The 56496-nt window shown below is 72.3% G+C and carries 46 protein-coding genes and 1 pseudogene (1 of these 47 only partly in view); 20 read left to right on the plus strand and 27 right to left on the minus strand.

The genetic code is table 11. From position 1 onward, the window contains the following. Positions 1 to 3085: the 5' portion of a D-alanyl-D-alanine carboxypeptidase gene (locus ACZ6BB_RS25275; RefSeq protein WP_471617446.1), read on the minus strand. The gene continues 188 nt to the left of window position 1, outside the view; the window shows 3085 of its 3273 coding nt (coding positions 1–3085); its start codon is at positions 3083 to 3085; the stop codon falls past the left edge of the window. A gap of 271 nt (positions 3086 to 3356) precedes the next feature. Between ACZ6BB_RS25275 and ACZ6BB_RS25280 the strand changes: the two genes are divergently transcribed. The 3 genes from ACZ6BB_RS25280 (at position 3357) to ACZ6BB_RS25290 (ending at position 6048) form a co-directional block, all read left to right on the plus strand. Beyond that, on the plus strand, positions 3357 to 4115 hold the full coding sequence (locus ACZ6BB_RS25280; protein ID WP_471617447.1) for a GOLPH3/VPS74 family protein: 759 nt from the start codon (positions 3357 to 3359) through the stop codon (positions 4113 to 4115). A 594-nt stretch (positions 4116 to 4709) separates the two neighbouring features. Further along, entirely contained in the window at positions 4710 to 5579 is an 870-nt protein-coding gene (locus tag ACZ6BB_RS25285) for a helix-turn-helix domain-containing protein (RefSeq protein WP_471617448.1), read from the plus strand. Positions 5580 to 5838: 259 nt separating this feature from the next. Next, positions 5839 to 6048: a DUF397 domain-containing protein gene (locus tag ACZ6BB_RS25290; RefSeq protein ID WP_046917909.1), complete on the plus strand. Its 210-nt coding sequence runs from the start codon at positions 5839 to 5841 to the stop codon at positions 6046 to 6048. A 144-nt stretch (positions 6049 to 6192) separates the two neighbouring features. Here ACZ6BB_RS25290 and ACZ6BB_RS25295 read toward each other — a convergent pair whose 3' ends face one another. Then, entirely contained in the window at positions 6193 to 7050 is an 858-nt protein-coding gene (locus ACZ6BB_RS25295) for a hypothetical protein (protein WP_471617449.1), read from the minus strand. An 80-nt stretch (positions 7051 to 7130) separates the two neighbouring features. Between ACZ6BB_RS25295 and ACZ6BB_RS25300 the strand changes: the two genes are divergently transcribed. Then, positions 7131 to 7919, plus strand: a complete 789-nt coding sequence (locus tag ACZ6BB_RS25300; protein WP_471617450.1) for an SDR family oxidoreductase — start codon at positions 7131 to 7133, stop codon at positions 7917 to 7919. Between the two features lie 194 nt (positions 7920 to 8113). Then, positions 8114 to 9691 (plus strand): sodium:solute symporter family protein, encoded by a 1578-nt coding sequence (locus tag ACZ6BB_RS25305; protein WP_471617451.1) that lies wholly within the window; start codon positions 8114 to 8116, stop codon positions 9689 to 9691. 54 nt (positions 9692 to 9745) lie between these two features. Here ACZ6BB_RS25305 and cpt read toward each other — a convergent pair whose 3' ends face one another. From cpt to ACZ6BB_RS25325, 4 genes are all read right to left on the minus strand, one after another. Next, entirely contained in the window at positions 9746 to 10333 is a 588-nt protein-coding gene (gene cpt, locus ACZ6BB_RS25310) for a chloramphenicol phosphotransferase CPT (RefSeq protein ID WP_471617452.1), read from the minus strand. Between the two features lie 132 nt (positions 10334 to 10465). Further along, entirely contained in the window at positions 10466 to 10912 is a 447-nt protein-coding gene (locus tag ACZ6BB_RS25315; protein ID WP_471617453.1) for a GNAT family N-acetyltransferase, read from the minus strand. Positions 10913 to 10936: 24 nt separating this feature from the next. Next, entirely contained in the window at positions 10937 to 12052 is a 1116-nt protein-coding gene (locus ACZ6BB_RS25320) for an ADP-ribosylglycohydrolase family protein (protein WP_471617454.1), read from the minus strand. Positions 12053 to 12317: 265 nt separating this feature from the next. Continuing rightward, positions 12318 to 15005 carry a tetratricopeptide repeat protein gene (locus ACZ6BB_RS25325; RefSeq protein WP_471617455.1) on the minus strand — a complete coding sequence of 896 codons (2688 nt, stop codon included), beginning with the start codon at positions 15003 to 15005 and terminating at the stop codon, positions 12318 to 12320. Positions 15006 to 15125: 120 nt separating this feature from the next. On the opposite strand from ACZ6BB_RS25325, the gene ACZ6BB_RS25330 reads away from it, so the two are divergent. Beyond that, the gene (locus tag ACZ6BB_RS25330; RefSeq protein WP_471617456.1) at positions 15126 to 15650 is read left to right on the plus strand and encodes a DUF2165 domain-containing protein; all 525 of its coding nucleotides are present in this window, start codon (positions 15126 to 15128) and stop codon (positions 15648 to 15650) included. Between the two features lie 10 nt (positions 15651 to 15660). Here ACZ6BB_RS25330 and ACZ6BB_RS25335 read toward each other — a convergent pair whose 3' ends face one another. The 3 genes from ACZ6BB_RS25335 to ACZ6BB_RS25345 form a co-directional block, all read right to left on the minus strand. Beyond that, positions 15661 to 18246 (minus strand): bifunctional FO biosynthesis protein CofGH, encoded by a 2586-nt coding sequence (locus ACZ6BB_RS25335; RefSeq protein ID WP_471617457.1) that lies wholly within the window; start codon positions 18244 to 18246, stop codon positions 15661 to 15663. Positions 18247 to 18743: 497 nt separating this feature from the next. After that, on the minus strand, positions 18744 to 19589 hold the full coding sequence (locus ACZ6BB_RS25340; RefSeq protein WP_471617458.1) for an LLM class F420-dependent oxidoreductase: 846 nt from the start codon (positions 19587 to 19589) through the stop codon (positions 18744 to 18746). A gap of 78 nt (positions 19590 to 19667) precedes the next feature. Then, entirely contained in the window at positions 19668 to 20507 is an 840-nt protein-coding gene (locus tag ACZ6BB_RS25345; protein ID WP_471617627.1) for a serine hydrolase domain-containing protein, read from the minus strand. 192 nt (positions 20508 to 20699) lie between these two features. On the opposite strand from ACZ6BB_RS25345, the gene ACZ6BB_RS25350 reads away from it, so the two are divergent. Next, entirely contained in the window at positions 20700 to 22250 is a 1551-nt protein-coding gene (locus tag ACZ6BB_RS25350) for a CehA/McbA family metallohydrolase (RefSeq protein WP_471617628.1), read from the plus strand. Positions 22251 to 22467: 217 nt separating this feature from the next. Continuing rightward, a complete protein-coding gene (locus tag ACZ6BB_RS25355; protein ID WP_471617459.1) occupies positions 22468 to 23304 on the plus strand; it encodes an SAM-dependent methyltransferase in 837 nt (278 codons plus the stop codon). 58 nt (positions 23305 to 23362) lie between these two features. Here the strand turns inward: ACZ6BB_RS25355 and ACZ6BB_RS25360 are convergent, their stop codons facing one another. Further along, positions 23363 to 23545: a hypothetical protein gene (locus tag ACZ6BB_RS25360; protein WP_471617460.1), complete on the minus strand. Its 183-nt coding sequence runs from the start codon at positions 23543 to 23545 to the stop codon at positions 23363 to 23365. 21 nt (positions 23546 to 23566) lie between these two features. On the opposite strand from ACZ6BB_RS25360, the gene ACZ6BB_RS25365 reads away from it, so the two are divergent. Next, the gene (locus ACZ6BB_RS25365; protein WP_471617461.1) at positions 23567 to 23989 is read left to right on the plus strand and encodes a nitroreductase/quinone reductase family protein; all 423 of its coding nucleotides are present in this window, start codon (positions 23567 to 23569) and stop codon (positions 23987 to 23989) included. A 9-nt stretch (positions 23990 to 23998) separates the two neighbouring features. On the opposite strand, the gene ACZ6BB_RS25370 is transcribed toward ACZ6BB_RS25365, so the two are convergent. After that, entirely contained in the window at positions 23999 to 24256 is a 258-nt protein-coding gene (locus tag ACZ6BB_RS25370) for a hypothetical protein (protein ID WP_471617462.1), read from the minus strand. A gap of 72 nt (positions 24257 to 24328) precedes the next feature. Next, positions 24329 to 25069 (minus strand): class I SAM-dependent methyltransferase, encoded by a 741-nt coding sequence (locus ACZ6BB_RS25375; protein ID WP_471617463.1) that lies wholly within the window; start codon positions 25067 to 25069, stop codon positions 24329 to 24331. A 196-nt stretch (positions 25070 to 25265) separates the two neighbouring features. Here ACZ6BB_RS25375 and ACZ6BB_RS25380 point away from each other — a divergent pair, with 196 nt between their 5' ends. Beyond that, positions 25266 to 26195 carry a Vgb family protein gene (locus tag ACZ6BB_RS25380; protein ID WP_471617464.1) on the plus strand — a complete coding sequence of 310 codons (930 nt, stop codon included), beginning with the start codon at positions 25266 to 25268 and terminating at the stop codon, positions 26193 to 26195. A gap of 211 nt (positions 26196 to 26406) precedes the next feature. Beyond that, positions 26407 to 26949 carry a hypothetical protein gene (locus ACZ6BB_RS25385; protein ID WP_471617465.1) on the plus strand — a complete coding sequence of 181 codons (543 nt, stop codon included), beginning with the start codon at positions 26407 to 26409 and terminating at the stop codon, positions 26947 to 26949. 58 nt (positions 26950 to 27007) lie between these two features. Here ACZ6BB_RS25385 and ACZ6BB_RS25390 read toward each other — a convergent pair whose 3' ends face one another. The 5 genes from ACZ6BB_RS25390 to ACZ6BB_RS25410 form a co-directional block, all read right to left on the minus strand. Next, the gene (locus tag ACZ6BB_RS25390; protein ID WP_471617466.1) at positions 27008 to 27631 is read right to left on the minus strand and encodes an HAD domain-containing protein; all 624 of its coding nucleotides are present in this window, start codon (positions 27629 to 27631) and stop codon (positions 27008 to 27010) included. 40 nt (positions 27632 to 27671) lie between these two features. Next, positions 27672 to 29138 (minus strand): aldehyde dehydrogenase family protein, encoded by a 1467-nt coding sequence (locus ACZ6BB_RS25395; RefSeq protein ID WP_471617467.1) that lies wholly within the window; start codon positions 29136 to 29138, stop codon positions 27672 to 27674. Continuing rightward, positions 29135 to 30865 carry an N-acyl-D-amino-acid deacylase family protein gene (locus ACZ6BB_RS25400; protein WP_471617468.1) on the minus strand — a complete coding sequence of 577 codons (1731 nt, stop codon included), beginning with the start codon at positions 30863 to 30865 and terminating at the stop codon, positions 29135 to 29137. The genes ACZ6BB_RS25395 and ACZ6BB_RS25400 overlap by 4 nt, the downstream gene beginning before the upstream one ends. A 330-nt stretch (positions 30866 to 31195) precedes the next feature. Beyond that, positions 31196 to 32317: an LLM class flavin-dependent oxidoreductase gene (locus ACZ6BB_RS25405; RefSeq protein ID WP_471617469.1), complete on the minus strand. Its 1122-nt coding sequence runs from the start codon at positions 32315 to 32317 to the stop codon at positions 31196 to 31198. A 137-nt stretch (positions 32318 to 32454) separates the two neighbouring features. Beyond that, positions 32455 to 33210 carry an SDR family NAD(P)-dependent oxidoreductase gene (locus ACZ6BB_RS25410; protein ID WP_471617470.1) on the minus strand — a complete coding sequence of 252 codons (756 nt, stop codon included), beginning with the start codon at positions 33208 to 33210 and terminating at the stop codon, positions 32455 to 32457. A 196-nt stretch (positions 33211 to 33406) separates the two neighbouring features. On the opposite strand from ACZ6BB_RS25410, the gene ACZ6BB_RS25415 reads away from it, so the two are divergent. Both ACZ6BB_RS25415 and ACZ6BB_RS25420 read left to right on the plus strand, forming a co-directional pair. Beyond that, entirely contained in the window at positions 33407 to 34144 is a 738-nt protein-coding gene (locus tag ACZ6BB_RS25415; protein WP_471617471.1) for a hypothetical protein, read from the plus strand. A 173-nt stretch (positions 34145 to 34317) separates the two neighbouring features. Next, entirely contained in the window at positions 34318 to 35109 is a 792-nt protein-coding gene (locus ACZ6BB_RS25420) for a hypothetical protein (protein ID WP_471617472.1), read from the plus strand. A gap of 118 nt (positions 35110 to 35227) precedes the next feature. On the opposite strand, the gene ACZ6BB_RS25425 is transcribed toward ACZ6BB_RS25420, so the two are convergent. The 3 genes from ACZ6BB_RS25425 to ACZ6BB_RS25435 form a co-directional block, all read right to left on the minus strand. After that, positions 35228 to 35776: a LuxR C-terminal-related transcriptional regulator gene (locus ACZ6BB_RS25425; protein ID WP_471617473.1), complete on the minus strand. Its 549-nt coding sequence runs from the start codon at positions 35774 to 35776 to the stop codon at positions 35228 to 35230. Between the two features lie 499 nt (positions 35777 to 36275). After that, positions 36276 to 37127, minus strand: coding sequence for an ABC transporter permease (locus tag ACZ6BB_RS25430; RefSeq protein ID WP_467350220.1), 852 nt, complete (start codon positions 37125 to 37127; stop codon positions 36276 to 36278). Next, a complete protein-coding gene (locus tag ACZ6BB_RS25435; RefSeq protein ID WP_471617474.1) occupies positions 37124 to 38095 on the minus strand; it encodes an ABC transporter ATP-binding protein in 972 nt (323 codons plus the stop codon). Before ACZ6BB_RS25435 ends, ACZ6BB_RS25430 begins: the two co-directional genes overlap by 4 nt. 414 nt (positions 38096 to 38509) lie before the next feature. Between ACZ6BB_RS25435 and ACZ6BB_RS25440 the strand changes: the two genes are divergently transcribed. Further along, positions 38510 to 39250 carry a hypothetical protein gene (locus ACZ6BB_RS25440; protein ID WP_471617475.1) on the plus strand — a complete coding sequence of 247 codons (741 nt, stop codon included), beginning with the start codon at positions 38510 to 38512 and terminating at the stop codon, positions 39248 to 39250. Between the two features lie 595 nt (positions 39251 to 39845). Here the strand turns inward: ACZ6BB_RS25440 and ACZ6BB_RS25445 are convergent. Together ACZ6BB_RS25445 and ACZ6BB_RS25450 are read right to left on the minus strand one after the other, a co-directional pair. Then, entirely contained in the window at positions 39846 to 40748 is a 903-nt protein-coding gene (locus ACZ6BB_RS25445; RefSeq protein WP_471617629.1) for an LLM class F420-dependent oxidoreductase, read from the minus strand. Between the two features lie 77 nt (positions 40749 to 40825). Continuing rightward, the gene (locus tag ACZ6BB_RS25450) at positions 40826 to 42100 is read right to left on the minus strand and encodes an amidohydrolase family protein (RefSeq protein ID WP_471617476.1); all 1275 of its coding nucleotides are present in this window, start codon (positions 42098 to 42100) and stop codon (positions 40826 to 40828) included. Between the two features lie 165 nt (positions 42101 to 42265). Between ACZ6BB_RS25450 and afsR the strand changes: the two genes are divergently transcribed. The 3 genes from afsR (at position 42266) to ACZ6BB_RS25465 (ending at position 46146) form a co-directional block, all read left to right on the plus strand. Further along, positions 42266 to 45268, plus strand: coding sequence for an SARP-family global regulator AfsR (gene afsR, locus ACZ6BB_RS25455; RefSeq protein ID WP_471617477.1), 3003 nt, complete (start codon positions 42266 to 42268; stop codon positions 45266 to 45268). A 206-nt stretch (positions 45269 to 45474) separates the two neighbouring features. Next, the gene (afsS, locus tag ACZ6BB_RS25460) at positions 45475 to 45666 is read left to right on the plus strand and encodes a regulatory protein AfsS (protein WP_471617478.1); all 192 of its coding nucleotides are present in this window, start codon (positions 45475 to 45477) and stop codon (positions 45664 to 45666) included. Positions 45667 to 45759: 93 nt separating this feature from the next. Further along, positions 45760 to 46146: a DUF6247 family protein gene (locus ACZ6BB_RS25465; RefSeq protein ID WP_471617479.1), complete on the plus strand. Its 387-nt coding sequence runs from the start codon at positions 45760 to 45762 to the stop codon at positions 46144 to 46146. Between the two features lie 255 nt (positions 46147 to 46401). On the opposite strand, the gene ACZ6BB_RS25470 is transcribed toward ACZ6BB_RS25465, so the two are convergent. Next, positions 46402 to 48066 carry a fatty acid--CoA ligase family protein gene (locus ACZ6BB_RS25470; protein WP_471617480.1) on the minus strand — a complete coding sequence of 555 codons (1665 nt, stop codon included), beginning with the start codon at positions 48064 to 48066 and terminating at the stop codon, positions 46402 to 46404. Between the two features lie 159 nt (positions 48067 to 48225). Between ACZ6BB_RS25470 and ACZ6BB_RS25475 the strand changes: the two genes are divergently transcribed. The 3 genes from ACZ6BB_RS25475 to ACZ6BB_RS25485 are packed head-to-tail and all read left to right on the plus strand — an operon-like array spanning position 48226 to position 50597. Further along, a complete protein-coding gene (locus ACZ6BB_RS25475; RefSeq protein ID WP_471617630.1) occupies positions 48226 to 49374 on the plus strand; it encodes a lipid-transfer protein in 1149 nt (382 codons plus the stop codon). Between the two features lie 30 nt (positions 49375 to 49404). Continuing rightward, the gene (locus tag ACZ6BB_RS25480) at positions 49405 to 49821 is read left to right on the plus strand and encodes a Zn-ribbon domain-containing OB-fold protein (RefSeq protein ID WP_471617481.1); all 417 of its coding nucleotides are present in this window, start codon (positions 49405 to 49407) and stop codon (positions 49819 to 49821) included. Then, a complete protein-coding gene (locus tag ACZ6BB_RS25485; protein WP_471617482.1) occupies positions 49818 to 50597 on the plus strand; it encodes an enoyl-CoA hydratase/isomerase family protein in 780 nt (259 codons plus the stop codon). The genes ACZ6BB_RS25480 and ACZ6BB_RS25485 overlap by 4 nt, the downstream gene beginning before the upstream one ends. Positions 50598 to 50639: 42 nt before the next feature. On the opposite strand, the gene ACZ6BB_RS25490 is transcribed toward ACZ6BB_RS25485, so the two are convergent. The 4 genes and pseudogenes from ACZ6BB_RS25490 to kbpA form a co-directional block, all read right to left on the minus strand. Then, positions 50640 to 51869 (minus strand): CU044_5270 family protein, encoded by a 1230-nt coding sequence (locus tag ACZ6BB_RS25490; RefSeq protein WP_471617483.1) that lies wholly within the window; start codon positions 51867 to 51869, stop codon positions 50640 to 50642. Between the two features lie 187 nt (positions 51870 to 52056). Beyond that, positions 52057 to 52479 (minus strand): annotated as a pseudogene (locus tag ACZ6BB_RS25495) (RNA polymerase sigma factor); the annotation flags it as partial. A 140-nt stretch (positions 52480 to 52619) separates the two neighbouring features. Next, positions 52620 to 54965 (minus strand): protein serine/threonine kinase AfsK, encoded by a 2346-nt coding sequence (gene afsK / locus ACZ6BB_RS25500; protein WP_471617484.1) that lies wholly within the window; start codon positions 54963 to 54965, stop codon positions 52620 to 52622. Between the two features lie 348 nt (positions 54966 to 55313). Then, complete coding sequence (gene kbpA, locus ACZ6BB_RS25505) at positions 55314 to 56252, minus strand: AfsK-binding protein KbpA (protein WP_471617485.1); 939 nt, start codon at positions 56250 to 56252, stop codon at positions 55314 to 55316. Between the last annotated feature and the right edge of the window lie 244 nt (positions 56253 to 56496).

Here is a 56496-nt window from a genome sequence, read left to right on the forward strand (position 1 = left end):
AGCCGACCGCCGAGACGTTCTTCGTGACCATGACCGGGGTCCGTCCGCCGAGCCCGTCGTCGACGTGTCCGACGACGTCACCCTTCTTCAGGATCGTGTCGGAGGTCAGCGCGTCCTGGGCGGCGAGCATCGCGGTCTTGCTGACCGCGTTGACCGTGTCGATGATCGGCGGGGTGTGCTGTCCGAGGACCGCGCCGACGACGATCGCCGTCTCACCGCCGACCTCCTGCGTGGCCGCGAAGAGGAGGTTGCCGCCGGCGGCGGTGGTGGAGCCGGTCTTGATGCCGATGGCGTTGTCGTAGGGCACGAGACGGTTGTAGTTGCTCCAGGGCTGGCCCGAGGGGTCCTTCCAGGAGGGCAGCCTGGTGATGTCGGTGAGGGCCTTCATCTTCACCAGCTCGTTGCCGAGCTTGACCTGGTCCTCGGCGGTGGAGACAGTCGTCTCCTTCAGCCCGGACGGGTCGGTGTACTTCGTGTTCTTCATCCCGAGGTCCTTGGCGGCGGCGTTCATCTTCTTGACGAACTCCTCCTCGGAACCGTTGCTGTCCCAACGGGCGAGCAGCCGCGCGATGTTGTTCGCGGACGGAATCATGATGGCCGCGATCGCGTCGTACTGGGAGAGCGTGTCGCCCTCCTTGACGGTGTTCAGCGTGGACTCGCCGTCCTTGTCATAGCCGCCCTCGGTCTCCGCCTTCGCGTCGACCGGGATCTTCGCGCCCTTCTCGCCGGCCTTCATCGGGTGTTCCTTGAGGATGACGTAGGCGGTCATCGCCTTGGCGACGGAGCCGATGGCCACGGGCTTCTGCTCACCGAAGCTGTCCATCGTGCCGATGCCGTTGACGTCCATCCAGCCCTGGCCCTCGGCGGGCCACGGCAGGTCGACCTTGCCGCCCTTGAACGCGTACGACTCGTCGGCGGTCAGGGCGAGGGTGGCGGCGGGCAGCGGACGCAGGGACTGTGCGACCGCGAACACGATCACCAGCAGGATCGCCAGGGGGGTCCAGATCTTGACCCGGCGGATGATCGTCCGCACGGGGGTCTGGCGCGGCGGCGGGGTGTTGGTCAGCTCGGCCAGCAGGTCGAGCGGCGGCTTCGGCGGCAGCGGCTGCTGTGTCGTCCGCTCCGGGCCCACCTGGGGGATGGCCCGCGTCGCCTCGGCCGGGGTGACGGCGGGCCCGTCGGGCGCGGCGGCCGGGGGCTTGGCCGGGGCGTGCTCGTCCAGGGGCTTCAGGGCGACGAATCTGCTGGTGCGCTCGGACGGGGCCGGGGGGTCCGCGAGGTCCTTGCCGGCGGGGGCGGGCTCGGCGTCGGCCTCGGCCCGGCCGGCGGGTCCGGTGGCCTTGGGGGCGGCGTCACCCAGCTTGAGCATGGTGGTGGGCTGGTCCACGGCGGGGGGCCGGGGAGCCCGGAAGATGGCGGTCGGCTGGTCCACAGCCTTCTCCGCCCCGGCTCCGCCCTCGTCCTCGTCCTCGCCCTCCGGCTTCCCACCCGCAGGGGTCTCGTCGTCGGCCGCGGCCGGCCCCTGTGCGGAGCCTTCGTCGTCGGCGGCATCCGGCTCGTCGTCGTCCGCGACCGCGCCGGGGCGCGCGTCGGCGGAGAGATGAACCGTGCTGTCGGTCGCGGGGGGTGCGTCGGCGGAACGGTCCTCCACCTCGTCGGCGTCAGCCGGACGCGCGTCTTCGGGGTGCGCGTCTTCGGGGTGCGCGTCGCCCACGGCACCGGCGACGACCGCGTCCTCCGGCTCCGTCCGCTCCTCGGCGACGGACCCGGCGGCGCCCCCGCCCGCCGACCCCGCCCGCGCGGCGGCGGGCAGGCGGAGCATGGTCGTCTTCGGGTCGTTGCCGCTTCGGGGGCTCCGGGGGGCGGCGTCGGCCTTGTCCGTGACGCCGGCCCCGGTGCCGGCGTCGGTGCCGGTGTCGGTGTCGCCATCCGCATCCGCATCCGTACCGGCGGCGGCCGCGCGGTCGCTCTCCTCCCCCGCCCGGGCCCCGGGCAGGCGTGCCGCCGAGGCGGCGGGGGCGGGCGCGTCGGCACCGCGTTCACGCGAGCCGGTGTCGTGGGGCTCGGCGCCGGGCTCGGCGGTCCCGGCCATGTCGGCGGTGTCGGCCGCGTCGGCGGTGTCGGCCACGTCGGCTGTCTCGGGCTCATCCGCCTCGATCCGGGCGCCTTCACCGGCTTCGGCGGCAGGCTTGTCGGTGGGGGTCTCCTCCCGGCGGCCCTCTCCCCCACCCTGCCCGGCGTCCGCGACGCGCGCCCCGGCGCCCAGGCTGCCGTCCGGGGCCCCGCCCGTGCCCTGGTCGTCCTCCGCCTCGTCGGAGTCGGCGGGGGCCTGCACAGAGCCGTGCGGGGCCTTCACGGCGTCGCCGGAGCCCTCACCGTCGCCGGAGCCCTCACCGTCGGCGGAGCCTGCCTCCGACGAACCATCGTCGGAGCGGGACTCGGACTCGGTGTCCGCGTCGGTGCGAGACGAACCGGTGTCCGAGTCCCCTGCCTCCGGACGAGGGTCGCGCGAGCCGGTGTCCGGACCGCCGCCACCCGCGCCGACGGACGAGTCCCCGGCGCCGGCCGAGCCGTCAGAAACCCCATCGGCACCCGAAGGCCCGGCATCCGAACCGCCGGAACCCGCAGCCGCAGCCGCACCGGAAAGCCCGGCACCCGAAGGCCCCGCGTCCGAGTCCTCGGAACCCGTGTCGATGCCCGAGCCCCCCGCCTCAGCCTCCGGACCGCCGTCACCCGGGACGGCGGCCGCATCGGCCTCGTCCGAGCTGCGACCGGCCGCCGGTCCGTCCGTCCCGGGTGCGGCGGCCCCGTCGGCCACCCGTCCCTCGGACTTCGCGGAACCCGATTCCGTACTCCGGTCCGCGCCGCTGCCGGACTCGGCCTCCGCCGTCTCGGCCAAGGAGCGGCGGGAGAACACCGCCGTCGCCTGGTCGGGCTTCGGGGCGGCGTCCCGGGACATCGCGAGGCGTGGGTCGGGGGACGCCTTCGCGGGGCCGGGGGTGTCCCGGACCGGTGGCTCGTTCCCCGGTGTCGACTCCGTCGACGACTCGTACCGCTTCGACCTGTCGGGGGACGTGCCCGCCACCGATGCCTCCTCCCGCGCGCCGCCCGTTCAAGGGGCGCGCGCCCAACCGAACCGTGAATCCGTGAAATCCCGCCGCCCGGACACTAGTCACCGGCGCACCACCGCGCCTCGCCGCTGTCCGAACCATGTACCAGTGTCCTGTGTGCGGGCTTAACCCCTGCGGTAGACGAGAACGACATACCTATCGGTTCCACTACATTTCGGTCACGCACTCTCGACAGACCAATGTGAGAGGGGTCACCCTGTCTTTCATCCACGCGGGGAGGCATGGATGGGCAGGAGCCGCAGAACGATTCCGGAGGAGCTTCTGCTGCTGGCGTTGGACCCGGCCACGGGTACCACCGCGCAGCCGCAGTCGCTCGACCTTGGTCTGGCCGGAGCGCAGCTAGTGGAGCTGGCGCTGGCCGGACGGATAGCCCCAGACGGGGATCGTATCGCCGTGGTGTCCCCACGGCCGACTGGAGATCCGACTCTGGACTGCGCGTTGGAGTTGCTGCGAAGGCGTGGCGCTCCTGTGCGGGCGGTCCATTGGATAGGCGGGCCGCGTCTCGGGCTCCGCCAGATCTACCTCTCGCATCTGGAGCGGTGCGGCATGGTGCATGCCGTGGCGGGCCAGATGTGCGGAGTGCTGCCGACCACTCGCTACCAGGCGAGTCAGACCGAGATCAGCCGGGAGATCCGAGCCCGGCTGGACTCCGCGATCCGCACCGGCGTCCCGCCGGACCCGCGGACCGCGGCGCTCGCCGCGCTGGCGCACGCGGTCGGCCTCGGCAAGCACCTGTATCCGGGGAACGAGGGACGCTCGTCCCGCTCCCGGCTGCGGGACCTGATCCGGCACGACCCCATGGGTGGCCTGGTGGCCCACGCCGTCATGGACGTGCAGAACGGCGTGGCCGCGCAGCCACGCCGCAGCCCGGCACCGACCGGCCGTCAGGCCGCCCCCGGCGCCAGGCAACCCGCATCGGAGCCCGCGCGCGGCGTTCCGATGCAGCCACGCCGGGGCTCGATGGCCCGCGTAGTGGCGCACTGAGCAGCACGCGCAGCACCACCGCCACACCGAACCACCCGAGTCACCTGAAACACCCGTAGCACTCGCAGCACCCGAGCACTCGCAGCACCCGAAAGACCCGACGCACCTGAGGCACGCGAAGAGTTCGAAGCGCGCGTCACGGCACCGTGGTGTGCGTGGGAGCAGGACCCCGGAGCCGCGGGTCCCGCTCCCACCGCACCACGGACGTCACGCGCGTGTCGTGCGTCTCGCGCACCACGCGTGCCGAAGGACCACAGGACCCGGTTCGGGAGCCGCAGTTCGCGCGGGGCGTGCGGGGCCGTACTACGCCCCCGCACGCCCCGCGCGGCCGCATGTCCGCGTCCGGGGCCCGTCCGGGTCACGCACGTCACTCGGCAAGTCGCACCGCGAGCCGCACCGCGGGTCGCACCGCGACTGCGGGCCGCGCACCCGGGTCCGTCCGGCGAAGATCCCTCCGCGGCGGAAAATCATCGGCACAAACGGCGCGTGCGCAGCGCATATCCGCTGTTTTCCAGCGGTACTCGGCACCTTGGTGGCAATCTGCTCAGCAGCAGATACGCAAAGTAGAGGCACGCAGCCGGAGGTGCACGTCCCGTGGCGTCCAACGTCAATCCCACCGTCAGGCGACGCCGGTTGGGCCAGGAGCTGCGTCGGCTCCGCGAGCTCAAGGGCATGACCGCCGAGGAGGTCGCCGAGCGGCTGCTGGTCTCCCAGTCGAAGATCAGCCGCCTGGAGAACGGCCGCCGCAGCATCAGCCAGCGTGACGTCCGCGATCTCTGCGGAGTCTACGAGGTCGAGGACCAGCGGGTCGTCGACTCCCTCATGCAGATGGCCAAGGACTCCCGCCAGCAGGGCTGGTGGCACGCCTTCGGCGACGTCCCGTACAGCGTCTACATCGGCCTGGAGACCGACGCGGCCAGTCTGCGCGTCTACGACCCCCAGGTCGTCCCCGGGCTGCTGCAGACCCGCCCGTACGCCGAGGCACTCATCGCGGGCGCGCTGCCCGAGACGACGCCCGCCGACATCGACAAGCGGGTCCAGGTGCGGCTGAGGCGACAGGAACGTATCTCCGCGCCGGAGAGCCCCCTGCGGCTGTGGACGGTCCTCGACGAGTCCGCGCTGCGCCGGGTCGTGGGCAACCGCTCCCTCATGCGCGAGCAGCTGGAGCACCTGGTCGAGCAGTCCCAACTCCCGCACGTGACCGTCCAGGTGATCCCCTTCGACATGGGCGCGCACCCCGGGCTGAACGGGCAGTACGCGATCCTGGAGTTCCCGGACGCGTCGGATTCCAGCGTCGTCTACATCGAGGGTGTCACCAGCGACCTGTATCTGGAGAAGCCGGCCGACGTCCAGAAGTACAGCGTCATGTACGAGCACTTGAGGGCCCAGGCCCTGAACGTGGACCAATCCCGCCAGCTCATCGCGGACATCGCGAAGGACTACGCGCAACTCCGTCCCCGATGAACGGCCTCTTCCGGCCCTGGTGGGGCTGAAGGGGCCGGAAGATACACCCTCGACACACTCGGGGGGAAGACCCCCATGGAATATGCCACCCACCCGAGTGAATAGTCGCTTCGTCAGCCGATGTTGGCGAGTAGCGTCGATCACGCCAAGGAAATCAACGACCTTGGCGCAAACCGAACCGTGGATTCCGGAAGCGGTCAGCACCCATTCCACGGCTCGGCGACAGCAACTCAGCGACCAACCGGCAAGCGGAGCAGAAATGGCAATTCAGCAAGGCGCCCAGAACTCGTGGGTCAAGTCGTCCTACTCCACGGGCAACGGCGCGTGCGTCGAGGTCAAGTCCCCCGTCGTCTCAGCCCTGTCCGTACGCGACTCCAAGGTCACCGACGGGCCGACGCTGGCGTTCCCCGCCGACTCGTGGAGCGCCTTCGTGGCCGAGGTCGGCCGGGGAGCCTTCGACCTCGCGTGACCATGGTTCACCACGACCATCATCACCATCCTCATCACCTCAACTTCACACACACCCACTGACAGAGCCCTCTCGACCGGCCCGCCGTCCTGGCCGAGGGGGCTCGGCCTTGCCCTCGTCATCCCGGCGGTTCCGGGCGCGGGATCAGCGCAGCCGGTCCACGTATCGGTCCGTCCCCGGGACCGTGGGCACGAACGGTGCCAGCAACTCCTGCCGCCCGAGGCCCGATTCGGTGACCGCCTCCCCCAGTCCGCCGAAGTACGCCTCCCAGCGGTCGCGCGGATCGGCCTCCAGGAACCACAGCAGCGTGAGGCGGGTGTCGACGCCCTCGACCTGCTTGACGTACGACATCCGGTCCAGGGGCAGCGGGGTCGGCCGGAAGACGGTGACCAGGGCGGCCGGCGACCCGGCGAGCCGCTCGGGCAGCAGCCGGGCCCGCAGCCACTCCAGCAGCTCCCCCCGCTCCTCGGGCCCTTCGGCGTCGATCACCTGGAGCACGAGGCCCGCGTACGGGTGGTCGAGGGCGTGGAAGTCCCGGGGGCCGGCGGCCCCGTCGCGGTAGACGGTCACCTCGTGGTCCTGGAACGCCGTGAAGACGTGCGTACGGTCCTGGTAGACGCGTGCGTCGCGATTCAGCCGCCTGTTGATGGCGACGGTCCACCTCATGTGGTCGTCGTAGCGGCCGTCGGTGATCCAGTACGTGGAGAGGTAGCAGCCGGCGGTGACCGGCTGGGTGATCGCCGACTTCTCGGGCGTCCGCAGGAGTTGGAGGTCGCGGGTGGCGACCCAGCGGCGGCCCGAGAACATCCACGGCATGGCCATCGCGCCCGCGTAGTAGTGGTCGTCCTCGTACCAGCGGTTGTAGGCGTACTCGTGGCCCGGATGCGGCTCCACCATGGTGATCAGGGCGTGGCCGGGGTGGACGCCGTACGGGCCGACGGCGGCCAGTTCGGCGTACGTGGCGCTGCGGGTGTCCTCGCCCGTGTGCTCGGCCTCGCTCATGTGCTTCCCCTTCCGTCCACCTGCGGTCGCCCATACTCTGACGCTCCGTCAGATAATGCGCCAGAGCCGGGAGGTCTCCGATGTCACTGCTCAGCGGAAAGACGGTCGTCGTCTCGGGAGTCGGGGCCGGGCTGGGCCTGCGGGTCGCCGCGGCGGTCGTACGGGACGGCGGGAACGCCGTGCTGGGGGCCCGTACGGAGGCGAATCTCGCCAAGGCCGCGGCGGAGGTGGACCCCGGCGGCGCGCACACGGCGTACCGGGCGACCGACATCACCGACGAGGAGCAGTGCGCGGCGCTCGCGGCGCTGGCGCGGGAGCGGTTCGGAGGCGTGCACGCGGTGGTGCACGTGGCGGCCTGGGACAGCTGCTTCGGGGGCCTGGAGGACGCCGACTTCGCCACCTGGCAGGCGGTCCTCGACGTGAACCTGCTGGGCACCCTGCGGATGACCCGGGCGTGCCTGCCGGGCCTGAAGGCGGCGGGCGGCGGGGCGGTCGTCATCATCGGCACGCAGTCGGCGGTGGCCGCGCCCTCACAGGTGCGCCAGGCCGCGTACGCGGCGTCCAAGGGCGCGCTGACGAGCGCGATGTACTCGCTGGCGCGGGAGCTGGGACCGCACCGGATACGGGTCAACACCGTGCTGCCGGGCTGGATGTGGGGACCGCCCGTGGAGGCGTACGTGCGGTTCTCGGCGCACGGCGAGGGGGTGTCCGAGGCGGAGGTGCTGGCGCGGCTCACCGAGCGGATGGCGCTGCCCGAGCTGGCCACGGACGGGGACGTCGCGGACGCGGCCGTCTTCCTTGCCTCCGACCGCGCACGGGCGATCACCGGCCAGTCGCTGCTCGTCAACGCCGGGGAACTGATGCGCTGACCTGCTCCCGCCGGGCCCTCGCCCGAGCGAGGAGGGTGATCCTTTTCGGCCACTCGATGTTCACGTACATAAACCGAAGTCATCGCTCGGAACTTTTTTACCCCCCCTTGACCTTCCACTTCCTTGCCGTGGCCATGCCACCGAACCCAGAGTTCACATGCCTGACCCTGGCGGCGGACCCTGGAAGGGGGCCCATGAACAGTCTCGACTGGGCCGTGCTCATCGGCTACTTCGGTGTGATGGTCGCCATCGGCGTCTGGTCGCACAAGCGCGTGGACAACGTCAGCGACTTCTTCACCGCCGGCGGCAGGATGCCCTGGTGGCTCTCCGGCATCTCGCACCACATGTCGGGCTACAGCGCGGTGATGTTCACCGGCTACGCCGGCATCGCCTACACCTACGGTGTCACGTCCTTCGTGACCTGGTCGTTCCCCATCGCCCTCGGCATCGCCATCGGCTCCAAGCTGTTCGCGCCGCGCATCAACCGGCTGCGCTCCCGGCTGCACGTGGCCTCGCCGCTCGAATACCTGAAGAACCGTTACAACCTGGGCACGCAGCAGGCGTTGGCGTGGTCCGGGATGCTGCTGAAGATCGTGGACGTCGGCGCGAAGTGGGCCGCGATCGCGACCCTGCTGTCCGTCTTCACCGGTGTCTCCCTGAACCAGGGCATCCTCATCACGGGCACGATCACGGCCGTGTACTGCACGATCGGCGGCCTGTGGGCCGACGCGCTGACGGAGCTGGGCCAGTTCGTCATCCAACTGCTCGCGGGCATCGCGATGTTCGTCGCGGTCGTCCCCAAACTCGGCGACTACGGCGGCTTCTTCGGTGTCTGGGACCGCCCCGAGCTGAAGGGTCACGCCGAGCCGCTGGTCGGCCCGTACGGCACGGTCTTCCTGCTCGCCTTCCTCTTCATCAAGCTGTTCGAGTACAACGGCGGCATGCTCAACCAGGCCCAGCGCTACATGGCCACGGCCACCCCGTACGAAGCCGAGCGGTCCGCCCGCCTGTCGGCGATCCTGTGGCTGGTCTGGCCGCTGGTGCTGTTCTTCCCCATGTGGATGTCACCGCTGCTGGTGGAGTCGGAGACGGGCAACGGCTCGGACACGTACGCCCTGATGACCGAACAGCTGCTGCCGCACGGTCTGCTGGGCCTCGTCATCGTCGGCTTCTTCTCCCACACGATGGCCATGTGCTCGTCCGACGCGAACGCCATCGCGGCCGTCTTCACCCGGGACTGCGCGCCGGTGATCTGGCGCCGGGCGCGGACGTGGAGCGAGGGGCAGGGGCTGCGGGTCGCCCGCATCACGACGGTCGTCTTCCTCGGCCTGTCGATGGCGGCGGCCACCCAGGTCAACTCGCCCGCCTTCAAGGACATCATCACCGTCGTCATCAAGTGGGTCGCCGGGCTCATGGGCCCGATGGCCATCCCGATGATGCTCGGCCTGCTGCGGCCCTTCCGCCGCTCCGGCCCGACCGCGGCACTCACTAGCTGGGCGTGCGGACTGTTCGCCTTCTGGCTCGTGAACTACCCGATCCACTGGAACATCGACGGCGGCGTGCCCCTGCAGTACCAGGTCTCCATCCCGCTGGCCGTCTCCCTCGTCCTGTACGTCGTCATCGGCTTCATCAAGCCGGAGGACACCCCCGAGCGGCTCGCCCTCATCGAGATCATCAACTCGGACGGCGACGGGGACGGCAGGGGCGGCACCGGCGCGGCGGCGGCGGTCCCGTCCCAGGGCAAGGACGCGTCCAGCCCGAGCGGGGTCTGAGACGACCCGTACGGCAGGTCGCGTACGACGCCCCGATGTCGTACGGCCGTGAGGCTACGAGGGCCGCGCCCGGGAGGTGTTCCGGGGGCGGCCCTCCCGGCTGCCGAGATGAGCCGCGATCGTGCGGGCGCAGGTCAGGGACTCGGTGTGGGTGGTGTCGACCTCCAGGTCGTAGCGCACCCCCTCGTGGACGAGGTGCGCCTGGGCCTCGGCCATTCCCCGGACACGGTCCCCCCGGGCGATCTCCCGGCCCGCTGCGACGGCGGCTTCGCAGCGGACGCCGACCCAGAGCACGTCCACGCCGTGCGGGCCGTCGAGAAGACTCTGCCAGCGCTGCTGCGAGGTGGCTCCGCCGAGGAAGACGTCGTCGACGATGACGCGGGCCCCCGCGCGGGCCATGGCCACGAGGCCCTGGGCCCAGGCCTGCTCCAGGGCGCGGAAGTCCGCCCCGATGCCGACATCGCCGTCGGCCGAGATCGAGATGCCGCCGTCCGACGTCTGCATCCGCGCGGGCATGGCCTCGGTGAGGGAGTCGACCCCGAACGCCAGCCACTGGTCCGGCAGTTCGGCCTGCAGACAGCGCACGATCCCGGACTTGCCCGCGCTGGAACCGCCGTTGAGGATGATCATCCGTGTGGTCACCGGGCCACGGTAGGGGGCCGCGCTCGCGGCACGAAACCCATTTCACGCGGGGCGCCGCCACCCGGCGCGCGGCTGAGGGGCGTGGGACCGAGAGGCGTGGGACCGAGGGGCGTGGGACTGAGGGGCGGGCGCTCACTCACCGCTCGGCGGGCGTACCAGGAACACGTCCACCTGGTCCTCGGTCTCCAGGTGGAAGCCGTGGCGTTCGTAGAGGCGGCGGGCGGGGCTGCCCCGGAGGACGTTCAGGCGGACCGGGAGGCCGGTGCGGTCGGCGTGGGCGAGGAGGGTGCGGAGCACGGCTGTGCCGATGCCGGTGCCCTGGAGATGCGGGGCCAGGTAGAAGTGCTCCAGCCAGTGGGCGTCGGCGGCCGGGCGCAGGGCCACGCAGCCGGCGAAGGTGCCGTCGGCCTCGATGACCCGGGTGTGGGCCGGGTCGAAGGAGTCGCGCAGGCGCCGGCGGACGCGGTCGGGGTCGTAGCGGCCGAGGCGTTCGAGGTCCTGGCGCATGGCCACGGCGCGCAGTTCGGCGATGGGTTCGACGTCCGCCGGCAGGGCCGGGCGCATGTTCCAGTCAGCCATGAGCGGCACCGTATCCGCGCGGTCTCAGGCGCGTGGGTACCGGGCCAGCCAGCCCGGTACCGCGCCGCCCGGGGCGTGCAGGGCCGGGCCCTGGGTCATTTCGAGAGCGAAGTCGTCGGCGAGGACGAGGATCGTGGGGCGGCCCTCCAGCTCGGCGAGCCAGGCGGGGGGCAGCGCGGTCTCGCCGTGGAGGGCGCCGAGGAGGCCGCCGGTGAGGGCGCCGGACGCCCCCGAGCGGCCGCTGTGGTTGACGGCGAGGCACAGGCCGTGGCGGACGTCCTCGCCGACGAGCGCGCAGTACACGGCGACGGCCAGCAGGCCGGCCGCCGCGCCGTCACCGGCGAGGCGCTCGACGACGGCGGGGGACGGCGTGCCCTGGCGTGCGGCGGCGACGGCCTGCTGGAGGGCGTCGGCGACGGGCTCGTGGCCGGGGCGGGCGGCCAGCAGGACCAGGGTCTTCTGCACGGCGGCGTCGAGACCCTCGCCGCGCGCCAGGGCGTGGACGATGACGGCGTAGGAGCCGGCGGACAGATAGGCGGTGGGGGCGCCGTGGGTCTGGGCCGCGCACTCGACGGCCAGTTGGAAGACCAGTTGGGGTTCCCAGCCGACGAGGAGACCGAAGGGTGCGGAGCGGGCCGCGGCCTCGGCGCCGGACGCGCCCGGGTTCTTGGGGGCGTCGAGGGTGCCCATGGTCCCGTCGGCGAAGCCGAGGAGGCAGATGAGGGAGGGGTCGCGGCGCGCGTAGAGCCACTCCTCGCGGGCGAGCCAGCCGTCGTCCTTGCGGCGTTCGTCGGGACCCCAGTCGCGCTGGGTCGCGGCCCAGCGCAGATACGCCCGGTGCAGATCGGTCGGCGGATGCCACACGCCGGTGTCCCGGCGGACCTGGGCGCGGATCAGCCCGTCGACGGTGAACAGGGTGAGCTGGGTGAGGTCGGTGATCGCGCCGCGCCTGCCGTACGCGGAGGCCAGATCGGTCAGCCACTCTGGGCCGTACGCCTCACCGATCTGCGCCAGGGTGAGCTGCTCGACCGGGGCGCCCAGCGCGTCGCCGACGGCCGCGCCCAGCAGGGTTCCGCGCACACGGCTGCGGAAGTCCTGCTGCTCGACACGCCCCCAGACGGCACCGGCTGTCGCACCCACCCCAGCCTCCTCACGGCCCCTGCCTCGACCCGTACGTCAGTACATCCGTACATCCGTACGCCCGTACGGCTCGACAGTCCAGCACTGTAATCGAACAGGAACCGTCGATTCAGGGCACTCATCGAGCAGGGAACAACACTCGATGTGCGGCCGTGCGGTCAATCCAGCACAGACGCGCAGAGATGAACAGGCCGTGCGCCGGGGTCCCACTCTCGGAGAATCCGTGCGCCGGCGCAACATCCGCCGACGGTCCGTTCCGGACGACTTACTCCGGGCGCCGCGGACGCTCCGCCTGCCCGGCCGCCGCCGCCGCGGCCCGCTCGCGCACGTCCGCGACCGCCGGATCGCCGGGGCGTAGCGCCCGCGCCCGCTCCGCGTCGGCCAACGCCCGCTGCGGAGCGCCGAGTTCGAGATGGAGGGCGGCCCGGTGGCGCAGGGCCCAGACGTACTCCGGGAGCAGGGCGAGCGCCGCGTCCAGGTCGGCGAGGGCGTCGTCGTGGTGGCCCAGCCGGAAACGGGCGACGCCCCGGCTGGCGTACGCGGAGGCGTACAGGGGGTCCAGTTCGACGGCCCGGTCGTAGTCGGCGAGGGCCTCCTCGTCCCGGCCGCCGGCGCGCAGGGCGTCGCCGCGTTCGCAGCGGACCCAGGGGGCGTCCGGGTCGAGGGCGACGGCATGGTGCAGATCGGCCAGCCGCCGCTCGTGCTCACCCCGGGACCGCTGTACGCGCGCCCGGCGCACCAGGGCCCAGACGTACGCCCCGTCCAGCTCCAGCGCGCGGTCCAGGTCCGCGAGGGCCTCGTCGAGGCGGCCCTGCGCGTGCCGGGCGGCGCCGCGCGAGGCCCAGGTCGAGGGGCGTACGGGGTCGAGGGCGACCGCGCGGTCGAGGTCGGCGACCGCCGCGTCCGGGTCGCCGAGGAGACGGTGGTAGTCGCCGCGCAGGACGAGGGTGGTGATGTCGTCGGGGGAGAGCGCGTCGGCCCGGTCGAGGTCGGCCACGGCGCCCGCGTAGTCCCCGGTGTGCGCCCGCGCGACCGCCCTGCCCTGCCAGGCCGTGGCCGCCCCGGGGTCGAGGGCGAGGGCCTGGTCGTACTCGGCCACCGCCCGCTCGTGCGCGCCGTCCCGGTGCAGCGCACGCCCCCGCAGGGCGCGCGCGTACGCCTGGTGTCCGGCGTCGAGGGCGGCCCGGAGCAGCAGGACTCCCAGCGCGTCATGGAGACCGCCCCGCTCCAGCGCGCCCAGCAGGTCCCGCCCCCAGCGGGCCGTGTCCTCCTCGTCGGTGTCCTGCCCCGCCTGGGCCAGGGCCTCGGCCCACCGCCGGGCCACGGCCGGGTCCTCACCGCACGCGTCCACGACGTCCCGCAGCACCCCGGCGAGCGCCTCGCGCTCCCCCGCGCACAGCCGGTGGTACCCCTCGGCCAGCCGCAGCTCACGCCACCGCGCCTCCCCCCACGGCTCCCTTCCCTCCAGCTCGGCCTCGGCCCGCGCCCGCCACCCGGCGAACGCCTCCGCCAGCCGGCGGTGCCGCTCGCGCCAGTCCCGGGGCGACCGTGTCCGCTGCAGCCGCACCATCGGCGCCCGTACGACGTCGTGGAACACCACTCGGTCCCCGCGGTCGGTCACGAAGGGCAGGGCGCGCAGCCAGGCGAACAGCGCGTGAGGGTCCTCGGCGCCGTTTCCCCGTCCGGTTTCCCCACCGACCCCACCGGGATCCGCGTCCACGCCCTGACCCGCGCCCGTCACGGCCACGCGGCACACCTCCGCGTCCAGCCACCGGGGCAACGCGCAGGTCAGCGCGGCGGCCCGGCGTACCGGGTCGGCCTCCCAGCGCAGGAAGCGCTCCACGGCGGTGGCGCTGGCGTCGCCCGCGTCGGCGAGGTCGTCGAGGTCGGCGGGGCGGGCCTCGGCGAGGGTCGAGACCAGGACGGGCAGGCCGCCGGTGAGCCGCAGGACCTCCTCCACCACCGGCGGGGCGAGCACACCCCGGGCCGCGAGGAGGCCGCGGGACTCGGCCTCCGTGAAGGGCCGCAGCGGGAGGTCGAGGACGAAGTCGCCGAGGCCGCCCCAGCGTGTGGCGTCGAGGGGGCGCTGTCCGGCCGTCACGAGGACCAGGTTGCCGGGGAGGGGGCCGTAGCGATCGCCGGAGACGATGGCATGCAGCCACGGGTCCAGGAAGGCGCCGGTCCGTTCGTAGGTGTCGAAGAACAGGACCAGCCAGGGCGCTTCGGCCGCGGCGCCGGCCAGCTCCTCCAACAGGGCCGGGGTGAGGACGAGTTCGGGGGCGAGCAGCAGTTCGGCGTCTTCCTGGCCGCGGGTGCGCGCGCCGAGGCCCGTCCGCAACCGGTCGGCCTGGCGGGCGAGTTGGGCAGGGTCGACGGCGCCGGCGAAGGGGCCGACGACCGGGACGAGTCCGAGCGCGACGAGGGTCGCCCGGGCTGCGGCCATGCTCGCGGCCGACGGTTCGGCGGCTCCGGTGAGCCCTGACCGCGTCGACGCCCCCGGCCGCCCCGCCTCCCCCTCGTCCCCCGCTCCCCCGGTCTCCCCGTGCCGCCCCTCCTGCTCGGCCGCGGCCATGGCGGCCAGTTCGGCCTCGTACCGGCGCTCGCGGTGGGCTGTGAGCAGCCGGTCCAGTTCCTTGAACCGCCGTCCCTGCCGGGCGAACCGGTCCGCGATCACGGCCATGGCCTCCGGCACGCTGCCGGCCCCGTCGTCGACGTACGCGGTCAGGGCGCCGTGCTCCTGGGCGATCTGCTCCAACTCCCGCACCAGGAAGGTCTTCCCCATGCCCGCGTTGCCGTGCACGTGGAAGAGGAAGCGGCGCCGCTCGTCCTCGACGGGCAGATCGAGGCTGGCGCGGAAGGCGGCCCGTTCGGCGGTCCGGCCGACGAAGCCCTGACGGGTGCGCCGCCGGATCAGTTCCTGCATCGTCGGGATCGGCGGCTGCGCGCGCCCCATGCGTACCCCTCCGGCCGTCCTCGGTTCCCCATGGTTTTCCGCCATGGACGGCTCCCATTGTGATCCAACGCGCCGAAAAACACCTGGGGATGATCCATGCCCCCGGCACATAGTGGAACCATGGCTGAAACCCGGACCCCCCGCGGCTCACTCCTCCCGCTGGCCTCGACCCTGCTCGTCGGCACCGTCGCCCTCTACATGGCGCTGGTGGCGTTCAGCAACATCACCGACTTCGGTACGAACCAGCAGTTCGTCCGTCATGTCCTCGCCATGGACACCACGTTCAAGGACGAGGACCTCATGTGGCGGGCCATCGAGTCGAAGGGCGTCCAGGACGCGGCCTACGTCCTCATCATCGTCTGGGAGACCGTGACGGCCCTGGTCCTGGTCGCGGCCACCTACTTCTGGGCGCGGGCCCTCGGCTCCCGCGCCTTCCACACGGCCCGCCGCTACAGCACCCTCGGCCTCCTCATGGTCCTCCTCCTCTTCGGCGCCGGTTTCATGGCCATCGGCGGCGAGTACTTCGTCATGTGGCAGTCCGGCGACTGGAACGGCCTCGACGCCGCCCTGCGGGTGTTCCTGCTGAGCGGGGTCGTGCTGGTGGTGACGTATCTGCCTGCGGGTGGGAACGAGTCGGGCGACTGAGGGGCCGGACTCACTCCAACACCGGCAGCAGTTGCGGGAGATGGCCGTCCGACAGGGTGGCCGCGCGTTGCCGTTCCTCCGGGACCTCGCCGTAGAGGGTGGTGCGGGGTCGGGCGGGGCGGCCTGCCGTTTCCGCGACGGCGATGAGGTCCTTCACCGACTTGTAGGAGCCGTAGGAGGAGCCCGCCATGCGGGAGATGGTCTCCTCCATCAGGGTGCCGCCCAGGTCGTTCGCGCCCGAGCGGAGCATCTCGGCCGCGCCCTCGGTGCCGAGCTTGACCCAGCTGGTCTGGATGTTGGGGATGTGGGGGTGCAGCAGCAGCCTCGCCATCGCCGTCACCGCCCGGTTGTCGCGCATCGTCGGGCCGGGGCGGGAGATGCCCGCCAGGTACACGGGCGCGTTGGTGTGGATGAAGGGGAGTGTCACGAACTCGGTGAAGCCGCCGGTCCGTTGCTGGATGCGGGCCAGGGTGCGCAGGTGGCCCAGCCAGTGGCGGGGCTGGTCGACATGGCCGTACATCATCGTCGAGGAGGAGCGGATGCCCAGCTCGTGGGCGGCTGTGATCACCTCGATCCAGGTGGCGGCCGGCAGTTTGCCCTTGGTCAGGACCCAGCGGACCTCGTCGTCCAGGATCTCCGCCGCCGTGCCGGGGACGGAGTCGAGGCCCGCCTCCTTCGCGGCCGTCAGCCACTCGCGGACCGACATTCCGGTGCGGGTCGCGCCGTTCACCACCTCCATCGGGGAGAAGGCGTGGACGTGCATGCCGGGGACGCGGGTCTTCACGGCCCGCGCGATGTCGAAGTACGCCGTCCCCGGCAGGTCGGGGTGGATGCCGCCCTGCATGCAGACCTCGACCGCGCCGAGGTCCCACGCCTGCTGGGCGCGGTCGGCCACCTGGTCGAGGGAGAGGGTGTACGCGTCGGCGTCCGTGCGGCGCTGCGCGAAGGCGCAGAAACGGCAGCCGGTGTAGCAGACGTTGGTGAAGTTGATGTTGCGGGTGACGATGTACGTGACGTCGTCGCCGACCGCCGACTTCCGGACGTCGTCCGCGATGCGGGTGAGCGCGTCCAGCGCCGGGCCGTCGGCGTGCAGCAGGGCGAGGGCCTCGGCGTCCGACAGCCGTGTGGGGTCGTCGGCCGCCGTCGCCAGGGCGGCGCGTACGTCCGTGTCGATGCGCTCGGGGGCCATGCCGGGCGCCGCCGCCTCGCGCAGGGCACCCCAGTCGCCGTAGACGGAGTCGAAGTCCTCCCGGCGGTCGCCGGTGCGGCCCTCGGTGTCGATGGCGGTGTGCAGGTCCGTGCGGCCTGCGGCGACGAAGACCTCCTCGGGCTCCTGCCACGGGTGGCCCTCGACCACGGCGTCCGGGCGGGCGAGCCCGGTCTCGGGGTCGGCCAGCGCCCGCACGTGCGGGAGGAGGCGCGGGTCCAGCCAGGGCTCGCCGCGCGAGACGAACTCCGGGTAGACGCAGAGGCGTTCGCGCAGCTCGAAGCCGGCGGCCCGGGAGCGTTCGGTGAGTTCCTCGATCTGCGGCCAGGGGCGCTCGGGGTTCACATGGTCGATGGTGAGGGGGGACACCCCGCCCCAGTCGTCGATGCCGGCGCCGATCAGCCGCTCGTACTCGCTGTCGACCAGGTTCGGCGGGGCCTGGATGCAGCCCGCCGGGCCCATGAGGAGCCGGGCGACGGCCACCGTGGCGACCAGCTCGTCCAGTTCCGCGTCCGGCATGCCGCGCATCGCGGTGTCCGGCTTGGCGCGGAAGTTCTGGATGATCAGTTCCTGGATGCCGTGGTAGGCGCGGGAGACCTTCCGCAGCGCGAAGAGGGACTCCGCGCGCTCCTCGTACGTCTCCCCGATGCCGATGAGGACGCCGGAGGTGAAGGGGACGGAGGAGCGGCCCGCGTCCTCCAGCACCCGCAGCCTGACCGCCGGCTCCTTGTCGGGGGAGCCGTGGTGCGGGCCGCCCGGCTCGGACCACAGCCGGGTCGCGGTCGTCTCCAGCATCATGCCCATGGAGGGGGCGACGGGCTTGAGGCGCTGGAAGTCCGTCCAGCTCATGACGCCGGGGTTGAGGTGCGGGAGGAGGCCCGTCTCCTCCAGGATGCGGATGGAGATGGCGCGGACGTACGCGATCGTGTCGTCGTAGCCGTGCGCGTCGAGCCATTCGCGTGCTTCCGGCCAGCGGTCCTCGGGCTTGTCGCCGAGTGTGATCAGCGCTTCCTTGCAGCCGAGGGCGGCGCCCTTGCGGGCCACGTCCAGCACTTCGTCCGGCGACATGAACATGCCGTGGCCGGCGCGGCGGAGCTTGCCGGGCACGGTGACGAAGGTGCAGTAGTGGCATTTGTCCCGGCAGAGCCGGGTGAGCGGGATGAAGACGCTCTTGGAGTACGTGATGACGCCGGGGCGGCCGGCCGCCTCCAGGCCCGCGTTCCGCACGCGTGCGGCCGAGGCGGCCAGGTCCTCCAGGTCCGCGCCGCGCGCCTGGAGCAGGACCGCCGCCTCGGTCGCGTCGAGGGCCACGCCGTCGCGGGCGCGTTTGAGTGCCCGCCGCATGGAGTTCTCGGTCGGGCCGGTCCCGGAGGTCGCGGAAGTCGTCATTCGTCGAGCATACGAGCGGCTTGGCTTCGCCTTGGCGGGCGCCCCTGGCTCCGCCTGTGGCTCCGCCGTCGGAGTGGGCGGCTGGGGGTGGGGGTGCGGTGCGTCGGCGAGTGCGGGTCGGTGGGGGCTGGCCGCGCAGTTCCCCGCGCCCCTAAAGGCACCAGGCCCCCTGCCGGCCTCGGCACCCCCGGCTCCGCCCTGAGCGGGCGCCTGAGCGGAGGGGAAGTGCGGTGCGTCGGCGGGTGCGGGTCGGTGGGGGCTGGGCGCGCCGTTCCCCGCGCCCCTAAAGGCACCAGGCCCCCTGCCGGCCTCGGCACCCCCGGCTCCGCCCTGAGCGGGCGCCTGAGCGGAGGGGAAGTGCGGTGCGTCGGCGGGTGCAGGCCCGTGGGGGCTGGCCGCGCCGTTCCCCGCGCCCCTAAAGGCACCAAGCCCCCTGCGGACCTCAACGCCGTCGGGTCCCTTCTGGGGCGGCGGGGACGATCGTCGAGTTGGGGGGGTCAGAGGAACGTGCCGTACTCGTCCAGCAGAGCGAGCACCTCCGCCTCCCCCGCCGGAGGCAACTGCACCACGGCCTCCTCGATGCCCAGCTCCGCGTAGTACGCCAGCTTCCCCGCACTCGGCTGGACCGCGTACGGCACCACCTGCGGGCCCGCCGGGTCGCGTCCGGCGTCCGCCCACGCCGCCCGCAGGACCGGCAGCGCCTCCCCCAGCCCCCGCCCCCCGATCGGCAGCCACCCGTCCGCGTACTCGGCGATGTGCGCGAACAGCTTCGGCCCCGCGGCCCCGCCGATCAGCGTGCGCGGCCCCACCACCGGCCCCCGCGCCTTCTGCACCGGCTTCGGATACGCGGAACTCGCCCGCACGCTCCCGAACTCCCCCTCGTACGCCGTCGGCTCCTCCGCCCACAGCGCCCGCATCAGCGCCATGCGGTCCCGCACCAGTTCCCGCCGGGTACGCCAGGTGACCCCGTGGTCGGCGGCCTCCTCCACGTTCCAGCCGTAGCCGAGGCCGAGGGTGAGACGGCCGCCGGAGAGGTGGTCGACGGTCGCGATCTGCTTCGCGAGGTCGATCGGGTCGTGCTGGGCGACCAGCGTGATGCCGGTGCCGAGGCCCAGCCGCTCGGTGACGGCGGCTGCCTGGCCGAGCGCCACGAAGGGGTCGAGGGTGCGGCCGTACTCGCGCGGCAGGTCCCCGCCGGCCGGATACGGGGTCGTCCGCTCGACGGGGATGTGCGTGTGCTCGGGGAGGTAGAGCCCCGCGAAACCGCGTTGCTCCAGCTCACGGGCGAGCCGGGTCGGGGTGATCGTCTCGTCGGTGAGGAAGATCGTCACGGAGATGCGCATGGGTCATCTGTAGCGGCTCGGGACGGGGATGTCCATACCGACCGGTCGGCACTGGGGGAGGCCGTCACGCGGGAGCGGTCAGGCTCGGTCCGTCGCCGCGAGGGCCCTCGTCGCGAGACGTTCCGTGCCGGCCGGATCGCCGAGGCGGTGGAGCAGGATCCAGCGCCCGTCGTCGTACGCGGCGGCCAGCACGGACGAACCGCGGGTGGCGCCGTCGTGCCACCGGATCGCGGGGCCCCGCTGCCAGGAGGGCGCCGGATCGCCGAGCCGGCGTTCGACGAGCAGGGCGACCAGGAGGTACGCCAGCGTCCGGCAGGTGGACCACATACCGCCGGCCGGCAGGATCGGGCCGGTCAGCGTCCACAGCGGACGCACCCGGCCGAACGGGTCGCGCGGTACGAGCCGTCGGCCCTTGGGCGGACACGCCGTCACCACCCCCGCCTCCAGCCCCAGCGGCGACAGGACGTGACGGTCGACGAGCCGCTGGTACGAGCACCCCGTGGCGGCCGTGAGCGCGGACCCGAGCACGGCGTAGCCGAGATTGGAGTACTCCCGCTCGCCCAGCCGTCCGGCCGTCAGCCGGTCCAGGCCGCGCAACGACTCCCGCAGCGCCGCCTCCGTGAAGGCGAGGTACGGATCGTCCGGCGGGCCCGGGAGCCCGACGGGCAGACGGGGCAGTCCCGAGGTGTGCTCGGCGAGATGCCGGAGGGTGATGCCCGTGCCGCTCGGCACCTCGCCGAGGCAGTCCTCCAGCGGGGTGTCGAACGCGACCGTCCCCTCCGCCACCAGCCGGGCCAGCACGGTTCCCGTGAGCACCTTGGTCAGGGAGCCGATCTCCACGAACCGGTCCACGTCGTGGCCGTGGACCACCCGGTCGGTGATACCGGCGCCGCCCAGCAGGCAGGTGGGTGTCAGCATGCCCTGCGCCTCCGACTCCTCGTATGTCTCCGGCATGTCCTCGTACGTCTCCGGCATGTCCTTCCGGGGCGAAACGAAAACCGGCGATTTCCTTCCCTTGTCCCCCAGTTCACCACCGCATAGGAAGGTGGCACGCACCACCCCTGCACCACCCACGCCATGCCACTCACGACCGACCTGGGGAGCAGCAGCATGTGCGACGACGACCGCGACCACGTGGACCGGAACAGGAACGGCGACGGCGACGGACTCGGAAGGCGCGCACTGTTCGTGACGTCGGCGGCGGCCGCGCTTACGTTGGGAAGCGTGACCTTTGGGACGAGCGGCGCCGAGGCCGCGCACGGTGACCAGGAGACGAGGACCATCCGGGGAACCCTCCCCACCGGCTCCCCCGACTTCGTGTATCTGCCGGTCGAGGTGCCCTCGGGGGTACGGGAGTTGAGGGTCTCGTACAGCTACGACAGACCGGCCGTCCCGGCGGGCACCCCGGGCAACGCCCTCGACATCGGTGTCTTCGACGAGCGCGGCACGGATCTCGGCGGCAAGGGCTTCCGGGGCTGGTCGGGCGGCGCCCGCTCGGAGTTCTTCATCCGGACGGACGAGGCGACCCCCGGCTACCTCCCGGGCCCGGTCCGCCCCGGCACCTGGCACATCGCGCTGGGCCCGTACACGGTGGCGCCGGACGGGCTGCCGTACGAGATCACGATCACCCTCACGTACGGCACGCCGGCCCCGGTGGTGAAGCCGGTGTACCCGCCGGAGCGGGCCGAGGGGCGGGGGCGGGCCTGGTACCGGGGCGACTGCCATCTGCACTCCTGGTACTCCGACGGCCGCCGCACGCTCGCCGAACTGGCGGCGCTGGCGCGGGCGGCGGGTCTGGACTTCATCAACAGCTCCGAGCACAACACCCCCTCCGCGCACGCCCATTGGGCCGAGCACGCCGGTGACGACCTGCTCGTCATGCTGGGCGAGGAGGTCACCACCCGCAACGGTCACGTCGTGGCGCTCGGCATCGATCCGGGGACCTTCGTCGACTGGCGTTACCGGGCCCGGGACAACCGGTTCGGCCGGTACGCCCGGCAGATCCGCCGCGCCGGGGGCCTGGTCGTCCCGGCCCATCCGCACGCCACCTGCGTCGGCTGCAACTGGAAGTTCGGCTTCGGTGAGGCGGACGCGGTGGAGGTGTGGAACGGCGCCTACTCGCCGGAGGACGAGGTGGCGCTCGCCGACTGGGACGGCATGCTCGTGGCGTCCGTGAAGGAGGGACGCGACTGGATCCCGGCGATGGGCAACAGCGACGCCCATCGCGACCCCGACCCGGTCGGCCGCCCCCAGACGGTGGTGCTCGCCGACGACCTGACCAGGGAGGCCATCCAGGAGGGCCTGCGGGCGGGCCGCTCCTACGTCGCCGAGTCCCAGGACGTGTCCGTGACCTTCACGGCGACAGGCGCGCGCGGCGAGCACGCGGGCATCGGCGAGCGGCTGGAGGTGGCGCCGGACACCCCGGTGACCGTCCGTCTGGAGGCCACGGGCAGCGCGGGCTGCAGCATCCACTTCGTCACCGACCAGGGGGTCCTGTTCACCTCGGCCGCGCTCCCGGAGTCCGGCACCGGCTCGGCCCAGTGGCGTACGACGGCCTCGTACGCGGCGTACGTACGTGCCGAGGTCCGCCGGCCCCCGATCGTGCCGGGCTTCCCGGGCCCGCTGGCGGCCTTCACCAACCCGATCTTCCTCGGACGGTGATGGGCGGTGACCGACGGTGGCAGGGCGGTGGCAGGGCGGTGGCAGGCAGTGCGGAGGTCGGGCAAACATAGGGAGAACCCGCCTACGGAATAACTGTGTTGGGCCTTAGGTTTGGCTCGACACATCACCTGCGTCTGTACGGCTGCCACGGCCCGCACGGCCGAAACGGCTGGGCCGTTCGTGCGGACGCACCTGCACGGCGGAGGAGACGGCACCCATGACCGATCACGCGACCACGCCCGACCCGGCGGCGGCTCCGGCGGCGAAGGAGAAGGTCGACACCTCGGTGCCCGCCTCCGCCCGCATCTGGAACTACTGGCTGGGCGGCAAGGACAACTACCCGGTGGACGAGGCGGCCGGTGACGCGTACGCCGGCGCCTTCCCCGGCATCGTGACCATCGCCCGCAGCAGCCGCGCGTATCTGCGGCGCAGCATCCGGCACCTGGTGGAGGTGGAGGGCGTCCGGCAGTTCCTGGACGTCGGCACCGGGCTGCCCACGGCGGACAACACCCACCAGGTCGCGCAGCGGAGCGCGCCGGAGGCGCGGATCGTCTACGTCGACAACGACCCGACGGTCCTCGCGCACGCCCGCGCGCTGCTGTACTCCGCCCCCGAGGGTGCCACCGCGTACGTCGACGCCAGCCTCTACGAACCGGAGCGCATCCTCGCGGCCGCCGCCGAGACGCTGGACCTGTCGCGGCCGACGGCCCTGATCCTCAGCGGCATCCTGGGCCACGTCGCCAGCTACGAGGAGGCCCGCGACATCGTCCGCCGCCTCCTGGCCGGCCTCCCCTCCGGCAGCTATCTCAACATCAACGAGGGCTCCCGGGGCACCGACCCCGACTACGAGCGCGCGCAGGACGCCTACAACGAGACCGGCGCGGTCCCGTACTTCCTGCGCCCCATCGACCAGATCACCGGCTACTTCGACGGCCTCGACCTGATCGAACCCGGCATCGTCTCCGTACCGCTGTGGCACCCGGACCCCTCGGCCGAGGGCGAGCCGAAGCCGAAGCCGATCGGGCAGCACGGCGGGGTGGGCCGGAAGCCGTAGCCCGCCGCGTGGGCCGCACGGGCCGGGCGGGCGGGCGGCCGGGGCCTCGGCTGGGACCTCAGCCGGGTCCGGTGCCGCCCGCCGTGCCGCCCGCAGTGCCGCCCGCGAGGCCGTCCGCGAGGTTGTCCACCGCGCCGTCCACCGGGCCCGCCAGGACGGCGAGGACGGCGAGGACGGCCAGATGGTCCGATGACCGGACGGCCAGATGGTCGGACTGCCGTACGGCCCCACCGCCTCCCACGTCCCGAGGAGAATGACGCCCATGACGAGCCATGCGAGCCAGGTGAACGGCCCGGAGCGCCCCGGTCCCAAGCAGCGGGCCGTCACGGCCTTCCAGCGTCACGTCGCCAATCCGGTGCTGCGCCGGATCCCGCTCCAGACCGTCCTGGAGACGACCGGCCGCACCTCGGGCCTCCCTCGCCGCACCCCCATCGGCGGGCGGCGCGTCGGCGACACGTTCTGGCTGGTCTCCGAGTACGGCGAGAAGTCCCACTACATCCGCAACATCAAGGCCGACCCGTCGGTGCGGGTACGCATCCGGGGCCGCTGGCACACCGGCACCGCCCACCTCCTCCACGACGACGACCCGGTGGCCCGCCTGCGCACCCTGCCCCGTATGAACAGCGCGGCGGTACGGGTGCTGGGGGCGGGGCTGCTGACGGTGCGGGTGGATCTGCGCGGGTAGCGCTCCCCCTCAGACGTCCTCGGGATCCAGCTCGAACGTGAAGTAGACGCTCAGCACGTAGGGTTCGTCCTCTTCGTGCAGGAAGTCCCAGGACACGTCCACCAGGAAGACGGCGTGCTCCCCCACCCACACGGAAGCCTTCCGGAACGCCTCCGCGGCGGTCGTGGCCGGGAACAGCTTCCGCGCCATCGGATGCACCTGGGTCTCGGCGTCCGAGTCGTCGAAGCCCTCCGGGACGGCCAGGCAGAGATCGGGATCGAGTTGCATGGAGTACGCCCTCCTGTCGATGACGCCCGGTAAGACCGCCACGCCCCCGGGAGGGGTTGAGAGGTGAACAGGTCAGCCCTCCGATGGCCGGCAGGCCACGAACACGAACTCCCTGCCGGGACGGTCGGGGGCGTCCCGTACGTCCTCCACCACGTATCCGTGCGCGGCGAGATCCGCCTCGACCTCGTCCCGCTCGCGGAATCTGAGGGTGGAGTCGGACGTCAGCGTCACCTCGCCGCCACCGCCGTCGAAGGCGTAGTGCCAACGGAAGGTCACCAGCGGGCCGGTGACCCGCGTCAACTCCACCCAGCTCACGACCGCGCCGAAACCCGGTACCTCGGTGACCCGGTACGAGTCCTCGCGATTCCACTTCTCCCAGGCCCGCGCGGCGGGGTCGCGGGTCTCGAAGACCAGCCTGCCGCCCGGTCGCAGTGCCTCGTACGCCCCCGCCAGCGTCCGCCGCCATGTCTCCGGTTCCACGATCGCCTGCGCCACGTTGGCCGTCATCGTGACGAGGTCGACCCGCAGCGGGGGAAGGGCCCCGACATCGCCGTGGATCCACCGGACCCGGTCGGCCCCCGGTCTGGCCCGCGCGACGTCGAGGGAGGCGCCGGCCGGGTCGACCCCGACCACCTCCACCCCGCGCTCCGCCAGCAGCAGCGCGAAGACGCCCGTTCCGCAGCCGATGTCCAGCACTCTCCTCGCGCCGGACTCCTGCGCGCACAGGAGGTAGGCGTCCAGGTCGCTGCGATCGGGGTCGAGCGGGTCGTACAGCTCGGCCAGCCGCCGGTCACGGAAGATCTCGTCAGCCATGCGGCCACCGTAGGGGACCGGTGGGGCGGCTCCAACAGCCGTCGCCCCCGCGGCAATTCGGGCGACAGGGGCGCGGCCGCTCTGGAACGCTGTGCGTCGACCGCCGTTCTCGGACCTGCCTCTCTCCGCCTCACCGCTTCTCCGTCTCACTCCGACTCGCCGCTTCTCCTACTCACCGACTGAGGGCTTCGCATTCATGACTTCTCGCCGCCCGGCCGTGTCCATCCAGGAGTTCCCCGTCTCCGACGCCGAGGCCGGGCCGTACGGAATCGCCGCCGGGCCGGACGGCGCGCTGTGGTTCACGCTGGTCCACGCCGGGCGCGTCGGCAGGCTCACGCCCGACGGAGAGACCACGTCGTACTCCCTCGGATCGACGTCCGGGGGGCCCTCGGTCATCACGGCCGGGCCGGACGGTGCGCTGTGGTTCACGGAGTTCCGGGGGCACCGGATCGGGCGGATCACCACGGCCGGAGAGGTCACGTCCTTCGCTCTGCCGACGCCCGACGCCGGGCCGTTCGGGATCGCGGTCGGGCCCGACGACGCGCTGTGGTTCACGGAGGCGGGGGCCGACAGGATCGGCCGGATCACGACCGAGGGGGAGATCGCCGAGTTCCCGCTCCCGGTCTCCGGGGCGTTCCTCTCGGGCATCGCCGCCGGGCCGGACGGCAGGCTGTGGTTCACGATGAACCAGGCGAACGCGATCGGTGCCATCACGGTGGACGGTGAGGTGACCGTCCACCCGCTGCCGACGCCGGGCGCCGGTCCCGTGGGCATCGCCGCCGGCGGTGACGGGGCCCTGTGGTTCGTCGAGATCGGGGCCGGACAGATCGGGCGGATCACTCCGGACGGGAAGATCGACGAGTTCCCCCTGCCGGACCGCGAGTCCCGCCCTCACGCCATCGTCGCCGATGCCGACGCCGACGGCGGTTGCTGGTTCACCGAATGGGGCGCGAACAGCGTGGGCCGGATCACCCACGACGGCCGCCGGCACGAGATCCACGAACACGAGCTGCCGACCCCCTCCTCGGAGCCCCACGGCATCGCTCTCGGCCCGGACGGCGCGATGTGGACAGCCCTGGAGACCGGCTCGGTGGCCCGCCTCCGGGCCGTCGAGGACGCGGATTGACGGGTACGTGGCCCCGCGCGGACCCGCAGGCGTCACCGGCGGGGCCCGAGGAAGGACTCGGGCGCCGACGGGTGGGCGCCGCCAACCTCAGATCATGCTCTGAACTCGGACTTCCGCCTTGTTGCCGTATTCGGCCCGGTGTCACGATCACGACCTCGCCCGCCGACAACGGGCCGACTGACGGGGGTCGTTCATGTCACGCTCAACACGCATGTCACGTCTCGCTGTCACCTCCCTGACGCTGCTGTCGGCGGCCGCTCTCCTCTCCACCACCGCGTGCTCGTCGAACGGCGACACCGGTGCGCAGCGGCCAGAGCCCGTACAAGCGGCCGAGCCGAGCCCCGCGAAGGCGACGCCGGCGGCGGACTCCGGCCGTGCGGACGAGGCCGCCGTACCCGAGGTGTCCGTGGAGGCCGCCCCGGACCTGCAGATGGCCGACCGGGTCGTCCTGCGTCGGGACGGCACGAGGGGCAACGCGTCGATGGAGTTCGGCGGGGCGAGGAAGGGTGACGGCAAGACGGTGACCGTCGCGGCGCAGTGCGAGGGAAAGGGGGAGGTCGAGGTCTCCCTGCGGCCCCTGGGCACCTCCTTCACCGTGATCTGCCGCGACGGTGAAGTGACCGGTGAATACAACCAGTTCACCAGCGACGAAGCGCACCGCGCAGGTACCGTCTCCGTCACCGCGACCTCCGCGGTGCGCTGGTCCCTGTCCGTCGGCCGCGGCGAACCGGCCGAGCAGGACCTCGACGGCTAGCCCTGTCCGCTCCCCCTCCCTCTCCCCTCTCCCCTCTCCCCTCTCTCCTCTCTCCCGCTCAGCCCGTGGTGCGGGCGAACGCGGCGAGAGTGGTGAAGTCCGGGTCCCGTAGGCCGAGGCGGGGGTCCACGCGGTGCAGCAGGGCGGAGTTCTGGTGGTGGGCGGCGACGAACTCCCGGTCGGCGGGGCCGATCTCGTCGTCGACCCAGGCGAAGGGGCGCCCGGCCGCGTGCTCGACGAGGCGCTGTGTCTTCCAGAAGATCCCGGGGTTCGCGGCCGTCCCGGACACCCGGGGCGGCCCGGACGGGCCCGGAGCGGGCCACTCCACCACCGGCAGTTCCGGCAGTCCGAGGACCGGCGCGATGTAGGTGTTCGCCTCGCCGACCCACGTCGTCGCCCAGGTCACGTCGAACAGGGCGCCCAGCTCCAGGAGTTGACGGCCGTGCTCCGGGTTGAGCCAGACCCGGAGCGGCTTGACGTACGCCGCGGGCTGTCCCGGATGCTGGGCGAGCCAGCCCTGCGGCTTCATCCGGTGGGTGGTGTATCCGGCGGGCCTCCGCTCCGGCTTCGCGGCGTACGGGTTCAGCGGCCCGTCGACGTCGAGATAGAGGAGCGGCCGGTCCGTCCCCCGACGCTCACCCCGCTCGCCTCCCTCACTCCGCTCGTCTCGCTCACGCAGCATTCGGACATCATCGCGTTCGGGAGGATCGGAGGGGAAGCCCTCACCCCGGCCAGACGATCGCCTGCGTCTCGCTGTACGCGTGCAGCGCGTACGACCCCACGTCGCGCCCCACCCCGCTCTTCTTGAATCCGCCGAACGGGGCCTCCATGTTGCGGCCGACGGTGTTCACGCCCACGCCGCCCGCCCGCAGGCACCGGGCCACCCGGAAAGCGCGGGCCACGTCCCCGGACCAGACGTAGTCGATGAGGCCGTACTCGCTGTCGTTGGCGAGGGCGACGGCCTCGTCCTCGTCGTCGAAGGGGAGGACGACGACGACCGGGCCGAAGATCTCCTCCCGGACGACGCGCATGTCCGGGGTGCAGTCCGCGAGGACGGTGGGGGCCACGTAGAAGCCCCGTTCGTGCGGCGGTCGTTGACCTCCCGCCACCACCCGGGCGCCCTCCTTGCGGCCCAGCTCGACGTACGACTCGACGCGGTCGCGGTGCGTCGCCGAGATCACCGGGCCGAGCACGGTGCCCGCCTCGCGAGGGTCCCCCACCGGCAACCGGTCGGCGTACGCCGCCAGTTGGGTGACCAGTCGGTCGTAGACACCCCGTTGGGCGATCACCCGTGTCGGTGCCGTGCAGATCTGCCCGCTGTAGAAGGTGAAGGTGGTGGCGATGCCGGCCACCGCCGACTTCAGGTCCGCATCGTCGAAGACGACCGCCGCGCCCTTCCCGCCCAGCTCCATCAGCTGGCGCTTCATCCCGCGCCCGCACACCTCCGCGATCCGCTGCCCGACCGACGTCGAGCCGGTGAAGCTCACCATGTCGACGTCCGGGGAGTCCACGGCCGCCTCGCCGGCCTCCGCGCCGGACCCGCTCACCACGTTCACCACGCCCGGGGGAACACCGGCGGCCTCCAGGGCCTCCGCCATGCGGTAGACGGAGAGCGGGTCCTGCGGGGCCGGCTTCACGACGACCGTGTTGCCCATGGCGAGGGCGGGGGCGATCTTTCCGGCCGGGTTGGCCCAGGGGTTGTTGTAGGAGGTGACGCAGGTGACCACGCCCACGGGGTGCCGTACGGCGAGGGCGCCCATCACGGCCGCTCTGCCGAAGGGACCCGCCTCGTTGATCTGGGGGGCGACCGGCTCCTCCACCGGCTCGACGCGGGCGTACCGCTGGAATCGGGCCGCCCCCACCCCGACCTGCATGGCCCGAGCCGTCCCGGTCGTCGCGCCGCTCTCGGCCTGCGCGAGTTCGGCGTACGGGACGAGGTGGCGCCGTATGTGGTCCGCCGTACGCGCGAGGATCGCGGCCCGCTCGGCGGCCGGTACCCGCGACCACGGCCCGAACGCCTCGCGGGCGGCGGCGGCCGCCGCGAGCACCTGCTCCCGCGACGCCTCCGGCGCCCACCCGACGACGCCCTCCGTCGCCGGGTCGACGACCTCGTAGTGCCCGCCCTCGGGCTCCACCCAGGAGCCGCCGACGAACAACCGCTGCCGCTGCGTGGACCCCGTGGGACTCACTTCGTACTCACCGTCCGGGTGTCCCGGCCGCTCCGCAGCACCTTCCCGGGCACGGCCCCGGTCACCACGTCGTCGCGGATCGCCTCGACGCCGTTGACCCAGACCGCCCGCACGCCGATCGCCCGGGAGTCGAGGCGCGGACTGTCGCCCGGCAGGTCGTGCACCAGGGTGGCCTTGCCGGCGTCGACGCGCTCCGGGTCGAACAGGACGAGGTCCGCATGCCAGCCCTCCCTGACCTGCCCCCGTTCGCGCAGCCCGAAGAGGCGCGCCGGGTCGTCGGTGAGCATCTTCACCGCCTGTTCCAGGCCGACCAGTTTCCGGCCTCGCAGACAGTCCCCGATGAACCGGGTGGTGTACGGGGCGCCGCACATCCGGTCCAGGTGGGCGCCCGCGTCCGAGCCGCCGAGCAGCACGTCCTCGTGCCGCCAGGTCTCGGCGCGCAGGGCCCAGGAGCCGGGGTCGTTGTCGGTGGGCATGGGCCACAGGACCGTACGGAGGTCGTCGGCCGCGCAGATCTCCACCAGGCACTCGAACGGTTCCTGGCCCCGCTCCGCCGCGATGTCCCTGACGACGCGGCCGGTCAGGCCCTCGTTCGCCTCGCTGTAGGTGTCGCCGATGACGTACCGCCCGAAGTTGGCGAGCCGCCGGAAGACCCCGGCCTCCTTGGAGTCCGCGCGCCGCAGCATCTCCGCCCGGACCTCGGGGTCGCGCAGGCGCGCGATCCGCTCGGGCACCGGCAGGCCCAGGACCGGGCCCCATCCCGGGATCAGGTTGAGCGCGCAGAACGTGCCCAGCGACATGTTCATCGGGGTGAGGATCGGCATCGTCAGCGCCACCACCCGGCCACCGGCCTTGCGCGCCCGTTCGCTGGCCTCCAGCTGCCTCGGCACGCGTTCGGGGACGGCGGCGTCGATGGTGAGGACGTTCCAGTTGAGGGGCCGCCCGGCCACCGCGCTCATCTCCACGAAGAGATCGATCTCGTCGTCGCTGAACTGGTCCAGGCAGCCCGCCACGATCGCCTCGATCTGGGTGCCCTCGTGCTCGCCCACGGCCCGTGACAGCGCGATCAGTTCGGCGGGCTTCGCGTGCCGCGAGGCGACCGGCCGGCCGTCGCCGTCGCTGTGCGTCGAGGACTGCGTGGTCGACAGCCCCCACGCCCCGGCGTCCATCGCCTCGTGGAACAGCCGCAGCATCGCGTCCAGTTGCCCGTCGGACGCCTGCCCGCCGACGGCGTCCGGTCCCATCACGTACCGCCGCAGCGCGCAGTGCCCGACCATGAAGCCGGCGTTGACGGCGATCCGCCCTTCGAGGGCGTCCAGGTACTCCCCGAAGCCGTTCCAGTTCCAGGGCGCCCCCTCCTCCAGCGCGACCAGCGACATCCCCTCGACCTTGGACATCATCCGCCGCGTGTAGTCCGCGTCCTCGGGACGGTCGGGGTTCAGGGGCGCCAGCGTGAACCCGCAGTTCCCGCCCGCGACGGTCGTCACCCCGTGGTTGAGGGACGGTGTCGCGTACGGGTCCCAGAACAGCTGGGCGTCGTAGTGGGTGTGGGGATCGACGAAGCCGGGGGCGAGGACGAGGCCGCGCGCGTCCTCCGTGGAGCGGGACTCCTCCGTCACCTCCCCGATGACGGTGATACGGCCGTCGCGTATCCCGACGTCGGCGGTGTACGCGGGGGCGCCCGTTCCGTCCACGACGGTCGCACCTTTGATCACATGGTCGAGCACGGCTACGCCCCTTCCACACAGGCGACAGGCACGGGAATCGAAGGCTGTGCTGCCGCGCCCCGGAAGGGACGCGGGGAACTGCGCGAGCAACCGCGACGGACGCGCGGCCGGCGATCGGACCGCGGCCCCGCCGCCGAGGGTCGGGCCTCGGCCGCCGACGACGAACGGGTCTCGGCCCGCCGCCGAGGGTCGGGCCTCGGCCTGCCGGCGCCGGACGGACCGCAGCCCTCCGCCGACGGACGGCCCCGGCCCGCGGAGGCGGGGACGCGGGGACGCGGGGACGCGCCCGGCCCCAGACACGTGGGACGCCCCCGGCCCTCCGGGCGCACCTCAGCCGGCGGCCGCCCGGAACCGCGAGGTGCGGTGCACCGGATCCGTGTCGATCTTCGGGATCACATGCTCCCCGACCAGCCGGATCGTCTGCAGGGTCGCCTCCTTGGGCACCCCCACCGGCAGCCCGAAGCTCAGCTGGTCCGCCCCGGCCTGCTCCCACCGCTTGCACTGCCGGAACACCTCGTCGGGGTCCCCGCAGATCAACAGCTCTTCCTCGATGAGGAGTTCGATGAACTCCTCGTTGTACTCGGGCAGCGTCTCCGGCCACACGGGGAAGCCGTCGGGCCGGGGGAAGGTGTCGTGGTACCGGAAGACGAGCGAGGGCAGGTAGTGCAGCCCGCCGGACACGGCGATCCGCACCGCCTCGTCGTGGGTGGGCGCGCAGATCGCGGTCGTCGTCACCATGACGTTGTCGTTGACGAAGTCACCGATGGGCTCGGCGTCGACGATCGCCGTCTTGTACTTCTCCAGCACCCACTCCATGTCGGAGACCTTCTGCACGCTGAAGCCGAGCACGCCGAGCCCCTTGCGCGCGGCCATGGAGTACGAGGGCGGCGACCCGGCGGCGTACCACATCGCGGGGTGCGACTTCCCGTACGGCTTGGGCAGGATCTTGCGCGGCGGCAGTGACCAGTGCTTGCCCTGGAAGCCGACGTACTCGTCCTGCAGCCACATCTTGGGGAACTCGGCGATGGTCTCTTCCCAGATCTCCTTGGTGTAGTTCATGTCGGTCACCCCGGGGATGAACCCGAGGATCTCGTGCGAACCGGCCCCGCGCCCGCTGCCGAACTCGAAGCGCCCCTCGGTGAGATGGTCGAGCATGGCCACCTTCTCGGCCACCTTCACCGGGTGGTTGACCTGGGCGAGCGGGTTGAAGATGCCGGAGCCGAGGTGGATGCGGTCGGTGGCGTGGGCCAGGTAACCGAGGAAGACGTCGTTGGCGGAGAGGTGCGAGTACTCCTCCAGGAAGTGATGCTCGGACGCCCACGCGTACTTGAAGCCGGACCTGTCCGCCTGGATGACGTACTCGGTCTCCTCCATCAGCGCCTTGTGCTCGGCGAGGGGGTCCGTCTCGGCCCGCTTGCCCACGTATCCCTGTACAAAGAGCCCGAATTCCAAGGAGGTTCACCGTCCTCAGCGATACCCGGCGGCATTATCTGACTGTACGTCAGATCTCGTCAGGGCCGACTGTTCCACCGGCCCCGTGGAGCGTCAATAGCTGACGTGTCGTCAGATACGGTCCCGGGGGCCGGCTCTCAGACGAGACTGACCCCGGCCAGCCAGCCCCCGTCGATCACGAACGGCTGCCCGGTGATGTACGAGGAGTCCTCGCAGGAGAGGAAGAGCGCCAGGCGGGCCACCTCGTCGGGGCGGCCGATCCGGCCGAGCGGGACGCGCTTGCGGTACAGCTTGGCGACCGTCTCGGCGGACGCCTCGTCGCCGGGGTCGGTCATCGGGGTGTCGACGGATCCGGGGCAGACCGCGTTGACCCGGATGCCCTTGCGGGCCAGTTCCAGCGCGGCGACACGCGTGAGGCCGACGATCGCGTGCTTGGTCGCGGCGTACGCGCCGACGTACGCCATCCCCGTCAGCCCGGTGTACGAGGCGGTGTTGACGATCGTGCCGCCGCCGGCCGCCTCGATCTCGGGGGCCAGGGTCTTGATGCCGAGGAAGACACCGACCTGGTTGACCCGCACGACCTGCATGAACTCGTCGAGGGGGGTGTCGACGAGCGAGTTGAAGCGCAGGACGCCGGCGTTGTTGACGAGGCCGTCGACGCGGCCGTACGCGCTCCTGGTGGCGGCCACGGCCGCCCCCCAGTCATCCTCGCGGCCGACGTCCAGGTGGACGTAGAGCGCGCCGATCTCCTTGGCGAGGGCCTCCCCCCGGTCGTCGAGGACGTCGGCGACGACCACCTCCGCCCCCTCGGCCCGGAACAGCCGGGCCTCCTGCTCGCCCTGGCCGCGCGCGGCGCCTGTGACGAGGACGACACGTCCGTCGAGCTTGCCCATGCGGACTCCCTTCGCGGTGCGTTGGCCGAGGTCAGGGTACCTCTGTTACTGACGAAGCGTCAGATCTGTGTCACATGCTTGCGATCGCGATCTCAAGTGACCCACGGGTAGGGATATTTGACCCTGTCCACCACACGGACCTGCCCCAATAATCCGTCAGCGGAAGGTAAAGCACCCCTCAAGGAGAGAGCCGAACATGGCGAAGAGGCGCTTCAAGAACAAGAAGGTCCGGTACCTGGCGATCGGTGCCTCACTTGTGACCGGTACGGCTGTCGCCGCCGTACTGCTGCCGTCGGCCAGCGCGGCCGAGGAGAAGACGCCGGAACAGATCATAGGAATGTGCGAAAGGACCGCGGTACTCAACGGGAAAAAACAGTCGACGAGCGATTTCGGAGGCGGCCTCGGGGACGGATTCGCATCTGACACCTGTGATTTCGTCGAGACGAAGTTCGAGACCTTCGACGGCCCCACGGAGAAGGTCACGGTGGACTTCCCGAACTGCGAGCCGAACGCCACCGAGCCGGCGAAGGTGACCACCGAGTTCTCGAAGGCGATCGGCCAGGGCGAGGGCAAGTACACCGCGACCCAGCAGGGCGCCCTCGGCGGTCTCTTCGGAGCCCTGAGCGGCGGCTGGGTGAAGCACAAGGGCACGCTGGACATGACCGTCAAGACGGCCACCGCCAGCGAGTCGGAACAGCGGGAGGTCCCCGTCGGCAAGGTGATGCATGTGACGTTCACGCCGAAGATGCAGCGCATGACCGGCGAATGGCGCGTGCACCTCGACGCCGACCCCGGCAGCTTCGCCGTGAACCCCACCCCCGAGCAGAACTTCGTGGCCCCCGAGGTCGTCGAGGGCCCGGTCATCCTCGAAAGCGCCGCCGGCACGCCCGGACTGGCGGACGGCACCTCCAAGGTCGTCCTGGAGGACTGCTGACCGAGGGCCGGCGGCCGACGTCCTCCCCCCGACGGCCTCCGGCCGGCCCGCACCACCACGCCGTCCCTTCCCCACCGGACCGTCCCCTCCCTCCGCACCACCACCCCGTCCGCCTCCGGGAAACCCCCTCCCACCCGCTCTGATCCCCCTCATCACCCTCGCAGGAGACCCACATGACACGCACCGGGCGCAGCGGCCACCACCGCAGCAAGAAGAAGCGCATCACCCTCGCGCTGGCACCGGTCGTCGCCCTCGGACTGGCCGTCCCGCTGATGTACAGCGCGGGAGCCGCCACCCCCGACGAGGTGGCCACCGACTGCCGCACGGACTCGGACAAGCTGGAGAACTGCGAGTTCGTCGACGTCCAGGTCAAGCGCGACAGCCTCGGCCCCAACGAGCGGGTCACCTCGGTGACCGACAACTGCGGGGTCACCACCCCGGCGACGAAGACCTTCAGCGGCACGGCGTCCGTGACACGGGTGATTCAGCTGGAGGACGGCTTCAACACGGACGGCAGCACCAAGCTGGCCAGCTCCGTCTTCGAGATCGGCGTCAAGTTCGCCACGCAGGAGTTCAACATCAAGCGCGACGACACCACGTCGTCGTTCTCCTTCTCCAGGTCCGACACGGTCAAGGAGGACCACATCGCCTTCTTCATGTGGTCCCACAAGCGCACCGACGTGAGCGGCTTCCTCAAGGCCACGTACAAGGAGGCCCAGGACGGTCAGACGGTGTTCTTCTCACCCAGTGAGAACTCCACCGCGGTCCATGTCTTCTACCCGCAGCTCCTGGCCAGCGGCACGCCGGACGGCCGACTCTGGCTGCGCAATGTCAAGTGCGGCACGCCCCAGGCCAACGGAATCATCAACAGCGAGAACAGCGCCCGCGCCGAACCCGGATTCGAAGAGGGCGGCGAGAACGTGACCGACGTCGAGATTCCGCTCTCCGAAGTCACCGTGCAATAGCGTCCGGAGAAACCCGAGTAATCCCCCGTGCCCTGCACGGGGGATTTTTATGTGCGGTCACCGAAAAGCGCGCCCGAGTATTCCGAAGGCGCTCAGCAGAGTGTTCTCATACGCGAACCTAGGGGGTCGCTCCCAGCCATCTCAACACGGCCTCCGTGCTCCCGCGGGCATCCAGCTTGGCGTAGATGTTGCTGAGGTTGTTGCGGACGGTCTTCTCGCTCAGCGTCAGACGCAGTCCGATCTCCTGGGCGCCGAGGCCGGTGGAGAGAAGCTCCATGATCTGGCGTTCACGGGGCGAGAGCAGGGAGCGCAGCCGTTCCCTCGCCTCCCCGTGGCCGGGCAGCTGCCGGGCCGCGTCCCGGATGGCCGCGCAGGCGACGGGCGAGAAGTAGGTGTGGCCGACCGTGGCGGCCACGACCGCGGAGGAGAGCATGCAGGTGCAGTAGTCGCCGTCGACCAGATAGCCGGCCCCGCCCCGGAACACGTCCACGACCGTCTCGGCGTCGCGGCTGGGGCTGACGACGATCACCGGGGCGCTCATGGACCCCATGGCCTTCAGCAGTCCCGCGAAGGACACCGCCGGGTCCTCACAGCGCAGGACCACGACATCCGCCTCGGTCTCGCGGAGTTCGCGGTAGGGGGGCGGGACGAGCAGCGCGCTGCTCACGTACCGGTCGTCGGGGGCCGGCCAGTCCTCGTGCGGCCACCGGCCCGGGGCACAGGCCAGGGCGACCGACAGGCCGGGGGGCGACGGCGCCGTCGAGCGGGGTGGGCGTGCCGGGGCTCGGGAGGGTTGGGCGGGAACAGCCGAAACGGGGGTGCCTGCGTGCTGGGACGTTCTGACGTGCCGGGGAGATCGCACCTCGCGTGTCCTTCCGCCGAAGCCATGACTCCCCTACATACGTGACTCCGGCGTCAGTTGTTCGAAGTTTCAAGGACGAAACGCGAAGCTGTCAGACAGGTTCATCGCCCCGGCCACCGCGACGGCCGAAACCTTTCGGTCTCGAACTTCGTTGCTGGGCACGGGAGTTCACCGGCGAGCGCGTGGGGTGCGCCGAGAGGACCGCTCCGCCGGGGCCGGCCCCGGGCGCTCCGACCGCGCGGTTCGCCGGGTCGACGGACGTGGCTGTCGGTTGTGCGGTGGCTCCGGTCCGGCATCCCAGGCATCAGCCGACCCGCTGCATCGCCTTCCGGTGCCGATCCGCCATCGCGGCTCCGGATTCCCGGCGGGCCATCCTGCGCAGGACGGACGGTGCGAGGAGCAGCCCGGCGATCGTCCAGGCTCCCAGCACGCCTGCCGTCTCCAGGTGCCGCCAGGATTCACCGATCTCGGCGGCGACCGCCTCGGCCGGCAGCAACGCGGCCCGGAGACCGAGGCCGAGCCAGTACACGGGGAAGATCTGGCCGACGGTCTGCAGCCACTCGGGCAGCTTCGACAGGGGGAAGTAGATGCCCGAGATCACGACGAGTCCCATCACCGGAAGCATCAGCAGACCGATGGTGCGGGGACTGTCGACGAGCGAGCCGATGACGGCCCCCATCGGCAGGGTTGCCAGGAGACCGAGCGGCACCACCCACAACAGCGTCAGCAGCGGTCCCCCGCCCTGCCGGGCGACCCCGTCCACCAGGAACACACCGACGGCGAAGGGGAGTGCCATGGAGACGAGAGCCGTCCCCGACACCATGATGATCTTGCCGACCAGATGACCCACCATGCCGTGGGGCACGGCCTTGGCCCGCAGCAGGGTGCCGTCCTCGCGCTCGGCGGCGAGCAGTTGTGCCGTGGTCATCATCCCGGTGAACGCGAGCGTCATCCCCAGCATGCTCGGCAGCATGAACGCGCCGGCCGAGATACCGGCGCCCTTCAGCGGATCGTCCCTGACCAGGAACAGCGGCACCATGAGCAGGACCGTCCAGAGCACGTACCCGAAAACGTCCTGGCCGGTGGTGAAGGTCTGCCGGAGTTCTGTCCGGCCGCGCCGCACTCCTGCCTTCGCCGCGTACCACACCGGACTCATCGCGCTTCCTTCCCGAAGGCGTGTGCCGCCCGCTCGCCGGGGACACTCCCCGCCTCCACTTCCCTGACCATCGTCAGGTAGGTGTCCTCCAGGCTCGCCCGGCGGACCTCCAGCCCGCCGATCGCGTCGCCGTGCTCCTCGAACAGCCGACGGACGAACCGGGTGGGCTCGGCCGTCGCCTCCTCGAAGGGCCGCCCGTCCCGTGTCCAGCGCACCGTGGCCTCGGCCGACGCCTGACGGGACAGCTCCTCGGCGGCGCCGTCGGCCACGATCCGGCCGGCGGCCAGGATGAGGATGCGGTCGGCGAGCTTCTCCGCCTCGGCGAGGTCGTGCGTGGTCAGCAGAACGGTGGTGTTCTCGTCCGCGAGCCCGCGCACCAGTCCGTGGAACTCGCTCCTGGCCTCCGGGTCCAGACCCGCCGTCGGCTCGTCCAGGAAAAGCACTTCGGGTCTGCCCACGATGCCGACGGCCACGTCGAGACGCCTGCGCTGCCCGCCGGACAGGGTCCCGACCCGTTTGTTCGCCTGCTCGGTCAGCCCCACGGCGGCGATCAGCTCGTCGACGTCCCACGGCCGCCGTACCAGGGCAGTGGAGTACGGCGCATAGTACGAACCGAGGTGGGCCAGCAGTTCCCGCACCCGCCACTTGCCGTGGTCGCGCCAGGACTGCAACACGATGCCCAGGCGCGCGCGCCATCGCTCGTCCCCGCGCGCCGGATCGGTGCCGAGGACGGTCACGTCACCGGCCGAGCGCATCCGGAAGCCTTCCAGTACCTCGATCGTGGTCGTCTTGCCGGCGCCGTTCGGGCCGAGCAGCACGACGACTTCGCCTCGCCGGGCAGTGAAGCCGACCCCCTTCAGGACCTCCTGGCTGCGGTAGCGCATCCACAGATCCCGTACGTCGATGACCGTGTCACCCTCCGACACCGGGCTGCTCCCAGCCCCGGATAAGTCATGGCTGATCGCCATCGGCGTTCCCCCGTCCGTCTCGTGGTCCGTCCTCCGGGATCAGGGACCGCAGTCCATGCCGACGCCCGTGGGCATGGACGTGTCCACCGACCGGGCTGCCGTCATCGCCTGGCAGCAGCCGTTCGGACCCTCCCCGGACGAACACGTTACCGAACGGTTCAGGCATCTCACGCTGTTCCACCGACCCGGCGAACCTTCCCGGTCACCGCACGAGGGACCGCTGCTGGCGCACCGGGACTCATGGACCAGGACGAGTGCGGGACTCGTGCGACGGGTGGGCGGGTAGGGTCCTGGGGTGCGTTGATCTGCCGGGCGGTGGCCGAGTGCCGCCGCAGAGGATGCGGGCGAGCCCGGCGAGTCCCGGGGCCGCCCGGTTCGGCATACCCGTCCTCCACCCACACCGGAGATCACGCGATGACCGCCCAGCGGCCCCCCATGTCCTACGACTCTTTTGTCGAACTCGCCACCGCCGACCCCGCCGTCGTCGGCCTCGTCCTCAAGGGCTCCCGGGCCCACGAGGGCATGGCCACCGAGCACTCCGACCACGACCTGTACGTCGTCCTCGCCGAGGGCGCGACCACGGCCCTCACCCGGTTCGCCGGGCACCGCACCCCCGAGCTGGATCTCGTCGTCCTCACCCTCGACGAGTTCCGCGCCGCCGGAATGCCCGGCTTCGAGCGGTACGCCCTCGCCCGCGCCCGAGTCGTGCTCGACCGCCTGGACGGAGGGATCGCCCGGATCCTGTCCGCCAAGGCCCGGCTCGACGCCGACGAGGCCCGCCGTGAGGCGGCCGCGTACCTCGACGCCTACGCCAACTCCCTCTACCGCTCGGTCAAGAACGACCGCGACGGCCAGGCACTCGCGGCCCGCCTCGACGCCACCGACAGCGTCCGGTTCCTGCTGGAGACCCTCTTCGCCCTGGACCGCCGCCCCCGCCCCTACAACAAGTACCTGGAATGGGAGCTGACCCGGTACCCGCTCCCCGACTGGCACACCGCCACACTCCTCGACGCCCTGCACCACATCGCGGCCACGGGCGACGTGCCCGCACAGCGCCGCCTCTTCACCCGGGTCGAGACCGTGGCCCGGCGGGCAGGACACGGCCCGGTCCTGGACGCGTGGGGCGAGGACCTGCGGCTCATGCGGGCGCGGTAGGGGTGGGTTGAATCGTTGGGCGGCTGGTGCCGGACGGGTTGTGGGCGCCGCTTCAGCGGGGGTCCCGGAGACTCCGTCACGGCTTCAGGGCGGCGGCCGGCGCCGACATGGTGACCGGGAGGCGCCGGCCGCCACCGTGTTCGCGCCAACGTCGGGCTGCACGCGGACCGGTCTGCCCCTGTCTGACCGGTGTCGCTCGTCGGGCTGTCCACTGCTACGAGCATCGGACCCCGAGGTTCACCGGCCGAGCCGAGCTGTCTCACCAGTGATGGCTGGCCCAGGTGTCCCCACAGAATTCTCGCGGGCAAGGGGCGCCGGGGTGGTGGGGTGTCGCCACATACGCCGGACATCCGCACCTCAAGCACGAGGTTTCGCCGTCACCGGCGAGGCCGGCTTTCTTCAACCTCGCGTAGGCCTTCTGCTGGGCCACCCGGAGTTGCTCCTCGGCCTCGTCGAGGGCGGCAGCGTTCTCCTCGTACACGCCCTTCTGGGCCTCTGTCAGGTCCGGTTGGCCGGCACCGAGCCCGGCCCCGCACGGCTGCCTCACCATCGGCCGCCCGCCTCGCCACGGCCTCCGTGACAGGGCGGGCGGCTTCTACAGCAGGGGCCCCACCTCGGTCCCGAACACCCCGACCTGATCCACGAGTTCACTCAGGCCCCGGCTCCGGAACCGCACCTGTATCTGGTCCACCCCCATCGCCCCGTACTCCCGCAAGGACTCCGCGAGCGCCTCCGGGCGCCCGGTGAGGGTGCGGCGGCCGACCTCCCAGGCCGGCTCGCCCACGTACAGCGGCTCGGTGATCGCGCCGACGGTGAGCGGGGTGGTGACGCCGGCCTCCTCCCGCAGGCGGCGCAGACGGGTGATCTGGGCCGGGAGGCGGTCGCGGGGGTCGCCCTGGGGGAGCCAGCCGTCGCCCCGTACGGCGGCCCGGCGGACGGCGGCGGGGGACGAGCCGCCGACCCACACCGGGATGCGGGCCTGGGCGGGGCGGGGGCGCTGGCCCAGGTCCTCGAAGTCGTAGAGCTTGCCGTGGTGGGAGGGGAACTCGTCCGGGCCGAGGGCCGCGCGCAGGGCGTCCACGCACTCGTCCAGGACCGCGCCCCGGCGTTCGAAGTCCACCCCCAGCGCCTCGAACTCCTCCCGTACGTGACCGGCGCCCACGCCGAGGATCAGCCGGCCTCCGGAGAGGTGGTCGAGGGTGGCGTACTGCTTGGCCGTGAGGAGCGGGTGGCGCAGGCCGACCACCGCGACATGGCTGAGCAGCCGGACCCGTTCGGTGACGGCGGCCAGGTAGGCGAGCGTGGCGACGGGGTCGTACCAGACCGTGCTCATCGCGGACGCGAGGCGGCGCGGGACGGCCACGTGGTCGCAGGCGGCGATGTACGCGAACCCCGCCCGGTCGGCGGCCCGCGCGATCCCGGCCAGGTCCTCCGGTCCGGCGTCCGCCTCCCAGGGCTCGGCGTACAGGGTGCTCTGCGACTGGACCGGCAGCTGCATCCCGTAACCGAGCCCGGCGCCGGACCCGCCCGGCCGACGCTCCCCGGACCCGCCCGGCTGACGCTTCTCGGCCCCGCTCAACTCGCGCTCCCCGGCCCCGCCCACAGCCCCTCCTTCGTCAGGCCCAGCAGTTCGATCGCGTTCCGGCGCACGATGCGGTCCACGACGTCCGGGTCCAGGTGGCCCATCTGCGCCTCGCCGACCTGCCGCGACTCGGGCCAGGTGGAGTCGGAGTGGGGGTAGTCGGTCTCGTACAGCACGTTGCCGACGCCTATCGCGTCGATGTTCCTCAGCCCGAACGCGTCGTCGAAGAAGCAGCCGTAGACGTGGTCGGCGAAGAGTTCCGACGGCGGACGGTGGACCTTGTCGGCCACGCCGCCCCAGCCCCGGTTCTCCTCCCAGACGACGTCCGCGCGTTCCAGGATGTACGGGATCCAGCCGATCTGGCCCTCGGCGTACATGACCTTGAGGTTCGGGAAGCGTTCGAACTTGCCGCTCATCAGCCAGTCGACCATCGAGAAGCAGCAGTTGGCGAAGGTGATCGTGGAGCCGACGGCGGGCGGCGCGTCGGCGGAGGTCGACGGCATCCGGCTCGACGAACCGATGTGCATCGCCACGACCGTGCCGGTCTCGTCGCAGGCGGCGAGGAAAGGGTCCCAGTCGTCGGTGTGGACGGAGGGGAGGCCCAGGTGCGGGGGTATCTCGGAGAAGGCCACGGCCCGCACACCGCGCGCCGCGTTCCTGCGTACCTCCGCCGCCGCCAGCTCCGCGTCCCAGAGGGGGATGAGGGTCAGCGGGATCAGCCGGCCCCGGGCCTCGGGGCCGCACCACTCCTCCACCATCCAGTCGTTGTAGGCCCGGACGCCGAGCAGCCCCAGCTCGCGGTCGGCCGCCTCGGTGAACGTCTGGCCGCAGAAGCGCGGGAAGGTCGGGAAGCAGAGGGCCGACTGGACGTGGTTGACATCCATGTCCGCGAGGCGCTGCGGGACGTCGTACGAGCCGGGGCGCATCTGCTCGTAGGTGATGATCTCCAGCTTGATCTCGTCCCTGGAGTAGCCGACGGCGGTGTCGAGGCGGGTCAGCGGGCGGTGCAGGTCCTCGTAGACCCACCAGTCGCCGATCGGGCCGTCGTCGCCGGGGGCACCCATCACGGGTTTGAAGCGGCCGCCGAGGAACGTCATCTCCTTCAGCGGCGCGCGGACGATGCGGGGGGCCGTGTCCAGGTACTTCTTCGGGAGCCTGTCCTGCCAGACGTTCGGGGGCTCCACCGTGTGGTCGTCGACGGAGATGATCTTCGGGAAGGGGGTGGGGGCGGTGGTGGGATCCGTGGCGCTCGTCTCCAAGGTGTCCATGTCCGTCACGGTAGCGCCGATCTGACGACCCGTCAGTAATCTGTTCGCCTGTGTGGAGCTGGTGACATGTCGGTGGCTCCCTGTGATCGACACCTCCCACGGCTGACGGATCCGCCACGGGCAGGGCAAACTGGCTCGTGCACCAAGGAGGCTTGGGAGACGTCGATGGGTGGTGAACCGGGAGTGCCGCAGAGCGGTGTGCCGCGCGTGCCGGAGCAGAGGGCCGCCGTGGACGCACAGATTCCGGAACCGGCGCCCCAGCCACCGGCCGACCTGCGCTTCGCCGTGCTCGGACCCGTACGGGCCTGGCGCGGCACCGAACCTCTCGCCACCGGTTCGCCTCAGCAACGGGCCCTGCTGGCCGCGCTGTTGCTGCGCGAGGGCCGCACGGCCACCGCGCACGAGCTGATCGACGCCCTGTGGGGCGACGACCCGCCGTCGCAGGCGCTGGCGGCGGTGCGGACGTACGCCTCCCGGCTGCGCAAGGTGCTGCCGGGGGTACTGGTCAGCGAGTCCGGCGGCTACGCGGTCCGCGCGCTGCCCGGCGGCGCGCTGGATCTGGCCGTGGCCCAGGAACTGGCCGCCGACGCCGAGAAGGCCAGGAGTTCCGGCGATCTGCTCCAGGCCCGCGAACTGCTGAACAGGGCGCTGGGACTGTGGGACGGCGAAGTCCTGGCGAGCGTGCCGGGGCCGTACGCGGAGACCCAGCGCGCCCGCCTGGAGGAGTGGCGTCTCCAACTCGTCGAGTCCCGCCTCGACATGGACCTGGAACAGGGCTGCCACGCGGAGGCGGTCTCCGAGCTGACCGCCCTCACCGCCGCCCACCCTTTGCGGGAGCGACTGCGCGAACTGCTGATGCTGGCGCTGTACCGCAGCGGACGGCAGGCCGAGGCCCTCGCGGTGTACGCCGACACACGCCGCCTGCTCGCCGACGAACTGGGCGTGGACCCCCGCCCGGGTCTGCGGGAGCTGCAGCAGCGCATCCTCCAGGCGGACCCGGGTCTCGCGGAGCCCTCCGCGCCCCTCGCGGCCGACACCTCCGCGCCCCCGGTCCGGCCCGCACAGCTTCCCGCCACCGTCCCGGACTTCACCGGCCGCGCCGCCTTCGTGAACGACCTGAGCAAGGTGCTGGCGGAGGCGTCCGGCGCCGAGGGCCAGGTCATGTCGGTGTCCGCGCTGGCGGGCATCGGCGGCGTCGGCAAGACGACACTCGCCGTGCACGTGGCCCACCAGGCCCGGTCGTCCTTCCCCGACGGGCAGCTGTACGTCGACCTCCAGGGCGCCGGCTCCCGCCCCGCCGAGCCGGAGACGGTCCTCGGCTCGTTCCTGCGCGCGCTCGGCACGGCCGACTCCGCGATCCCGGACTCCCTGGAGGAGCGGGCCGCGCTGTACCGGTCGGTCCTGGACGGCCGGCGGGTCCTGGTCCTGCTCGACAACGCACGGGACGCGGCCCAGGTACGGCCCCTGCTGCCCGGCACGGCGGGCTGCGCGGCCCTCGTCACCGCCCGGGTACGGATGGTGGACCTGGCCGGCGCCCACCTCGTCGACCTCGACGTGATGTCGCCCGACGAGGCCCTGCAGCTCTTCACGAGGATCGTCGGAGAGGAGCGCGTCGCGGCGGAGCGCAAGGCCGCGCTCGACGTCGTCGCGGCCTGCGGCTTCCTGCCGCTCGCCATCCGCATCGCCGCGTCCCGGCTCGCGGCGCGCAGAACGTGGACGGTGTCCGTCCTCGCCGCCAAACTCGCCGACGAGCGGCGCCGGCTGGACGAACTGCAGGCCGGTGACCTGGCGGTGAAGGCCACCTTCGAGCTGGGCTACGGCCAGCTGGAGCCCGCCCAGGCCCGCGCCTTCCGCCTCCTCGGCCTCGCGGACGGCCCGGACATCTCGCTGGCCGCGGCGGCCGCCGTACTGGACCTGCCGCCGGAGGACACCGAGGACCTCCTGGAGATCCTCGTCGACACGTCCCTCCTGGAATCCGCCGCCCCGGGCCGCTACCGCTTCCACGACCTCGTCCGCCTCTACGCGCGTGCATGCGCCGAACGCGACGAACAGCCGCCGAGCGAGCGGAGCGCGGCGATGTCACGGCTGCTGGATTTCTATCTGGCGACGGCGACGCGGGTGTACGCGATCGAGCGGCCGGGGGACCGGACGGTCGCGCATCTGGAGCGGAGCCGGTACGCCGGACGGGAGTTCTCCACCGCCTCGGACGCGTTGGACTGGCTGCACGCGGAGGCGGAACCGCTCCTCGCGTGCGTCCAGCAGTCGCTGGGGGCGTCCACGCTGCGACGGGCCGTCGACCTGCTGCTGGCCACCATCGATCTGGCCGAGTCCGGCGCCGGTTCGCGCCGCTACGAGACGACCGCGCTCGCCGCGCGTGACGCGGCGGCAGCGCTCGGGGACGCGCACGCCGAGACCCGGGCACGCATCACACTGGCCCAGGTCCTCAGCCAGGCGGGGCGCTTCGACGAGGCCGAACGGGAGGCCGAGCGCGCCGACCTCGTGAACGGGACGGCCGGCGACCCCTGGACCAGCGGCACCGCCCCCAACCAGCTGGGGATCATCGCCATCTGCACCGCTCGCTTCCCGGACGCCGAGGCCTTCCTGCTCAGGGCCATCGAGGCGTTCCAGGCGGACGGCAACAAACCCGGCGAGGCCAGCGCGGTGTGCAACCTGTCCCGCTCCCTCGCCTCCATGGGCCGCACCGCCAGGGCCGTCGATCTCGCCCGGCGCGGCGTGGAGATCTACGACGAGCTGGGGCTGACCGTACGCCTCGCGAACTCCCGCTACGCCTCGGGGATCGTGCTCACGCAGGCGGGCCGGCTCCATGAGGCCCTGGAGCAGCTCGAAGCGGCACTGCTGATCTTCACCGAGAACCGGCAGCGGCTGTGGGAGGGCACGACCCATTTCCGGGTGGCCCAGGTCCACCTGGCGGCGCATCGCCCCGCGCAGGCCGCTCAGCACGCCGAACAGGCGCTGGCGATCGGCTGCATCGGCGGCGACTGGATGAGGGCCAATGCCCTGACCCTGTTGGGCAGGGCATTGGTGACCCTCGGCCAGTCGGACCGGGCCCGCGCCTGCTGGCGTGAGGCGCTGACGACGTACGAGCGGAACAACTCGGCGGAGGCCGACGAGGTGCGCGGCCTGCTGCACCCGCTCGCGGCGGCGTGACAACCCTGGGGCAGGACGTTCATCGAACGTTTATGGGTGGCTGACAAGCTCAGTGCATCGATCCGTCGCGTCGGGGGGCAGGCGGATCCGTAGGGCCTCACAGTCAGCCGAGGCCACCTGAAACGCCCGTTCGGCGACCCCCGGGGGAGTTGCCGAACGGGCGCTTCCGCCCAGAAGCACCAGTTCACTCACGGGGAGTTCCAGCGATGAGCGACAAGAAGAAGCAGGACCCGGAGATCACCACGATGGACCAGCACGCACCCGCCCCGCCGAAGAAGGACGGGGCGGTCACCACGCTGGACCAGCACGCGCCGGTTCCGCCGGGCGAGGACCCGGAGATCACCACGATGGACCAGCACGCACCTGCCCCGCCCGCGCTGGACCTGGGTGGCAAGTGACCTTCTCCTGACGGGGGGTCGGCCGCGGTGGCGCGGAGGGGGAGCCACCGCGGCCGAGGTGTGTCCCGAGGCGGTGTTCAGGGAGGGACGAGGATGATCACAGCGCCTGCCGGGCCGGGCACGCCCGTCGTGCCCCGGCCGGAGAGGACCCCGCCCGCGCTGCGCGCGGCCCTGGCGCGGGTGGCGCCGCACCGCCTGGGCGAGATGGAACGGCAGAAGGACGAGGCCATCACCCTGGCCGCCCGCACGGGCAGCCTCCGGCCGATCACCCGCTTCCTCGAAACCTGGGCCGTCACCGTCGAGATCGCCAGGAACCCCGCCACGGCCGCCCGCCTGCACGGCGCCGAACACACGGCCCGCACCGTCGACCACGACGACCCGGCCTGGCGCGAGGCGATGCACGAGATCCGCGACCTGCACGCGACGGCCCTGAGATCACTCGACCAGGAACCACCCGACCGGGAACCACGAGACCGGTAACAGGCCGAACGGTCGGCGGTCGACCGGTAACAGGCCGACCGGACGGCGGTCGACCGATAGCAGGCCGACCGGACTGAGCCGACCGATAGCAGGCCGACCGGACTGGGCCGACCGATAGCAGGCCGGCCCGACGGCGGCCGACCAGGAGCAGGCCCACCGCGTACCGGCGAGGGCGAGGGGGCCGCCCCGAACGGGCGACGCTCAAGTGGCCGTTCGCGAACGGGGCGCGGGCACGCGATCGCGCACAGCCCGCCCTCACCGCCCCCGCAACTCCCCCTTCACCACCTTCCCGCTCGCGTTCCGCGGCAGTTCCCTCATGAACTCCACCGATCTCGGGACCTTGTAGTTGGCCATCTCGCGTCGGGACCAGGCGATGAGGTCGTCGGCGGTGGCGTGGGAGCCGGGGCGGCGTACGACGTAGGCCCTGCCGACCTCGCCGAGGCGGGGGTCGGGGACGCCGACGACCGCCACGTCGGCCACGTCCGGGTGGAGGCCGAGGAGCTGCTCGATCTCCGCCGGGTACGCGTTGAAGCCGCCGACGATGAACATGTCCTTGATGCGGTCGGTGATCCGCAGATTGCCGGCCTCGTCGAGGACGCCGACGTCACCGGTGCGGAGCCAGCCGTGGGACGTGACCGTGCGGGCGGTCTCGGCGGGGTCCTCGAAGTAGCCCCGCATGACGTTGAAGCCGCGGACGAGCACCTCCCCCGGCGAGCCCGCAGGCAGCGGGGTCCCCAGCGGGTCGACGACCCGCACCTCCGTCCCGGGTATCGCGCGCCCGGACGTCGAGGCGATCACCGACGGCTCGTCGCCGCGCCGGCACATCGTGACGATGCCGGACGCCTCGGACAGGCCGTACGCCGTCAGGACGGTGTCCACGCGCAGCTCCGCCCGCAGCCGTTCGACCAGGCGCAGCGGCACCACCGCGGCGCCGGTCACCACCAGACGCAGGGCGCTGAGGTCGTAGTCGTCGCGGGCGGGGTGGTCCAGGAGGGACTGGTGGAGAGTGGGCGGGCCGGGGAGGACGGTGACGCGTTCCGCCGCCACGTTGGCCATCGCCGTCTCCACGTTGAACACCGGCTGCGGGATCATCGTCGCGCCCCGCATGAGGCAGGCGATCACGCCCGCCTTGTAGCCGAAGGTGTGGAAGAAGGGGTTCACGATGAGGTAGCGGTCGCCACGGCGGAGCCCGGCCAGCTCGCTCCACACCTCGTACGCCCGCAGGGTCTGCGCGTGGGTGATCACCACTCCCTTGGAACGGCCCGTGGTGCCGGAGGTGAAGACGATGTCGGACGGGGAGTCCCCGGTCAGTGCCTCCGCGCGCTCCCGCACCACCCCCTCCCCCACCCCGTCGCCGCTCGCGAGGAAGTCCTTCCAGGTGCGGAAGTCGGCGGGCGCGTCGTCCGCCAGCACCACCACCTGTTCCAGGTGCGGGAGTCCGGGCAGGGGGCCCGGCCGCTCGCACACGCTCCCGGCGCCCCGCGCCCGCAGCCGCCCGCTCTCCGCGCCGGCGGCCCGCCGCAGCGAGGCCACGTACGACGTCCCGAGGAACGTCCCGGTGACGAACAGCAGTTTCGCCCGGCTGCGCGCCAGCACGTCCGCCGCCTCGCCGCCCTTGAAACGGGTGTTCAGCGGGACGAGCACCGCGCCCGCCGAGACCGCGCCGAGCGCGGAGACGATCCAGTCGAGGGAGTTCGGTGCCCAGAGGGCGACCCGGTCGCCGGTCCGGACCCCGTTCGCGACGCACGCGGCCGCCGCGCGCTCCACCCGCGCGCCCAGCTCCGCGTACGACACCCGCGTACGCCCGTCGACGACGGCCTCGTCCCCGCCGAACCGCCTGGCCGCCGAGCGGACCAGCCCGGGGACGGTCCCCCACGCCTCCCGTCCCAGGTCCGCGCGCCCCTCCACCTCACCGATCACAGCAGCCTCCGTAGCGAGAAACCAGTGTCCAAGTGCTGCCCGGGCATGAGCTGACTACCCGTCAGATTAGCTGTACCCTGACGGACTGTCAGCAGCCGACAGTCCCTGTGCGGAGGTGCGCTCCGCAGCCTGTGCGGAGGTGTGCCCCCTATGGCTCCCATGGCCGTGCTCAAGGACGCGACGGCGATCGTCGGCATCGGCCAGACAGCTTTCGCCAAGCAACTTCCGGAAACGGAAAGATCGTTGGCGTGCCGGGCGATTCTCGCCGCCCTCGACGACGCGGGGATCGCCCCGGACGAGGTCGACGCGCTCGCCTCGTACACGATGGAGGAGACGGACGAGGTCGAGGTCGCCAAGGCGCTCGGTCTCGGCGACCTCACCTTCTTCAGCAAGGTCGGCTACGGCGGCGGCGGTTCGTGCGCCACGGTCGCGCATCTGGCCGCCGCGATCGCGACCGGGCAGGCCACGGTCGGCGTCGCCTGGCGGTCCCGGAAACGCGGCTCGGGCCCCCGCCCGTGGAAGAACACCACGGTCCAGCTCCCCACCCCCGCGCAGTGGACCCGCCCCTACGGCCTGCTCCGCCCCGCCGACGAGATAGCCATGCTCGCCCGCCGCCACATGCACGAGTACGGCACGACCCGCGACCACCTCTTCAACGTCGCCCTGGCCTGCCGCAACCGAGCGAACCAGAACCCGGCCGCGATCATGTACGAACGCCCCCTGACCCGCGAGATGTACATGAACTCCCGCTGGATCAGCGAACCCCTCTGCCTCTTCGACAACTGCCTGGAGACCGACGGGGCGTTGGCCTGCGTCGTGGTCTCCGCCGAGCGCGCCCGCGACTGCCGCCGGACCCCCGTCCACGTCCACGCCGCCGCCCAGGGCCTGCCCGCCCAGCACCACGGCATGGTCAACTACTGGAACGACGACCCGCTGACCGGCCCCGCCTGGACCGCCGCCCGGCACCTGTGGAAACACGCGGACATCACCCCGGACGACATCGACGTGGCCCAGATCTACGACGCGTTCACCGCGCTGATCCCCCTCTCCCTGGAGGGCTACGGCTTCTGCGGCCGGGGTGAGGGCGGCGCGTTCACCGAGGGCGGCGCCCTGGAGATCGGCGGCCGGCTGCCCCTCAACACCTCCGGGGGCGGCCTCAGCGAGGCGTACGTCCACGGGTTCAACCTGATCACCGAGGGCGTGCGGCAACTGCGCGGCACGAGCACCGCCCAGGTACCGGGGGCGGCGACCTGCCTGGTGACGGCGGGCGAGGGCGTCCCGACATCGGCCCTGCTGCTGAGGAACTGAAAAACGGACGGAGTTGAGGGAGTTGAGGACATGCTGACCCCCGCCGTGGACGACGACGGCGCCCCCTTCTGGGAGTACGCCGCCCGGGGCGAACTACGCATCCAGGCCTGTGCCGACTGCGGCGAACTCCGCTTCCCGCCCCGCCCCTGCTGCCCCCACTGCCGCTCGTTCGCGACGACGTGGCGCCGGGTCGGCGGCCGGGGCCGCATCTGGTCGTACGTCCTGCCCCACCCGCCCCTCCTCCCCGACTACGCCGAGCAGGCCCCGTACAACGTCGTCCTCGTCGAACTCGCCGACGCCCCCCGCATCCGCCTCGTCGGCAACCTGGTGAGCGCGCCGGGCGCCCGCCTCGACTCCGTCCCCGTCGAGCGTCTGCGGATCGGTGCCCGGGTCCAGGTCGTCTTCACCGCCGACGGCCTCCCCCAATGGGTACTGGAGCGGCCGTGACCCTGCGCACGACGACGGACAAGGACACGGGTGTCGCCCTCCTCACCCTGGACCGCCCGGAGAGGCACAACGCCCTGGACCTGGCGACGGCCGAGCAACTGACGCTCGCCTGGCGGGAGTTGCGTTACGACGACACCGTACGTGCGGTCGTCGTGACCGGTGCCGGCGACCGCGCCTTCTGCACGGGCCTCGACCGGGACGCGGCACGGTCCGTCCCCCAGCCGCACTCCCCCTACACGATCGAGGACCCGCTCCTCAGGGTCGGCCCGAGATCCAACGACCTCTGGAAACCGGTGATCGCTGCGGTGAACGGCATGGCCTGCGGCGGCGCCTTCTACCTCCTCGGCGAGGCGGACTTCCTCGTCGCGGACCCCTCGGCCACCTTCTTCGACCCCCACACCACCTACGGCATGGTCAGCGCCTTCGAGTCGATCCTCATGTCCCAGCGCATGCCGTACGGGGAGGCCACCCGCATGGCCCTGATGGGCACCGCCGAGCGGATGTCGGCGCGCCGGGCGTACGAGGTGGGCCTGGTCTCGGAGGTGACCGAACCCGGCGGATCCGTCGCCGCCGCGCTCCGCTGCGCCGAGGTGGTCGCCGGGTACCCCCCGGAGGCCGTCCAGGGCACGGTCCGCGCCTGCTGGGCCGCCCGGGAGACGGCACGGGCGCACGCTCTCGCGTACGCCCCGCACCTCGTCTCCCTGGGCAACCTGCCGGCGGACCGGCAGGCGGAGCTGTTCACGGGCCGCCGGTCCGGTGGGTACCGGGTGCGGTGAACTCCCGCCGGCGACCCCGGGGCGCCGCGCCGCCCGGCCCCCTCAGTGCCGGGCGTTCGCCGGCACCTCGATCTGGCTGTCGCCCCAGCCCATCCCGGTCGTCGCCGTGTAGTTCACCGTCGTGCCCGCGTCGAGCCCGGCCTCGCGGGCCCTGGCCGACGGTTCGACCAGCACGAGCAGTTCGGCGAGCAGCTCGCCGGTGGACGGGTCCACCACCACCCGCTGCTCCACGCTCCCCAGCGGTGTCGCGTGGGTGCCCGGGAAGGCGATCCCCACGCCCTTGCGCCCCAGCGGATCGGTGACCCGCCCGAGCCCCCGGACGCCGGGCTGTTCCGCCATCACCCGGTACGCGGCGGCCCGGACGGCGGGCTTCACCGGCATCGTGATCAGGTCGGCGGCCTGGCGCAGCACGTAGGCCGTACGGTCCCTGATCTCGGAGCCGCCGTCCTGCCCGTACCGACGCTCCAGCTCTCGCCGCAACTCTGCCGTGTCGGAGGGGAGTTCGAGCAGGTCCTGATAGGAGGCGTTCCGCGGGCCGAGGGCGTAGATCTTGTCGTCGGCGTCCGTCCGCATGACCATCGGCGGCCGGGTCCCCATCGTGTACCCGAGCGTGCCGCCCGCCTCGTTCCCCAAGACCTCGGCCTGCATCGTCCGAGGTGAGCCGGCCGCCCGCCAGCGTGCCGCGTCCGCCTCGGTCCGGGGGGCGATCTCGGCGTCCAGACCGGAGACCATCAGGCTCCGGGTTCCCGGACGCACCCCCACCGACCACTGGGAGGTCGCCGTGTCGCGCACGGCGAGGAGCGGCCCCTTGCCATCCTCCGCGCCGACGACGTTCACGTCCTGCGAGCGCGTGGTGGTCTGCCAGTACGTTCCCTCGCCGGCCGCCGTGCCGACCTTCCCGGCCGCGCTGAGCAGTTCGAGGCGTCCGTCCGCCGCGGACGCGTCCGGCCCCGAGGCGGAGGAGGAGTGCGAGGGCGCGCCCGGGCTCACGCCGAGCGGGTTCCGGTCGATGGTGCTCACGACCACGGCCGACGCCGCGACGGCCGCGAGGGCGGCCACGGTCCCGAACGGCCGGACGCCGCCCCGGAACCGCTCCGGGACGCGCAGGCGCGCCGTGCGACGGCCGTCCGCCTCCCGGGTGAGGAGGCGTTCCAGGTCCGCGCGCTGCCGCGGGGAGTCCGCGAGCCTCGCCGGGTCCAGCTCGTCGGGCCGGGCGCCCGCGAGCACCTTCATGACGTCGGGCCGCCCGGACCGTCCGTGGGTGTCCTTCATGTGAGTGCTCCTCTGCGATCGGTGCGGCCCGGGGCCTGGGGTGCGTGGGGTGCGGGCGGTGCGTGGGATGCGGGCGGTGCGGAGTGCCTGTTCCGTACGGGGCCGCCGGTGCCGGGTACGCCGGCTCCAGGGCCTTCTCCAGACGGCGGCGGGCCCGGTGCAGCCGGACGGTCAGCGTCGCGGTGGTGCAGCCCAGGACCCGGGCGGCCTGTCGGGCGCTCAGCCCGTGCCAGGCGATGAGCGTCAGCAGTTCCCGGTCGGCGTCGGACAGGCTCGCCAGGGCCTGCAGCGCGGCCTCCCGCTCGGTCACGTCCGCCGCGACGTCACCGGCGTCGCCGCGGACGCCGCGGCCGATCTGCTGTGCCTCCGCGGCGGCCAGGGCGTACTGATGGGCGTCGCGGCGGCGCAGCTCGCGCACCAGGTTGCGCGCGACCCCCAGGAGCCAGGGCAGCGGGGCGCTCGGAATGTCCCGTACCCGCCGCCAGGCCACGGTGAAGGTCTCGCTGGTGATGTCCTCCCCCACCTGCCGTCCCACCAGACTGGTGGCGTAGGCGAGGACGCGTGGATAGCACTCCTCGTAGATGTCCCTGAAGCGTTGCGCATGTGTCACGCGCCGTCCCCTCGTATCGGCTGTCTCACCGAGCAATGCGCGGGGCGGCCGACTTCTTACAGGGGGAGCGGAGATTCATGGACTGTGGCCCACGTCACGTCCGGTGCGTGCGTGGGCGGGAGAGGGGGAGGCTCGCGGTCCTAGGACGTCCGAGCCGTCCCCGTCCCCTTCTCCGCGTCCAGCGCGTACACGCACCGGTCCTTGCTGCACGCGTACACGACGCCGTCCTTGACGACGGGCGACCCGGTGATCTCCCCGCCCGTCGCGAGCTTCCACCGCAGGCGGCCGTCGTCGGCCTTCAGCGTGTACAGCAGGTGATCCGTGGAGCCGAAGTGGATCCGTCCCTCCGCCACCGACGGGGCGCCGACGATCTCGCCGCCCGCCTGGAAACGCCACTTCGGTGTGCCCGTGACCGCGTCGAGGGTGTAGAGCCCCTTGCCGCTGCCGACATGGACGTGTCCGGCGGCGACCAGGACCGGCTCCAGCGAGGAGCGGGACTCCGTCGCGATGCGCCAGCGGTCGCGGCCGTCGGTCGCGTCGAGGGCGTAGACCGTGCCGAGGTAGTCGGCGAGGTAGACGCCGCCGCCCGTGACGGCGGGACCGGGCGCGAACGTGGGAGCGGAGAGGAAGACGGCCGGTGCCTCGAAGTGCCAGCGGACGTGGCCGCTCGCGATGTCCACGGCGAGGACGCGGCTGCCGGCGGAGATGTACACATAGCCGTCGGCGGCCGGTGCGAGCCGTACCGGGACGCCGCCGCAGGAGGCCGCGTCCCCGATGGGGTACGACCAGCGCTCGTCGCCCGTACGGGCCTCCAGCGCGCGCAGCCGGGCGTCCTTCCAGATGTAGACCGTGCCGTCCTGGACGACCGGACCGGCCTCGGGGGACTCGAAGTCGCTCTGGGCGCCGGTCAGCTCCCAGAGCTTCTGCCCGTTGGACGCCTCCCAGCCCTGGACGCCGCCGCCACGGGTGGCGGTGACCACGGTGCCCCGGTCGGCCTTCAGGGAGTAGACCCAGGCGTCCGTCGACAGCCGCCACAGGTCCCCGCCCTCACGGGCGTCGAGCGCGAAGAGGGTGGGTCCGTCGGAGGCGTGGATACGGCCGTCCGCGACGGCCATCGACCAGGCGACGTCACGGGTCTTGAAGCGGCGCCGGCCGGTGGCCACGTCCAGGGCGTGCACCTCGAAGGAGGTGACGTAGACGAGGTCGTCGGCGACGGACGGGGTGCCCCACACATCGTTCGACATGCGGAAACGCCAGGGGCGCCAGCCGGAGGGCGCCGCGTCGGGGGTGGCGGGCGGGGCGACGACGGGCGCGGGGTCGGCGCCGTTCACGCCGGCGCGCGGTCGCGACCAGGACGCGGCGAGGCCCGCCTCGGGCGGGGGCGCCTTCACGGCGGCCGCACGGGCGTCGGCGACGCGGGGGCCGGGCCCGATGGGCACCTGGCCGCCGGCGAGCCGTACGGGCCCGGTGTCGGGGGCACCGACGGGGACGGGCGCGGGGTCGTACGGCGGCGGGGGCGGGGGGACCGGGGCGGTGGGGCGGCCGCCGCCTCCGCTGCGGCCGGAGGAGGTCTGCGGCTTGGGCGCCGGGCGCCCTCCCCGCCGGGTCTCGATCATGGCGACGGCCTTCTCCGGCAGCCACGCCGACGCCGTACCGCTGTCGTCCGAGCCGGAGCCGAAGAGGTGCGGGGCGAGCTGTGCCTGGAGGTCGGCCGGGTTGGGGCGCGCGGTCGGGTCCATCTGCATACAGGACTCGATCAGCGGCCGCAGGTCCTCCGGCAGGCCGGAGAGGTCGGGGCCCTCGCGCAGCAGCATGAAGACGGTCTCGACGGGGTTGGCGCCGTGGAAGGGGGCGTGTCCGGTGGCGGCGAACACGAGCATCGAGCCGAGCGAGAAGACGTCGCTCGCGCCGGTCACGCTGCGCGAGTCCTTCGCCTGCTCGGGCGACATGTACGCGGGCGTCCCGACGGCGACGTTCGTCATCGTCAAACGAGTGTTCGAGACGCCGGACGCGATGCCGAAGTCGATCACGCGGGGCCCGTCCTCGACGACGAGCACGTTGGAGGGCTTCAGGTCGCGGTGGACGAGCCCGGCACCGTGGATGGACTGCAGGGCCTCGGCCACGCCCGCGGCGAACCAGCGGACGGCCTGGACCGGCATCGGTCCGCAGTCGTTCACTATCTCTTCGAGGGAGGGCGCGGGAACGTACGCGGTCGCCAGCCACGGCACGGCGGCGCGGGGGTCGGCGTCGACCACCGCCGCCGTGTAGAAGCCGGACACCGCGCGGGCCGCCTCGACCTCGCGCGTGAAACGGACCCGGAAGAGCTGGTCCTCGGCCAGTTCCGTCCGCACCGTCTTGATCGCCACACGCCGGCCCGACGCCGAGCGCGCCAGATAGACCAGCCCCATGCCGCCGGCACCCAGCCGTCCCAGCACCTCGAACGGCCCGATCCGCCGCGGATCGTGCTGCGTCAGCTGATCCACCACTTGCCCTGCCACCTCCCCGTACGGACCGCGTCACCCGTATTGTGCGCGCGACCCCGTGCAGCGTCTCACCACCGCACCGCCCTGGCGGCACGCACCCCGATTCTTCCTGTACCGGGGGCAGGTTGCGAACCCGGGGGCGAGTCGGGGTGTCTCAGGACAAAACCACGCGGTCCGCCTCTCGGGAAGCGGGAGCCCGGATGGTGGGACACTGTGGCGAATCGCGTACCACCGGCGCACAACCCCGCCCGTCTGCCCGCGCGGCGCCCCCGTCACGCCCCCCGGAGCGCCCGCGTGAACCAGGAGTCGGGCACCCGTTCACCCGCCTGCCGGCCGCCGTCTTCTCGCTGGTCAGCCGTCGTCCTCCGAGGCGTTCACGTCGCGTGCGCCCTGCGCAGGGGAGTCGTCCGTACGCCGGTCGTCCCCCTCCTGCCGCAGCTCGTCCGGGTGCTGTTCGGTCTGGTCCGCCTCCTGCGGCGCCTCCCGCCAGGCGTTTCCGTTCTTCCGCTGCAGCAGGGCGAACGACGCGCCTTGATTGTCCGTGACGACCGCCACATTCCCGTACGAGGTGTCGAACGGCGGCACCTGTACGCGCCCCCCGAGCCGGCTGACGGCCGCGACCGCCTCCTCGCAGTCCTCCGTCCCGAAGTGGACCAGGAAGTGCGGCGGCATCTCCGCCGGGAAGACGTCGGTGAGCGCGGCCCGGCCGAAGTCCGGGACGGCGTCCGGGCCGAAGAGGGCGTCGTGGAAGAGGTGCGCGTAGAAGGAGTTGGCCGCCTTGGTGTCCCGCGTGTACAGCTCGGCCCACGCGAACGTGCCGGGCTCGTGGCGCCGTCCGAAGCCGGTGTGCGCACCGGGCTGCCAGAGGCCGAAGACGGCGCTCTCGGGATCGGTGGCCAGCGCGGCGACGCCGAGCCTGCCGACCAGGGTCGGCGGGGTGATCACCTGACCGCCGGCCGCGGTGATCCGGGCGGTGAGGGCGACCGCGTCCGGCGTGGCGAAGTGCACGGTCCACACGGTGGGGAGGCGGCCGTCGGGCTTGGGGGCGAGGGCGGCGACGGGGGCGCCCTCGACGTACGCCCACACCTCGTGCGCGCCGTCCCCGGGGGCCACCTTGAAGGACCATCCGAAGAGTTCGCCGTAGAACCGCTTCCCCGCCTCCACGTCGGGCAGCTGGGCGTCCACCCAGCAGGGGACGCCCTCGGGGTACGGGACGCTTCCCGCCCCGGCGCCGGCTCCCGCCCCGGCGCCGGCTTCCGCCCCGGTGGCGGCTCCGGTCTCATCGGCCATAGGGCCAAGCTAAGGGCGGCGCACGCTGGGCGCGCGTCGGGCGCGTCCGTACCGGGCGTCCTGCGCGGACGCGCTCGGGTGGCCGGTGTGCGCCGGCGGGTGCGGGTGGGTGGGGGCGCTCGCAGCCGACGACCGCAACCGCGACCGCCCCTGGAGCCCCCACTCACCCGAAAGAAACGCGCCACCACACTCCGTGATCACCGCACGAACCCCTAGGTGACGCCCCTGATCCCCATTTGCAGTC

This window comes from Streptomyces sp. NPDC041108 (assembly GCF_055592645.1).

Bases quoted from the DNA above. Each gene is read 5' to 3' on its own strand.
- ACZ6BB_RS25280 (WP_471617447.1), top strand. From the start codon at position 3,357: ATGGGCAGGAGCCGCAGAACGATTCCGGAGGAGCTTCTGCTGCTGGCG.
- ACZ6BB_RS25290 (WP_046917909.1), top strand. From the start codon at position 5,839: ATGGCAATTCAGCAAGGCGCCCAGAACTCGTGGGTCAAGTCGTCCTAC.
- ACZ6BB_RS25295 (WP_471617449.1), bottom strand. From the start codon at position 7,050: ATGAGCGAGGCCGAGCACACGGGCGAGGACACCCGCAGCGCCACGTAC.
- ACZ6BB_RS25300 (WP_471617450.1), top strand. From the start codon at position 7,131: ATGTCACTGCTCAGCGGAAAGACGGTCGTCGTCTCGGGAGTCGGGGCC.
- ACZ6BB_RS25305 (WP_471617451.1), top strand. From the start codon at position 8,114: ATGAACAGTCTCGACTGGGCCGTGCTCATCGGCTACTTCGGTGTGATG.
- ACZ6BB_RS25315 (WP_471617453.1), bottom strand. From the start codon at position 10,912: ATGGCTGACTGGAACATGCGCCCGGCCCTGCCGGCGGACGTCGAACCC.
- ACZ6BB_RS25325 (WP_471617455.1), bottom strand. From the start codon at position 15,005: ATGGGGCGCGCGCAGCCGCCGATCCCGACGATGCAGGAACTGATCCGG.
- ACZ6BB_RS25330 (WP_471617456.1), top strand. From the start codon at position 15,126: ATGGCTGAAACCCGGACCCCCCGCGGCTCACTCCTCCCGCTGGCCTCG.
- ACZ6BB_RS25335 (WP_471617457.1), bottom strand. From the start codon at position 18,246: ATGACGACTTCCGCGACCTCCGGGACCGGCCCGACCGAGAACTCCATG.
- ACZ6BB_RS25340 (WP_471617458.1), bottom strand. From the start codon at position 19,589: ATGCGCATCTCCGTGACGATCTTCCTCACCGACGAGACGATCACCCCG.
- ACZ6BB_RS25345 (WP_471617627.1), bottom strand. From the start codon at position 20,507: ATGCTGACACCCACCTGCCTGCTGGGCGGCGCCGGTATCACCGACCGG.
- ACZ6BB_RS25350 (WP_471617628.1), top strand. From the start codon at position 20,700: ATGTGCGACGACGACCGCGACCACGTGGACCGGAACAGGAACGGCGAC.
- ACZ6BB_RS25355 (WP_471617459.1), top strand. From the start codon at position 22,468: ATGACCGATCACGCGACCACGCCCGACCCGGCGGCGGCTCCGGCGGCG.
- ACZ6BB_RS25365 (WP_471617461.1), top strand. From the start codon at position 23,567: ATGACGAGCCATGCGAGCCAGGTGAACGGCCCGGAGCGCCCCGGTCCC.
- ACZ6BB_RS25370 (WP_471617462.1), bottom strand. From the start codon at position 24,256: ATGCAACTCGATCCCGATCTCTGCCTGGCCGTCCCGGAGGGCTTCGAC.
- ACZ6BB_RS25375 (WP_471617463.1), bottom strand. From the start codon at position 25,069: ATGGCTGACGAGATCTTCCGTGACCGGCGGCTGGCCGAGCTGTACGAC.
- ACZ6BB_RS25380 (WP_471617464.1), top strand. From the start codon at position 25,266: ATGACTTCTCGCCGCCCGGCCGTGTCCATCCAGGAGTTCCCCGTCTCC.
- ACZ6BB_RS25385 (WP_471617465.1), top strand. From the start codon at position 26,407: ATGTCACGTCTCGCTGTCACCTCCCTGACGCTGCTGTCGGCGGCCGCT.
- ACZ6BB_RS25390 (WP_471617466.1), bottom strand. From the start codon at position 27,631: ATGCTGCGTGAGCGAGACGAGCGGAGTGAGGGAGGCGAGCGGGGTGAG.
- ACZ6BB_RS25410 (WP_471617470.1), bottom strand. From the start codon at position 33,210: ATGGGCAAGCTCGACGGACGTGTCGTCCTCGTCACAGGCGCCGCGCGC.
- ACZ6BB_RS25415 (WP_471617471.1), top strand. From the start codon at position 33,407: ATGGCGAAGAGGCGCTTCAAGAACAAGAAGGTCCGGTACCTGGCGATC.
- ACZ6BB_RS25420 (WP_471617472.1), top strand. From the start codon at position 34,318: ATGACACGCACCGGGCGCAGCGGCCACCACCGCAGCAAGAAGAAGCGC.
- ACZ6BB_RS25430 (WP_467350220.1), bottom strand. From the start codon at position 37,127: ATGAGTCCGGTGTGGTACGCGGCGAAGGCAGGAGTGCGGCGCGGCCGG.
- ACZ6BB_RS25435 (WP_471617474.1), bottom strand. From the start codon at position 38,095: ATGGCGATCAGCCATGACTTATCCGGGGCTGGGAGCAGCCCGGTGTCG.
- ACZ6BB_RS25440 (WP_471617475.1), top strand. From the start codon at position 38,510: ATGACCGCCCAGCGGCCCCCCATGTCCTACGACTCTTTTGTCGAACTC.
- ACZ6BB_RS25445 (WP_471617629.1), bottom strand. From the start codon at position 40,748: ATGCAGCTGCCGGTCCAGTCGCAGAGCACCCTGTACGCCGAGCCCTGG.
- ACZ6BB_RS25450 (WP_471617476.1), bottom strand. From the start codon at position 42,100: ATGGACACCTTGGAGACGAGCGCCACGGATCCCACCACCGCCCCCACC.
- afsR (WP_471617477.1), top strand. From the start codon at position 42,266: ATGGGTGGTGAACCGGGAGTGCCGCAGAGCGGTGTGCCGCGCGTGCCG.
- afsS (WP_471617478.1), top strand. From the start codon at position 45,475: ATGAGCGACAAGAAGAAGCAGGACCCGGAGATCACCACGATGGACCAG.
- ACZ6BB_RS25465 (WP_471617479.1), top strand. From the start codon at position 45,760: ATGATCACAGCGCCTGCCGGGCCGGGCACGCCCGTCGTGCCCCGGCCG.
- ACZ6BB_RS25475 (WP_471617630.1), top strand. From the start codon at position 48,226: ATGGCCGTGCTCAAGGACGCGACGGCGATCGTCGGCATCGGCCAGACA.
- ACZ6BB_RS25480 (WP_471617481.1), top strand. From the start codon at position 49,405: ATGCTGACCCCCGCCGTGGACGACGACGGCGCCCCCTTCTGGGAGTAC.
- ACZ6BB_RS25490 (WP_471617483.1), bottom strand. From the start codon at position 51,869: ATGAAGGACACCCACGGACGGTCCGGGCGGCCCGACGTCATGAAGGTG.
- kbpA (WP_471617485.1), bottom strand. From the start codon at position 56,252: ATGGCCGATGAGACCGGAGCCGCCACCGGGGCGGAAGCCGGCGCCGGG.